This window comes from Siminovitchia fortis (assembly GCF_007681465.1).
Classification (GTDB): Bacteria; Bacillota; Bacilli; order Bacillales; family Bacillaceae_C; genus Siminovitchia; species Siminovitchia fortis.
On the sequence record NZ_VEKZ01000029.1, the window covers coordinates 1 to 40,931 of the forward strand.

Consider the following 40,931-nt stretch of genomic DNA (forward strand, 5'->3'; position numbering starts at 1 on the left):
AATTTCTTGTCCCAAGTGGGTCAAAAAGATGGCAGAGGTGGAGCTAACCTATGTCCTTCTTCATTCAACACCCAGGTGCTTGACTGTTTCATCGATAATGGCGTCATCCGTATTTGTAATGAGTGCAATCTTTGTATATTTCTTTAATTCTTTTAAAGCCTCTACAGTATCCGGGAATGGTTTCCAGCTCCCCATTGACTCTGAAAAGTTTATCACATCTTCCGTACTGAAAGGATACCCATAATCTCTGAACGCCATTGGTAAAGTATTTCTAAGAACCTCTTTATAAGGCCGGTATTCTTCCTGAATATACTCAAATTGAATGTTTTCCCAATGCCGCTGCAGGGCAACTACATCCGCATTGTTTATACCGTTCTTTAATAAAATATTTTTAAATACTTTCTGAATTTCTCCCTCCCAGTCAATTAAAGTTCCGAAGCAGTCAAAAGTTACAGCTTTTGGTGCAGCCATTCAGATTCCTCCCTGTCTTTTTAAAGTTTTTTCCGCTGTGCGGTAAATACAGCAAAGACCTCTACACTTATTAAGTATAGAGGTAAATGAAAGAGGCTTCTTTTCTATTTTCAAGGTGTTTTTAGCCATTTTTATGCTTTTGCCGATATTCCTTTGGAGTCATGTTAAAGTGATTGATAAATAATCTATTAAGCGAGCTTGCATGGTTATAACCCACTTCCACTGCGATTTCCAAAATTGAAAAGTCTGTCTCCTTAAGCAGTGTCTTTGCCTTTGAAAGTCGGAGCTGTTGGATATATTTGCTTGGCAGCATGCCAAACTTATCCTTGAACCACTCGGAATAATAAGATGGATGGAAGTTTTCAATCTCAGCAAGCTCCGTTAGTTCAATCTTATCGCAGTAATACTGATGTATATAATTTAGGGACTCGTATTCATGGCTTTTTGGAAATAGAAAATCTGACGCATATTGTATTAATCTATCTACTCTATAATCACTGCTGTCATTACCTTTCATTTCATCCAGCAGTAAAAAACGAATGGACTCCCACTTTTTATTGATCGGCAAATATTGGTCATTCAGTCTATATCCTTGAAATTTTACAGGAATTCTTGATTTAGGAATGTCTAATACAAAAATTTCATTCCTGTCATCTGCGTAAAAAGTATGTGTACTGGAAGGTGTTAAGAAAAATAGATGATCTGGTTTTAAGATAGTTTTCATTTTCTCTGTTTCAATATGCATTGACCCTTGGAGCGGCAATAGCAGTTGGAAATAATCGTGGCTGTGTGTATTTTTGACATTTGAATAAGTTCTTTTTTCATAAATGATGCTATTCATTGATTTTTCATCACTCCTCCCTGTTCCATATACTTTTTTAATAAGTTCAATCTATTGATAAAAAAACCCTTTTTTCTCTTTTTACATTTTAATGACACAATAATGGGATAAACTTATGTTTCCCTGGTCATATTCGATACCTTTTTTGTACTTCATTCTATTATTTACTCTCAGCTGCATACGCCACACAATGCAGCTTTTCATTTTCATTATGATAATCGATATAATCCCCCGGATTTTCCGTGTATCCGATCATTTCATTTTCAATCAACGAAAATCCGCCACTTGAAAGATTGTTTCTGAGAAAGCTTGATTGAAGATTTTCTGGGTGTCCGTTGGGATAAAGTTCCCGCAGCCTTTTATAAGATTGGCCGTGCGGTTCGTAAAAGGCAGTATAGCCGAAAATCTCGGTATCCCGCTTAAAATATGGAGCCAATTTTTCCAGCGGCAGCTCATTATTAAACAACGAAAAATCATTGAAAGATAGAACATCAATGACTACATCGATTGATTGATGCTTGAACGGCAGATCCAACTGGCTGTTCACAATATAAATGACGTTCAAATCAGGATTGAAGTGTTCAATCTTCCTTTTTAATTTCCTCAGCATCTCCAACGTATTTCCGCAAAACACGTAAAGTGCGCTCGGAGATAGGGAATATAGAAGCTTGGGCGGGAATACATATGTCTCTACATTTGTTTCCAATATCACTTTATTTGAATAATCATTCCGCCGCATTCGCTTATAAATCCATTGATTCCCTTTTTCCAGCAAACTGATGAAGCTCGGCGTAATTTCTTCGATCATTTGCTGATCATATATATAATGTTCGTTCTGTGGAGAAGCGCTCAGGTTGGGTGTGACAACGATACCATCTTTTATGACCGCTTCATATCCGCAGGAGCAGCGGAAAGAACCCTTTAGTACATACTGCTCTTTGATAAAAGCATCTGTCACGTGCAGAGCCTCCCGGCAATGCGGACAGTAAAACATCGATAAAAATAACAATGGCACGCCGGTTTCCGCCGTTGTGACGTTCGTTTGGTGAACGGATTCGATTTTCTCATCCAGCAGCCGAAGGGACCGGTTTATTTTTTCCTTTTCCCTGAGAAGTTCCTGCTTCTTTTCTATCAAAACTTTCAAATAATAATCAATTTCTTCGATATCAACGAAATGGGTCACACGCTTCAAAGATATGACTTTATGAATTTCCTGCAAAGTAAATTGGAGCTGTTTTAATTTGACGATCCAGTCCATATCATCCATGCAGGCATCATCAAAAAAATAATGGGACCCTTCTTTCGTCGGGATTAACAGGCCCATTTCTATATAATGTCGGATGGTATCAATCGTTACATTAAAATTTCTTGCAAATTCCCCGATTCTCATTTCAAATACCTCACTTTTCCCAAAAGGCCTGTAATTAAGTTATACAATAAACATGGGGTAGGCTCAATGTTTTGTTTAAAAGATGGCGAAAGGAGTCATTGACGCAGTGTAAACCCGATAAATTAGAATTATGTTACTAAGGTTTTTGTAAGCGCTTTACACCTACGAACTGGAGGGGATTTTGATGGCCGTTTATGCAGATTTGATTTTATATAATGGAAAGGTTTATACCGTCGACAAAGACAAAAGCTGGGCCGAAGCTGTTGCGGTTGCTGGCGGCGACATATTGTTTGTTGGTGCAAACGAAGAGGCAAAAGCTTATGAAGGCGAGCAGACAAAGGTTATTGACCTTGAAGGAAGGATGGTTCTGCCCGGATTTTTCGACAGCCATGCCCATGTGAGCATGGGGGGAGCTGAAGCGCTTTTCACTGTCGATTTGAATGACTGCGAAAGCCAGCAGGAAGCGGCTGACGCTGTAAAAAAATTTCTGGACGATAAACCCGATGCCGAAGTCATTACTGGAGTAGGCTGGGGAAACGCGATCGGAACAGGGATCGGACCGAGAAAAGAAATCCTTGATGAAATTGCCCCGCATGTTCCTGTTTGCCTGTATTCTGAGGATCACCATTCGCTCTGGGTCAATTCCAAAGCACTGGAACTCGCAGGGATTACGAATGAAACCGAAAATCCCAAAGGCGGAGTGATCGAGCGGGATCCCGCAACGGGAGAGGCGTCGGGAACACTCCGTGAAAGTGCAATGAATCTCGTCACGAATCACATTCCCGAATATACAGTTGAACAATATAAGAAAGGAATTTTAGCCTATCAAAAAATGGCTGCTGCCTGCGGAATCACTTCCGTTCATGAGCCGTTCATGAGAAACGGAAATGCCCTTGACGCATACAACGAGTTGGAAAAGGAAGGAAAATTGACAATCAGATTTAGAAACTCTTTATTTGTCGATCCGGAAAAAGGGATCGATCAAGTGGAAGAACTAGTAGCTGAAAGAGAGAAACATAGTCAAGGAACGTATTTCCAGACGAATTCGGCGAAATTTTTTATAGACGGCGTCGTCGAAGGGGCAACCGCCTATCTCGAAGAACCCTATGAACATATCGATTCACACGGTGAGCTCGTATGGGATCCGGAAAGCTATAAAGAAACAGCGGCGAGGCTGCACAAAGAAAGATTTACGATCCATATCCATTCCATCGGAGATGCATCCACAAGAATTGCCTTGGACGGCCTTGAATATGCGGAGGAACAGGACGAACCATTCGATTCCCGGCATGCGATTACCCATCTGCAATTAGTCAATCCGGAGGACATTGGCCGAATGAAAAAACTGAACGTGGTGGCGGTCCCTAATCCGTACTGGTTCATGAAGGAACCCAACTATTACTTTGACATCGAAGAACCCTATCTCGGAAAAGAGAGAGCAGAAAGACAATATCCGATGCAAAGTCTAATTGACGCAGGCATCATTGCGGCATCCGCCAGCGACTACCCGGTCACGATGAATTTTCATCCGCTAAACGGCATCCAGTTGGGCGTTACACGGCTTGAACCCGGAAAGACGGACGAGGATCTGATCAGCAACCCCGGCGAAAGAACCTCACTTGCCAATATGATTGAAAGTTTTACCATCAACGGAGCCTATTCCCTGAAACTTGACCATCTGACAGGCTCCATTGAAAAAGGCAAAAAAGCGGACCTTATCGTTCTGGATCAGAACCTATTTGAAATGCCTGAAGGCAAAATCAATCAGGCCAAGGTGCTGCTGACTTTATTTGAAGGAAAAGAAGTGTACCGGGAAGAAGAGGCTATTTCGGTATCTTCTTAAATACAGACATCTTAGATGAATAGAAAAGGAGTAATGCTACTTGCTAAAAATGCGAAAGCCATGGATGCTTATTTTATCAATAGTACTAATCGCTTCCCTATTCCTGTCAGCATGCGGGTCCGGCAGTTCATCAGGTTCAGGAGGCCAATCAGACGAGAAGGTGCTGAATGTCTTTAACTGGTCTGAATACCTGCCTGAGTCAGTCATAAGCCAATTTGAAGAAGAAACAGGAATCAAGGTAAATTACACCACATTTTCGTCCAACGAAGAGATGTACGCAAAGCTGAGCAGCGGAAATCTTGGATATGACATTGCGGTTCCCACGCTGTTTTTCATTGAAATGTTAGTGAAAGAGGATATGCTTGAAAAAATCAATAAAGAAAACATTCCTAACTTGAAAAACCTGAACCCTGATTTTACAGGCACATTTGCCGATCCGGATGATGAATACACCGTTCCATATTTATGGGGATCCGTTGTCATCGCGGTTAATAAGGAGCTCGTCAAAAAGGACGTCAAAGGCTATAAAGACCTGTTTGATCCAGAATTTAAAGACAGCCTCGTGATGCCGGAAGATAACCGTGCATCCATCGGCGCCATGCTGGCCATTAAAGGGTATCCAATTAACAATACGGATGAAAAACAAATAAAAGAAGCCGGAGAACTGCTGAAAAAACTAAAACCGAACATCAAGGCGTTTGATGGCGACAACCCAAAAGGCCTGCTCATTACAGGAGAAGCAAAAGCCAGCATCATGTACAATGCCGAGGCGGCTTTGGCTAAGCGCGAAAATCCCAATATCGAAATTATTTTCCCAGAGGAAGCCTCCTTTTTATGGCAGGATAACTTCGTAATCCCTAAAGGGGCGCCGCATAAGGAAAATGCGGAAAAATTCATGGACTTTGTTCTGAGGCCGGAAATAAGCAAAGAAATCTCCGAAGCGTATCCATATGGAAATCCAAATAAAGAAGCCGTCAAGCTCTTACCCAAGGAAATTCAAGAAGAGATGAGCATCCCGAAGGATTTCTTTGAACGCTCTGAATATGCGAGAGATGTGGGGGAAGCGACTGTCTTGTATGATCGGATTTGGACGGAAGTGAAACAGTAAAAAAATAAGGAAAGCTTCGGATTTTTATTCCGGGCTTTTCTCATTTTTCATCGCGTAAGGGTGGGATTTTTTCCATGATCTGAGCCATTGTAAAAGAGATACAGCGGATATTTGGAGAGGTGACCACTTCTTCTTGCTGAAAAATATCTATAAGTTCATAACGTTCCTCAAGTAAAACATATTCTTCCAATACACCTATTGCCGGATCAACGATCCAATATTCAGGAATACCAAATTTGGCATACGTCTTCAATTTATCAATTTTGTCTCTTTATTAAGGTGGTAGGAGATAAGATTTCCACAACCAAATCCGGCGCTCCCTCGACCCCGCGATTGCTTAGAATATCCAATCGGTTTCGATGGACAAGCACGAGATCCGGCTGCCGTACTTCCGTTGGGGCTAAAATGACATCAAGCGGAGCAGATAAAATAATGTAATCCGATTCGCACGACTCTCTGAACGTCTTGTATAACTCCCCGCTCATCAACTGATGGATTGTAGTTGGTCCCGGACTCAGCAACTCTAAATTCCCTGCAACTAATTCATATCTATTGCCATCCTCAATTGCTGCGTAATCATTGTAAGTGAGACTGCTTTTCTTTAGTTGATCATGTTCTGCTCTGCTGCTCTTATTATTTTTCACCTTACCCCCTCCATTTCGACATCTGTTTTACAGATAGCATAGCATCATACTTTGAATTTTCAAGGCCAACTGAAAAGATCCTGACGATTCCTTACCGAAGAAGCGATAAATCCGGGTACTCGGACAGGAATCCGAGCAACAGGGATCTACTTTTCCAAAAAATAATAAATCCACCGCCAAATTCATTGGCGGCGGATCTTCTTTGCAAACCATGCCCCGGCTTAAGCCTTCAAATAATTCTCTCTGGCTTGCTTGCTCGCATTGCATATACTCTCTTTATCCAGCGACAGTTCCATCAACCCCACTTGATCCTGGTATACATCCTCCGGTATTTGGTCCTTGATTTCATCTTCAAGAATGTGGTATACACTCAATCCAAGAGCCACACCGGCTAATGGACCTGCATAGGTTGGATCGCCGACTGTCACGGTTTCGGCGTAAATATCGACACTGTCTTCATCCGGAGACCCCAAGATTACTACAACGTTTTCACTCCCAAATTCTTCGGCTGCTTTTTTCAACTCTCCTTGGACCACCTGGTCCACCGCACCTGCGGCCGTTCAGACGAAGCACTGGGTATCTTTATAAATGACATCCACTCCGGCAGCTCTCATGCATTCCTCAATGGCCGGAGCCGGCACCCCGTCTCTTTCTCCTAAAATAAACACTTTTTTTCCTTTTAATTCCATTATTTCTCAGCCCTTTCTTTTTAAGATTGAACAAGTGCAACTTCTTTGATCAGGTTTTCAATATCATCTTTCTGTAAATCTCCGCCGGAGATTCTCTTTACCTCTTCCCCATTTTTAAAAACTAAAAACGCAGGAAGACCCATCACACGGTGATTGATGCAAAGCCTTCTATTTTGGGCACTGTTCAATTTTACGATTTTCACTTTGCCATCATAGGCCTCTGATAAAGCTTCCACGTCCGGCATCAGTTCCAGGCACGGCTGGCAGCTTGGCCCCCAAAAATCAACGATGACCGGCAATTCGGCTTGAAGTACCTCCGCCTCGAAGTTTTCTTTATTGACCTCGATCATATCACTTTCCTCCCATCATTTTTTTCTATTAAAAATGACATGCCATCTGATAGGTTTGTCATTTTTCCCAAAAACAGGCTCCCCTTTCCGACAAACATGGAATTATCTATTTCTCCCCTGATAATCATATCCCTTGCATGGCCAAGAAAAGGAATTGCAGAAGCGATATGTCCCTGGGTGGGAGAAAATCCTGGCATTCCATGCTTTTCTTCGAAGGATTCCATTTCTGTGCGGTCCAATTCCTTCCTCATGACGGCCATGGCTGCGATCGTCCGGTAGCTTCCCCGCGGGACATTTCCGTTTCCGTTCGGTTCTGTGACATCCGGGTTATGGAGCTCCACGGCATATTTATCAATGTCCGTGATGTTCAGGCCGATCTTTTCAAGCGGTTTGATGATTAAAGATTGATAGATGGCCTGATTTGAAGAGCCTGCGGAAATATCATGCTTTCCAAATGCATCCGTACGGATGACTGGACTTTTCCCGTCGTCTTCCCCGATAATGATGCCGATCGCCCCCATGATGTCTTCTGTCACCGGCATATTCTTGGAAAGGCTTCCGGCAAATTTCATGCCGAGTTTCGCAAGACTCCCTCCCCCAATCACCAATACGTTTTGATAGATTCCTGACTGGACCAAGGCTGAAGCGACACTGACCGCATGTGCCGGTGCACAGCAGAAAGATTTGATGTCCGAGCCTGTCGCATTGGCACATCCAGCATGTTCAGCAATGGATTTCGCCATATTCCCTCCACCGCGCTGATAACGGTCACCTACCGCCTCTTCATCGCAGCCGATGACATAATCAATCTCTTCAGGCTTGATGTCAAAGGCACGGAGCACATGGCGCATCGCGACAATGCCGGACGCTTTGTTGCTTAAGTTTTCAAGCAGTATATGTGCCGATAAGTTTTTATCCTCCTCGTGCCCGGTAAGAATGACGCCCGCCAGCTCATCTTTGTTTATATATAACGGCAAAGAGTTTCCAGCATCTACTTTCTTCGTGATCTCTTCCGCCGTTTCCCCGGTGCCCAAGGCTTCCAAATCTTTTTCAGTCACCAGCGGATGTTCAGCCATTTCCTTTTTCACCCGCTCCAGGAAGTTCTCTTCCAAAAAGACGAGATTGAATTGATCCGCGATTTTCAGCCATCCATAAAATTCGGTCTCCGGCAGGATCTCTCCCCATTCGCTAAAGCGGCTGGCGTTCTCCAGTTGGACATTCGTCCAAGGGCGTTCATACTCTTTAAGGTGCTCGGGCCTCATATTCCCGATAAACACCTGGTTCGGGGGATAAGCGACCGCTTCTTCAAAACTTCTTAAATTGGTCAATATATCATTCAGGAGATTTTTATTTTTTTCAATTTCCCTGACCGGCTTGGAGCCGTACCGGACCAAGCTCGGCGTATGTGTAATCACATAGGAAGTTCCCTTAATAACCGGCCGCGTCATATTTCATTCCTGCCTTCCCGCTCAATTGTTCTTCCAGACTCTCTACGTATTGCTGTGCAGATAAAGCGGCGATGCTTCCATCACCGGTTGCAGTGATGATTTGCCGCAGCATTTTTTCATTGACATCCCCGGCGGAAAACACGCCGGCAACAGATGTCTTCATATCCTCATCCACGTCGACATATCCATTTTCATTGGTAATGCCCAAACCCCTTACACAATCCGTAATCGGGTCCATCCCGATGTAAATAAATACACCGCCGCAAGGGACTTCCCTTGTCTCCCCGGTTTTGGTATGTTTGATGCGCACACCGGAAACAAGGCCGTCCCCCAGGATTTCTTCCACGGTATGATCCCAAATAAATTCAATTTTGTCGTTGTCAAATGCCCGCTTCTGGATGATCTTTTGTGCCCTTAACTGATCCCGCCTATGGATAATTGTGACTTTTGAAGCAAAGCGTGTAAGAAACAATGCTTCCTCTACAGCGGAATCCCCGCCGCCCACAACCACCAGCTCCTGATCAGCGAAGAATGCTCCGTCGCAAACCGCACAGTAAGATACACCAAAGCCGGCAAGCTCTTTTTCTCCGGGAATGCCGAGCTCCCGATGTTTGGCACCTGTCGCCACGATCACGGACTTGGCTTTGTATTCCCGGTCCCGTAAAATGACCCGTTTCAATAATCCATCTTCTTCAATCTTCAGGATCTCTCCCCGGGCAAATTCCGCCCCAAACTTCTGGGAATGTTCAAACATCTTTTGCGAAAGGTCCGGACCCAGAATCTGCTCAAATCCGGGATAGTTTTCAATATCTTGCGTGTTGGCCATTTGTCCGCCCGGCAGCCCCTTTTCTATCATCAGCGTTTTCATGTTGGCCCGGGATGTATATACTGCTGCAGTCATGCCCGCAGGTCCGGCACCCGCGATAATCACATCATATATTTCTTCGTTCATCATGTCCCCACTTCCCTTCCCTAAATTTTCACATCAAAGATGGTTGGTTCTTCAACTGCATGTTCCAAAGATTCCAAGGCAACTTCGGTTCGATGTCTGCGCAGTTTTCTTTGCTGCTCTATCGGAGTATTGGGATCTCCGAGTGGGTAAGGGATGGAAATTGTTGGAACTATACGGTTTGCCCCTACTGTAAATGCAATGGAGACTAGATTGGCCATCTGAACAATCGGAATCCCCGCCCGTTCAATTTCTTTTGTGATCGTTGCCCCGCAACGAGTACAAGTCCCTCAGGTGGATGTAAGGATCACCGCTGATACATTTGCATCAAGCAATTCCTGGGCAATTTCAGCCCCCATCCGGCTTGCTTCTGCTTGTGTAGTCCCTGTGCCTACCGTTGAATAGATATAATGATGAAGCTTCCCAATTCTCCCCTCTTTTTCAAATTCTCTGACCACATCCAGAGGTACAATTCTATTTGGATCCTCGTTTGCAGCTGTAGGATCAAATCCGGCATGAATCGTTTCCCATTCTCCAGCCGGTAACGAGTCGATTCCCGAAACATCGTATTTTCCCCATTTAGTTGCAGATGCTGATTGTATTCGATCCGGATTGCCACGAGGAACGATACCGCCCGAACTTACCAGTGCAATCGTTACTTTGCTCAGGTCCGTTACCGGACTGGCAATCGACACCCGGCTGATGACAGGCATCGGCATTTCTGTCGTATATTCTTTGTCGTATAATTTATTGATCAACATATTGACAGCCCGGTCAGCTCCGATTTCCCCGGATTCTTTGAACGCCTCCAGCCGGATCCCTCTTGGAAGATAGCCTTCTTCACTTGCAGGCTGCACTGCCTCCTTTTGTAGCAGTTTTTTTGCAAAGCCTGCCATTTTCGGCATGTCTTTTCTCATGGCAACTGCACTGTTGCCGCCCGGAAAAATATAAATATCTTTTCGGAACATTTCTGCCCCCGGATTTTCTGTATGCATACTTGTAATAACGGGAACACCGTAGCGTTCTTGCACCGCTTTGCATATTTCCCCGCATGCCGTCCCATACCTTCCGGCCATGAACGCGGGCCCGGCTATGAAAATGTCAAACTCTTTATCTTCCAAAAAGTTCAGAATCCGTTCTATAGCATCCCTTTTATGGGAGCCAAAAAAGTTATCTCCGCAAATAATCGTGTGAGAAACTTCGGCGACAGGCGACAATAAGTTATTTAAGAGCATTCCCGGCCCAACTGTCCCTTCACGTATGACAGGTTCGAAATCGGCTTTGTCTTCTCCCCCTATCTGGCCGAAAAATTGGTTGATGTAATGAACCGCTTTCTTCATCATTCTTTCACCTCACTTTAATACTCTACTACCGTCTTATGATAATCGCCGGTACTTGAATCGGCACAAAACATTCCGTTGTTTTCCATTCTTATCGAGCCATCCGGCAATACCGATTCGGACCATCCGCCAGAATTTCCATCTCTCGCCAATGCCTCCAGGTTCCCAATGACGACCTCCATCGGCCCCAATTCCAAATATTGTGAAACGTTTCCTGTTGATACGATGGCGTTTGCTTTTTCCGACAGGTCCACAAGCGGCTGAGATTTTCCGTCACGGCCGGTACATTCATTTGTGATGCCAACCACTTTAATACCTGCATCTTCCAATTCATTGATGACAAGGATAAAGTCTGAGTCCGGATTTCCATAGCCTTCCTCGGCAACAATTGCTCCCTGTGCTCCCAACGATGTGGCTAATTGGCGGACAAACAAAGCGGAGCGTTCTTTTTCCTCCAACTGCACATTCAGGTTAGATAAAATCACACCTAAGAAGTTGATCGTTTTCCCATGCTCTTCCAACAGCCTCATGATGGTCGGATTATTTACATGCTGGTATGTCGAAATTTTGGACGATGATGGCATAAAGCTTCCCGACACAACCGCTCCATCCAACAATTCAGTCGGACTGACAAATGTAGGGAGCATCCGATTGGCATCCCAACCATAGACAAGGGCATTATAACCGCTTTCAAGCATTTGGGACTGAAGCTGAAGAACATATACTACAGACGGCAGTTCCATTTCTTCCTTGCTTCGCTGACTTAATGGATGATGTTCAATCACCTTCAGCTCTTCAGGTTCCATATTTTTCACGCAATTCCCCAAATATTCGGCAAGCCTCATCGAAGCCCAGCGGATCGCTTTATTTCTTTTCTGCTGTTCATGGATCTCAAATTCTTCGTTCGTATCTGCAACTAGGCAAATATTCAGCAGCTGGGAAAACATCGTCTGTTTTGCTCCTGGACCGCTCATATCAATGAGACCATCCTGGAAACCGCCCCAATGTTTTCCGACACCGAGAACGCAGCTTCCTTTTAAAATATGGGTTCTTCCCTGACCGGCCGGCACAAGTTTATTCGTTACCCCCGGAAACATGACGCCGCCTGAAACTTTGCAGCGTGGTTCAACTGCTTCTTTTACAGGCGTTATACGGATGGGATCACCGCTTTTGGCGATATGAATGTCTGCGTCAATAATATTTTCGTCTTCAAAAACGATGCTCAATGCCTCATCCTTATTGATCGTTAATATTCCATTTTCATAAAACGTCTTACTTCCGAAAACAATGTCTTCAACATGGAAATATCCCAGTTCTAATTTCATTGTCCCCTCCGTAATCATGATTATTTTTTAACTTTGACTAAAATATATCACCGGCTTTTCGAAAAGTAAAGCATTTCTGTTAAATTAAACAATATAAATTATCGGATTATTGTTTGAATTCAAATTTGGTTATGTTAAAATCATGATTAGCATATGATTAGTTAAATGTATGAGCTTTTCTTTTAGCTAATCTAAATAAATATTTAAGGAGTGAGTCTGTGAAAAAAGTAACAAACGTTTTTATCATTTCTGCTGTCATTACGGTTATTTTTATCATTTGGGGCACATTTTTACCGGAAGGAATGGACAAGGCCACAAGTTCCATACAAGGATTTATTGTCGATTACTTTGGCTGGTTTTATTTGATTTCGGCATCTTTTTTTGTGATCGTTGCACTCTTTTTGATTTTTTCTCGGTACGGGAAAATTAAATTGGGAAAAGAAGATGATCAACCGGAACACAGTACAATTTCGTGGTTTGCGATGCTTTTTAGTGCGGGTATGGGGGTTGGACTTGTTTTTTGGGGCGTTGCTGAGCCAATCAGTCATTTTTATACGCCGGCGCAGGCTGAACCGGAAACGATGCTGGCAGCTGCAGAATCTCTCACTTATACATTCCTGCATTGGGGGCTCCATCCTTGGGCAATTTATAGCATCGTTGCTTTATCCCTTGCCTATTTCACATTTAGAAAGGGTAAACCTCAACTCGTCAGTGAAACGCTGCGGCCGGTTATCGGAAAAAGAGCAGATGGCGGGCTTGGAACGACAGTCAATATTCTTGCGGTCATCGCGACTATTTTTGGTGTAGCTACCTCATTGGGTTTGGGTGCTGCGCAAATAAGCGGCGGACTGTCATCAATGGCGAACATTACAAATAATTTTTCAACACAGTTAACCATCATCATTGTGGTTACACTTTGCTTTATGCTGTCAGCCATTACCGGTATCAATCGGGGAATTAAATATTTAAGTAATATCAATATTGTTTTAGCCGTACTGTTAATGTTATTCATCCTTTTTATGGGACCAACGAGCTTCATTTTGGAGGCGCTTACATCTTCGGTTGGTATGTATATCCAGAATTTTGCTGATATGAGTTTGAATTCGCTCCCTTTTCAACAATCCGGATGGTCTAAAGGGTGGACCATTTTTTACTGGGCATGGTGGATCGCGTGGTCGCCATTTGTCGGAACTTTTATTGCCCGCATTTCCAAAGGCCGTACAATAAGGGAGTTTATTGCAGGAGTCATGCTTGTTCCAACCATTTTTGGAATCGTGTGGTTCAGTGTATTTGGCGGTACAGCGCTGCATATGGAGATTTTTGAAAACATGAATATCCAAAACGTTTTGACTGAAAAAGGGCAAGAGGTGGCATTGTTCACCGTCATTGGACAATTCCCGTTTAGTACCTTTGTATCAATCATCGCGATTGCTTTAATCGCCATCTTTTTTATTACCTCAGCGGATTCGGCTACATTCGTCCTTAGTATGTTAACTTCTGATGGCAATTTAAATCCCGCGAATTCAACCAAAGTGATTTGGGGCATTATCCAATCAGCAACTGCTGCCGTTCTTCTTTGGTTTGGCGGACTGGCCGCATTGCAAACCGCTTCGATTATTGCCGCTTTTCCATTTGTGTTTGTTATGATATGTATGTTTGTTTCATTAATGAAATCATTAAAAGCAGATGTGAAGGCACAGCAATCTTCCGGACAAGATATTCAAAAGCCGCGAGTTATGTAACTTGCGGCTTTTCTGCATCTGGATAAATCGTCGTTCTTTTGATATGCTCCATCGTCTGGTCAGTAGCTTCCTGGACTGAGTAGGTCGATCTGTTATTAATAAACAGTGTCAACATTCCTTGCCAAATTAAATAATGCGTTTCAGCAATTTGTTCGACCTGGATGCCTTCAAATCGACTGTCATCTGCAGCCTTCTTTAAGGCAATTCTTGTCCTTTTCGTAATGTTCGGTTCAAGAAACATTTCCTTTAAGTCTTGCGGAATATTTAATATGTCTGCAGGATAGACGTCATAATAGTCCGCCAGATCATCAGGGTGGACACCAAGGTCCGAAGAAAACACGGCAAAGTAGATGTGGGGAGATTCAAACGAATGCTTACAGAAGCATTCCCATATTAAAAAATATCTGTCCAAAGGGGTTTTCGCTTTTGATAAATATTGAGGTATAGCATCTGTATATTTCTTTAAAAACTTTAATGATGCAAATAAAATCAAGTGCGACAAATCCTCGAAATAATTATAAATGGTTGCACTGTTATAACCCGCAGCATCTGCCACCTTCCGTATCGTTACATTTTCAATTCCTTCTTCTTCAATAATCTTCGCCGTTGCATCAATAAAATACGACATCATTCTTTTTGTCTGTATTTCCTTATTTTTCATACGGCGGTTTCTTGTTTTATTTTCCACTGCCATGCACTCCGATTTCGCGGCCAAATAAGCGTAATTAAGTAAAATATACCACGTATTAAAATCAGAGTCCACAGGGCGGAAATACGAAATGAAAGGTCCATATATTTTTAATCATTAGAACTGGAAGGCTTCGGCCAAAAACTTTACAAAATGCTTATGCAGAAACAATGTTCCGCATAAGCATCCGCAATTTCACACGATTTCCCTCTTTACATTAGATGTCAGGACAAATTGGGATTACCGGCTTGGCTGGGCAAATCTTCCTTCCAGGCACCCGCCGGATCGTCATCGACTGATAGCCAAGAAGCCGCTTCCATCACTCCTGACTCCTCAATCAGATGGATTAGCTCTACGTATCTTTCAAAGTTGTCAAGCAGATCGGCTATCAGTTGGTCGCGTGTAAACCCGAAAATGTCATAGCCCTCGCTTCCGGTCTGAGTAAATACCTGAATACGGAAATACTGCCCGGATTCGGGACTTTGGCTTGGAGCGAAAGACGGAATCGAATGGGGCACCGCCAAAACCTGATAGGTGAACTTACACGCGTCTGTAAAGTTGACAATAAACGTAGCCGATGGACAATTTGTACCTTCTACTGAACTCCAATTGATTTGGACATTGGCCCCATTGCCCTCAAGTTCATTCTGAACAGCCTGATAAGCAGGACGCACGGTATCGTCCATGAAGTTACGCGTTTGTATTTCGTCCGGATAGGACATGACGCGGGCGATCCTTCTGCGCCACCCCAGTTCACCGTTCTGATTAGTGGCCGCACGCCCGGAGAGAACACTCGGCAAGGTGTTACGGAAAGAGTCGCTGCTGAGTGTCTCACGTCTCAATACTCGGTAAAGGCCAATCATGAATAGGTACAACACGATCGAGAAAGGCAAGCCGATGATGACAGTAGCATACTGGAGAGTAGTTACGCCTCCTACCATTAGCATAGCGAGTGTAAGAGCACCTGTAGCAAAAGCCCAGAAGATGCGCATCCACGACGGCCCATCACTATTAGTACTGGTTACTTTGGAAGTGAAGTTGCTCATGACCAGAGCACCGGAGTCAGCGCTCGTAACATAGAACAGCAGGCCTAGAAAAGTTGCCACCACCACTACTACCGGAGCACCCGGGTACTGTTCAAGCAAGGTGTAGAATCCCTGTTCGGGCGCGTTCATGGCGGTATCACCAAAGACACTATTTCCACCCATCACAATGGCAAGGGAACTGTTACCGAAGATTGAGATCCAAATCAGGATGAATAAGAAAGGAATCGTAAGAGTGCCGGTAACGAACTGGCGGATCGTACGTCCACGCGAGATTCGGGCAAGGAACAGGCCTACGAATGGCGCCCAAGCAATCCACCAGGCCCAGAAGAATAGCGTCCAATCGGATAGCCAGCCGCCTGCCTCACCGTAGGCGAAACTATTGAGCGTCATGCCTGGAAAACGGCTTACGAAATCACCAATATTTTGCACCAGTGCATTGAGCAGAAATTTTGTCTCCCCAGTGAACAGAACATAGAGCATGAGAACAAACGCGAGAAGTACGTTTAGCTCGGAGAGTCGGCGTATACCTTTATCTACGCCTGAGACGGTGGAAGCAGTAGCCATTGCAACGGCAATCACGATAAGCGAGATTTGCGCTCCCAATCCAAGGGGTAAACCGAACATAAGGTGGAGACCGAAATTAAGCTGAACGACTCCGATGCCTAACGACGTAGCAATACCGAAGATTGTTCCAAGGACTGCAGCTATCTCAATTGTATCTCCAGTGAGACCGTTGATCCGCTTGCCGAAGATCGGGTACAGCGTCGCACGGATACTCAATGGAAGGTTATAACGGTAAGCGAAGAGTCCAAAAACCAACCCCATAAGTGTGTACATCCCCCATCCTGTCACACCGTAGTGAAACAGTGTCCAGATGACCGCTTGTCTGGCAGCTTCATCGGTTCCTCCGAGACCTTCCGGAGGAGCCAAATAATGACTGACAGGGCCAGACACTGAGAAGAACATGAGGTCAATTCCGATGCCGGCAGCAAACAGCATCGAGGTCCAAGTAAATATATTATATTTTGGTTTCGAATGATCTGGTCCCAGCTTTACTCTTCCGGTCCTCCCGCAAGCGACCACGATTACGAAAAATAAAACCAAAGTAGCTGTCAGGATGTAGTACCACCCGAAGATGTCTGCGACCCAACCTACCACTACACCGATAAGATTTTCCGCGGCATTAGGATAGATCATGCACCATGCTGCAAAAGAAATAATAATGATTGCGGAACCAAAAAAAACTACCGGCTTGACTGGCGTGACTGCCTTTCGTTTATGATTGTAATCGAACGTACCAGAATTCTTTTCTTCTTTTCTTGACCTTTGTCCATCAATATCAACTGGTTCCCCATCGGTAGCTTGATTATGTTTTTCCTTTGGCACACTCATTTTCCACACTTCCTCCTATAATCAATTGTTTTTTAATATTGGAAAATCTCTGATTATAGTACATTCTCGGGTGCCATAAATAACTTCCTGCTTGCAAACGTTTACAATGTTTTGCAGACGGGAAAAATCTTATTCTTTGAGATTTTTCTCAAAAAATTGTAAATCTCCTGATCTTAGGGCATTAACGAGGTTTTTTAACCACGTATAATATTCAATGGAATCTTCGAGCTGTTTCAGGTCTGCTTTTGCCTTTTTCCTAACATCCTCGGGAACATTGTCATTTAATAAGCCTTTTAGCTTGACAGTCGCCTTATGAATGGCTTCCAAGTTTACCGAGATCTCTCTTTCCCACTTCTTGCAAAAGAATACTGTGAAGAATTTAAAAAAGTCTTTCTCCGCTACGTATAAATCTTTTCTTTCCCCTTTTCGCCATACCTTTTGAACAACTTCCATATCCATTAATGCATTAATTCCCGTACTCATGCTCGGTTTGCTCATCCCCATACTTTGGCTCATATCATTGAGGGTCATTGGATCTTCACTGAAATATAACACTCCATAAAGCCTCCCTATTGAAGGTGTTATTCCGTACAAGTCCATTGTTTCCGCAAGAGCATCAATCACATATGATTCTGCCTCTTCCAAGACATCCCAATATTGTTCCTCAACTTGATGATTCTCCTGTTTGTCAAGCATCAGCATTTCCTCTCCTCGCGAGAAATTTCGGATATTTCAAACGTTAAATATAAATTTAATAAACTTTTCAAGTCATGTCAATGATATTCTTTTATAAATTTTTGTATTGACTGAATATATTTATTATATTATACTTTCGGTAAGTTTCATATGTTAAGTATAAACTTAACGAGTTACATTTTATTCCAGGAGGTGCAAACATGAAATTAATGTACATCAATGGTCAATGGGTTGAAAGTATCAGCGGAGAAACAAAGAAAATAATCAATCCATATAACCAGGAAGTGATTGCAGAAGTTGCAAGAGGTGACAAAGAAGATGCAAAAAAAGCGATACTTGCAGCACGAAATGCGTTTGATCACGGACATTGGCAGCATTTTAGTGCATCCGAAAGAGGAGACCTGTTGTACGGGACTGCCCAAAAGATTAAAGAATGCAGACAGGAGCTTGCCGAATTGGAGTCCCTCAATACCGGGAAAACAGTTACAGAAAGTCTTGCGGACATGGATGGAATCGCCGGGGTCTTTCAATATTATGCCGGTCTTGCGGATAAAGATGGAGGTCTGATGATCGAATCTCCCAACCCAAATTCCGTCAGCAGGGCCGTCCGTGAGCCTGTAGGAGTATGCGGGTTAATTGCCCCTTGGAACTACCCGCTGCTTCAAGCTTCCTGGAAACTCGCTCCCGCTTTGGCTGCCGGAAACACAGTTATTTTAAAACCGGCTGAAATTACTCCCCTCTCTTCGATAAAAATATGTGAAATTTTCGAGGAGGTCGGATTTCCAAAAGGAGTGATCAATCTTGTGCTTGGCCCGGGTTCAAGTGTGGGGGCTGAACTCGCAGAAAGTGATCTTGTCGATTTAATTTCTTTTACAGGGGGTGGTGATGCCGGAAGAGAAATCATGAAAGCAGCCTCCAATAATTTCAAAAAAATCTCCATGGAGCTCGGCGGAAAAAACCCGAATATTGTATTTAACGATGCAGACTTTGAAACAGCAGTCGATTATGCATTGAATGCCGTATTTTTTCACGCCGGACAAGTGTGCTCGGCAGGGGCACGCCTTCTCGTCCAAAAAGACATCCATGACCGCTTTGTCGAAGCTGTCATAGACCGGACGAAACAAATCAAAATGGGCAGCGGCTTTGATGAGGACACTGAAATGGGACCTGTCATATCAGAGGAGCACCTGAAAACCTTGGAAGCTTATATTAAGACAGGAATTGACGAAGGGGCAACGCTCGCAACAGGCGGAAAAAGGCCGACTGCACCAGAATTGCAAAAAGGATTTTTCATGGAACCGACCATTTTTACCGATTGTCACAGAAAAATGAAGATTGTCCAAGAAGAATCTTTCGGCCCGATTTTGACGGTAGAGATTTTCAATACAGAGGAAGAAGCCATCGAACTGGCAAATGACAGCGTTTACGGATTGGCTGGAGCCGTTTGGACGCGTGACATGAACCGTGCAGAACGAGTAGTGCAGCAACTGCGGATGGGAACAGTTTGGATCAATGACTTTCACCCTTATTTTCCTCAAGCTCCTTGGGGCGGCTATAAACAATCCGGAATTGGAAGAGAATTAAGCCACATTGGATTAGAGGAATATACGGAAATCAAGCATATTTACCAAAATACTAAACCAGAACCGCAAAATTGGTTCAAAGTAAAAGAGCTGAATGTAAGTGCGAACACCCAAGCTTGATAAAAAAATTGACGGGAGGAAATAAAAATGAGTTTACAAATGAAAGTAGAGCAAATGTATAAATATCATACTTTTGAGACACCAACCGTTATAAAGCACGGGATAGGGGCCATTAAAAATATAGGGGATGAAATAAAAAATCTCGGAGTTTCCAAAATATTGCTCGTCACCGACCCGGGGATTTATAAAGCCGGAGTGGCAGCACCCATTATCTCCTCTTTGGAAGAGTCAGGAATAGGCGTTGTATTATTCAATAAAGTAGAACCAAATCCGCCCGTCAGGCTTGTAAATGAAGGCTCAAAGATTTATAAAGAGGAAAACTGTGATGGGCTGGTAGCGGTTGGCGGCGGAAGCTCAATGGATACAGCCAAAGCAATCGGTGTGGAAGCAGTACACGATGGGTCCGTTTTGGACTATGAAGCTGCCGAAGGAAAAAAACCGCTTGAAAAAAGAATCCCGCCGCTCGTCACCATTCCGACAACGGCAGGGACTGGTTCGGAAGTAACCCAATGGGCTGTCATTACTGATGAAGAAAGACAGTTTAAATTTAACACGGGCGGCCCGCTGATCGCTGCGCATCTGACAATTATTGATCCCGAATTGCATTTATCGATGCCGCCTCATGTGACAGCCATGACAGGAGTTGATGCCCTGGCCCATGCAATCGAGTGTTACACAATGAAGTACGCACAGCCGATAACAGATGCGGTCGCTTTATTGGCAATGGAATACGTTGCAAAATATATTAGACGGGCATATTCGGATGGGACTGATCTTGAGGCAAGGTACGGAATGGCACAGGCTGCTATGCTGGCCGGTCTGTCTTACGGAAGTGAGTCAGCCGGAGCCGCTCATGCCATGAGTCAGACTCTTGGGGGAATCATTCCTGTTGCCCATGGACAATGCGTTGCAGCCATGATGGGACCTGTGATGGAGTATAACTGGAAAGGAAATCCCGAAAAATTTGCAAGAATAGCACAGGCACTCGGCATCAATACTCATGGTTTATCCACCGAAGAAGCGGCAAAAGCAGCAGTCCGCTGGGTTTACGAGCTTGTCGATGATTTGGATATTCCGACTCTTGAAGAACAGGGAGTTTCCCCAAATATGCTTGATCGATTGGCTCAGGAAGCCTTAAACGACCCGCAAACTGTCGGCAACCCGCGCGATCTGAATTTGGAATCCTATAAATGGCTTTACAAGCGCTGCTTTAATCTTGTTCCAAGTACAGTCTATACGGGTAAGCAGCAAGCGGCGCCTGAAAAGGCCGAAGTATATTCATAACGAAAGCAAAACAAGCCCCTTTGCAACTTTAATGGGGGCTTGTTTTTTTACTGATGAACCATTTCATGTGTGAGATAAGAAATAAACTTTGCTACGAGCGGGTTGCTTTCGTAATCTTTTAAAGTGGAAATATAAAAATTGCGCCTGATGATAAAGTCATCTATTTCCAGCACTTTCACCCTTCCATATCGGGCTGCCTGTTCCGCTGCCAGAGACGAAATGACGGAAATGCCGATTCCTGCTTCAACGGAGGCTATAATGGCTTCCGTACTGCCCATATGGCCTGCAATTTTTAATGACTTTGGATCAACGCCGTTTTTTTTCAGTTCTTGCTCCCAGGCAAGTCTTGTCCCCGAATTTGATTCCCGAATAACCCAATCACATTCCGTCAAGTCCGCAAGCTTTACTGTTTCGGGAAATCGATCATCATTGATAGGAACGACAATTTTCAGTTCTTCTTCCAAAATCGGCTTTGATATAAGCCGCGGGTGATCTTCGGGCTTGCCTGTCACGATCAAATCCACAGCTCCATTAAGCAGCCAGTGAAAGACTTCTTTCGAACCGGCAATCCGGATATGTATTTCAACTTCCTTATATATATCCATGAAATTTTTAATATATTTAGGCAAAAAGTATTCGGATGGGATCGTGCTGGCCCCTACAGTCAGTTTACCCGTAAGATTGCCGCCTAATAATTGGCTCTCAAGATTGTCCCATTTTTTTAAAATTGAAAGGAACTGATCATAGACAATCTGCCCTTGGGAAGTAAGATGCACACCGCCGGCATCTCTTTGCAGCAATTTTGTCTTAAAATGTTCATCCAATGACTGAATCCGCTGGGTGATTGCAGGTTGGGAAACGGCCAGACGCTTTGCCGCCTCATTGAAGCTTCCCAGTTCAACAACTGTTACGAACGCCCTCATATGATTGATGTTCACCGCGATCACCCCGGTTACACTTTTATTGTAAAATATAAATCTTGGTTCTGTTTCTCTTTGCCCAACAGCGTATAGCCATGCTTTGTAATTTCCTCCGGAACGGTTTGAAAAGATTGCGGACAATCGGCAATCACTTGCAATACCTCACCTTTTTTCATATTATCCAGCGCTTCCAGCGCATAGGTAACTGGGTACGGTCAAGGCTCCCCGCGGATATCCAAAACATAATCTATGATGATATCTTCCATTATGCTCACCTGCCTTTATTTCTTTGCAGCCGAAGGCTGAACAGGATAATGTCCTTCTTTCCTTTTCAGGTCAAGCCCTTTTCCAAATCGATAGTGTTTCTCCCACCAAGCCGAAAACAAGTACCATGAAAAGAGAAGTAGCAGCGTGAAGAACAGGGCTAGTTTCGGATCAAACACTTCCATTAAATTAATAGGTTTCCAGCCTTCAACAAGAAGACTGTACACACCAAGGTGATCCCATGCAAATGCCAGGAAAGTAGCGCCTGCAATTGAACCGGCCCCTACCGACCAAAAGTGGACTTGTCCTTCCATTGCCCGGTACATCCATCCGGTTTCACATCCGCCGGCCATAACAATGCCAATGCCAAACAAAAGCCCTCCAACCAGCGTGCCTGGGCCGGCCACCTTAACCACTGCTGTTGCTCCTGTTTGAATATAAAAATAAGTAATGACTACACTTATGATCATACCAATCGCAAGAGCCTTTGTCATTACGGCACGTCCGCTGATCCATAAGTCACGAAAAGCAGATGTAAAGCAGATTTGGGCCCTTTCAATAAGAATACCAAATCCGGCGCCAAAAAGGGCTGCAATCGCCAACATTGTCTTTCCGTTAATAAAATAATAAAGAACGATCACGCTAAAACATAAAAAGACAAAAACTCCTATGTATCGCTGTACAAAATGATTGGCCTGTTTCCCCTCAATTTGTTTTGCACTTTTAAATGCTTTTAGATTAGGTTTCCCGCGCCACCATCTTGTTCTGATAATTTTTACGCCAATATAGGTTCCAATACCTGTTGCAATCATGAAAATCCATGAATGAAAAGAAAATTGGGGAACACCCGTGAAAAAAGCAGCCAAATTACAACCGAGCGCAAGCCTTGCACCAAACCCTGCAATGGCTCCCCCGATAAACCCCTGTATCAGCCGGCGCTTTTGTTGTGGTACACGAATTTTAAATTTATTCCCTAAAAGTGTAGTCATTAATGCGCCGATCAGCATTCCAATAACAATCCATCCATCTGTCCGTTCCAGCGGGGTCCCTTTCATTCCGACAAGATCAAAATATGCCCAACTGGAAATATCGACATTTACGGACTTAAGCAGATGGCCCCCAAGCCTTGTAAACTCCCCCGTTACAGCCCATACCGTACCTGTAATTCCAAAATATAGGGCACTTAATAATCCGGCCATCCCTACCGCTGCATAAGGATTCCAGTTCTCATTAAAGACCTTGTGGAACAGTTGACGCATCCCAAACACCCCATTCAAAAACGTTATATTATGTATAAGATAATCTTATCACCTTAATATTTACTAGTCAAATGTTTCTGAAAAGTTGTTCAATAAAAAAAACGCAGTAAGTATTTACCGCGTTTTTTTAGGGATAGACCCCCTCAACCTGAATTTTTTTGAACCCACTTTCGGGTATTATCCATCCTTTTTGTGTACCCTAATCGGTCAAATAATTCGAGCAGCGGGACTAAATATTTTCGTGATACAGGCAAGCTTTCCCTTGCCATTTGCAGTGTAAACTCTTCTAAATGAGTATCTGCTTCTAATTGTAAACGCGCTTGTTCAACAGCTTCCTTTGCTATAAGCATGTCATCATCCAAAATATGCGCCCTTTTCGTATGAATTAAATAGTGATAAAACTCTTTTTGAAGATCAGGCGGGATTTCATATTTCTTTAGTACCGTATTAAATTTTTCAACCTCGATCCCCTGATCGTTCAATTCTTTTTCAACGGCTTCCAACTTCGTTTTCCATTTCACGGGTAAAGTTGGAGCCGCATCTGTTAATGAAACGTATTGATTTTCAATTTTAATCACTTTTTCTTCCAATAATGTTTTAACGGCAAATTCTAAAAGCGGTGCCGGAAAATGTTTTTTCATTTCTGAAATGATCTCCGCCTTATCCATTCCAACCCGCATCGGATAACGTTTATGAAATGACTCTATCAAATCAGTCACTTTGTTTTTAACCCGCTCAAATATGGAATGGAGAGAAAAAAGCCCCCCTTCCATTTTAAGCAAAACTTTTTCCGCTTCATCCAGCTCTTTTTCTGTAACGGAGGCTCCTTTTAACAGCTCGTCATAAGTTAACACATGCTTCTCTTCCATTAACGATCGGATCCGGTCAAGAGCCGTTCCTTCCTTCTTCATCATTAATTGATCGATCGTTTTCTTTCCAAATCGGTATTTTCTACCGTTGGGCTCGATGATCCATCCACCGCCAATCGTTTCCACCGGCGATGGATTTCTTAGGATAAAACGGTCGCCTCTCGTCACCACGACTTTTTCATTTAATTGAACTTGACAAAGGATTTCCCCATCTTCTGTATTATTCACTTCATTCCGATCGAAAAAAATAATTTTTCCCATCACTTCTGACGTACCGACATAAAGCTTTACCGGCTGGCGCTGCTTGATTCTGGAATTCATGTCTTTTAACGGATAAAACACAACGTCAATTCGATCGGAGACCGAATAAAACCCATCCGCTGCCAGAACATCCCCCCTGGAAACACTGTCGTATGAAATCCCCCCAAGATTTATGGCTGTGCGCTGGCCGGCAACGGCTATTTCCGCCTGTTTACGATGGACCTGTATTTGCCTGACCCGGACTTCTTTATTGACAGGGAGCAGCATTAAACGTTCCCCCTGCCTGACCTCTCCGTCGTAAATGGTTCCGCGAACGACCGTCCCCTGCCCCTTAAGCGTAAACACCTGATCAATCGGCAGCCGGAATGGCGCCTTGTTCTCTCTTTTCTCAATCTGCATTACTTTGTCTCTGATAGCGACTTTCAACTCGGGTATCCCTTTTTGGGACAGACTGTCAACTAAAAATATCGGGGCATTGTTTAAAAATGTCTTTTCGAGCGTTTCTTTTACATCCTCGATAACGATTTCGAGCAATTCCTCATCCGTTTGATCGATTTTCGTTATGACTGCCAGCCCATTATGAATACCAAGAAGCGATAAAATATCGAGGTGTTCTTGCGTTTGGGGCATAATCCCTTCATCGGCCGCAATCACTAAAATCACCATATCAATGCCGGCTACACCAGCAATCATTTGCCGGATAAATCTTTCATGGCCGGGGACATCGACAATGGAAACCTGTAATTGGTCTTCATTAATCAACGGGGCGAAACCTAATTCTATTGATATGTTTCTTTCCTTCTCCTCTTTCAGGCGGTCCGTATTTACCCCCGTCAACGCTTTCGTCAATGTTGTTTTCCCATGATCGATATGGCCCGCCATTCCTATCGTAAAAAACCGATTCATGTCGCTCACCTACAGTATATGTATGTTTTACTTGCTTAGTAAGGTAGAAGAAATATATAATAAGATATGTCTAAATAATCAACATAGTTTGTCAAAGTTTTTGGGGTCGGATGAGGTACTGGTGTTCTCCTTGGTCTTCAAAACCATTTGGGAGGCGCGTGACGTCTCCGGTGGGTTCGATTCCCACACGATCCCGCCAAAAACTCTATTGAATATGCAAGAACGCCTCGACAACCATCTCCAACTCTTCCCAAGTCACTGTTCTGAAATCAAGAACGACCGCTTCATTTTTTGCCCTTACAATAATAGGAATTTTATTGTTTCTCAGTTTAACAGCAATGTCATGACTGGAATACCTTTCATGTTTAACATTCACAACATATGTATCCAATCCCACTTCCGGCATGGTTCCTCCGCCAACTTTGGATTTGTCCGGCTCTATATGGCAATTGAATTTTGCCTCTTTTGATTTTAATTCCTTCATAAAATGATTTGCCTTTTCCAATATCGTTTCGCTTGATTCCAAAATATCACGGATCGTAGGGATTTCCTGCTGTTCCTGATTTCTTATATAAGATTTTAATGTTCCCTCCAACCCGGCCAAGGTGAATTTATCGACCCGAAGTACACGGGCAAGCTGGTGTTTTTTAATTTTTTCGATGTAGGGTTTTTTCCCTGCAATGATTCCCGCCTGCGGCCCCCCAAGTAATTTATCTCCGCTAAAAGAGATGATATCAATCCCCGTTTTGATCTTTTCTTGGACAGTCGGCTCAGATCCAATTTGATGCCTTTGAAAGTTAAATAGCGTCCCACTGCCGAGATCTTCATAAATAGGGATGTTGTGCTTCCTTGACACTTCTGCCAATTCATCCGTATCAACTTCTTCGGTAAAACCGAGAATCTTAAAGTTGCTCTTATGAACTTTCAACAATAATCCCGTATTTTCATTGATCGCCCTTTCGTAGTCGCGAATACGGGTTTTATTTGTCGTTCCCACATCGATTAAAACCGCCTGGCTTTCTTCCATAATTTCAGATATTCGAAAAGAGCCGCCGATTTCGACAAGTTCTCCCCTGGAAACGATGACTTCTTTCCCGGAAGCAATGGCTTTTAACACCAAAAAAACGGCTGCTGCATTGTTATTCACTACGACAGCGGCCTCCGCCCCTGTCAGCTGTTTAATATAGTCCTCGACAATATCATGCCTGGACCCCCGTTCGCCGGTATTCAAATTGTACTCGACCGTTGAATAGGAAGAGGCTGTTTCGGCAATTTGATCAATCGCCTGTCTGCTTAAGCGGGCTCTTCCAAGATTTGTGTGAAGCACCACGCCCGTTGCATTTACTACTTGCCGCAATTGATTTTCACTAAATGAATCTACCTTCGCTTCAAGCAATTGAAATATATATTCCATTAACTTTTCCCGGTTTACATCTTCCATATGTAACTCATTTTTGATCATCTTATTTCTGACAATGTCTACCTGCTCGCTTATCCATTCTGTCAGTACTTCTTCTGAAACTGAAACATCATTTAAGATTTGAGAAAAACACTTGTCCTTCTTTAATTGATGTACTGCCGGCAAGTACCTAAGATTATCCATAACATTCACCATCCGCAGAAAATCCTTTGTTCGCTTTTTTTAATAAAACAATTTATACTTTATGATGAACCATATTTTTTTATTATTTAAAAAAAGGGGGTATCAAAGTGACAGATCAGCTGAAATTAACTTCATTGTCCACTAAAGCAGGCTGAGGGTGCAAAATCGGTCCACAGGACCTGGCGCAAGTTTTGCGTTATTTACCACCACAAGAAAATGATCCTAACCTGCTGGTAGGGCTGGACCATCCCGATGATGGAGGGGTGTACAAGTTGACAGATGACATCGCACTCGTACAAACAGTTGACTTTTTTACCCCTATTGTAGATGATCCATACATGTTCGGCCAAATCGCAGCCGCCAATGCACTAAGTGATGTATATGCAATGGGCGGGGCACCGAAAACAGTATTGAACATTGTCGGGTATCCCATTAAAAAGTTGGGTCCAGAAATATTAGCGAAAATTTTACAAGGTTCCAGCGATAAAGTCCGGGAATCTGGGGCGCAAATTGTGGGCGGACACTCAATAGATGACAACGAACCCAAATTCGGCCTGTCAGTTACCGGAACTGTTCACCCTGATAAAATCTATCAAAATATCGGCGCCAGGCCCGGGGATTTGCTGTTATTAACAAAGCCAATTGGCGTCGGTATCCAAACAACAGCTATTAAGCGGGACCGTTTGACGAAAGAACAAATAAACCGGGTAACTGAAGTGATGAGTGCATTGAATAAATATGCGGCACAATGCCTATCAAGCTTTCATCCGAATGCCGTGACGGATATTACCGGATTTGGATTGCTGGGACACGCCTTTGAAATGGCTGACGGAAGCCGTGTCAGCTTTAATATTTACAATAAGGACGTACCTATTTTGCCGGGAACGAGAGAACTTGCTGAAGTTGGTATCATCCCCGGAGGTTCAAAAGCAAACCATCAATGGTTGATGAACCATGTTGATTACAGCCAAGATATTTCAGAAATAGAACAGCTTATTTTATGCGACGCCATTACATCAGGCGGGTTATTCATAAGCTTGCCTAAACAAGAAGCTCACCTCTTCATCAATGCGCTTGCATCCATCTACTCCATTCAGGCTTCGGTAATTGGAGAAGTAACCGAAAAGAAAGAAAAGGCAATTTACGTTTATTGACAACCTTGTCTTTCTTGTGGTTAGAAAATTATAAAATGCTCTTGTGAATAACTTACTTGCCACTTAATGCTGTCCGGCTCCAGCGCCTATCGACTAGCAGACTTCGCACCTCTTCCTACGATAAGTCAACATCGGCTCCTTCGTCGCCGTGTTTCCTTTATCTCGTCAGAGGCACTCCAGTCTGTACGTCGATAAACAGGCGCTTGCGCCTTTATTCTTAGAATTGTAACATAAATGGAAGTTATACGACAAATCCCCCTGGGCGTTTTAGCCAGGGGGGTGTTGTTATAACTGCTGTCTTAATATTTCCGCTGCCTGAACCATTACCTTTAATTTATTAGCAGCTGTTTCCGGTGTATTCATAGGCCGCTGGGCAAAAGTTCCAAATCCGCAGTCAGGGTTCAAAAAAATCTTTTCCGGTGAAAGGAGCTTCGCCGCTTCTTTTCCTCTCTCAACGATTGAATCGATACTCTCAAGACCCTCCGTACGGGGATTCACAACACCTAAACCCAATTCTTTACCGTCCAGGATTGAAATATCCTTCAGCTCTCCTGCCCTAGGTGTAGCGTATTCGAGAATAAATTGGTCCGCATTCATTCGAGAAAGATAAGGCATTAAAGGAGAATAAGGCCCTCTTAATAACACATCCTCCTGCGTACTCCAATTCCCGCGGCAAATATGTATGCCGATTCTGGTTCCTTTTCCTCTCATACCCTCCATTACCCGGTTGATCAATGTCGTTGCAAATTCCAGTTCTTCCTCCCGGTCGGCTTTCGCCGTCAATGCCCCGCACATAAAGGTCCGGTTTGCGTTTTTATTCGTAAAAACCAGCTCTGTCAGCACCGGCTCATCAAATTGTACAAATTCGACCCCCGCCTGAATCAAATCGATGAGCTCTTCCCGCAGGACCCGAACAATATCATCTGCAAGGGCCTCTTTTGTCGGATAACTCTCCTGAGATAACCCTTCCACCCACATGGACCGGGTAAGCAAATATGGCCCCGGCAAGGCTGCCTTAATGGGGCGATCCGTATGCCGGCGCAAAAACCGGCAATCATCCAATGCAATCGATGTTTTCCTGTCAATTTTTCCTACTGCAGCCGGGTTCGACAATGAGAAAGCGGGAACATCCAGTGTACCTAAAATTTCTTCAAAACTCGCTTTGTCTTCCACATAATCAAGCAGTTCCGCTACCGTCAGCATTTTTACATTTTCCAATTTATCAGCAACAAAAGAAATAAAATTATCCCGCCGCAGTTCTCCGTCTGATACAATATCAAGGCCAGCTTCTTCCTGCAGCCTCAAACAATCGATTACCGCCTTGTCGGCAATTTTATTAAATTCATTTTCATCTATTCTGCCAGCCTTTTTATCGCGAAGTCCATGCAGCACTTCGTTCGATCTTGGCCAGCTTCCGACAACTGTAGTTGGAAACAACGGAAGCTCCATCGCATGCTCCCTCCTTCTTTTTTCTTAAAAAACGGCTGCAAATCTAATATCAATATGTATGGTTTGGCACAGTGTTTGAAAAATTGGAGATCGTTCCAAAGTCAATTCCCACGTTTCTTCCAACAAGGCTTCTTCTTCAGGTGAACTCACATAAAACGTGCCATTGATTTCAATAAGTCTGGGGCTTCCTTCGTCTTCCAGCTGCATATGATAGAGAACATTATCGAGCTTTCCTTTTACACTGCATTCCAAGGCATCTATCGTAAGGCTCCGGCGAGACGCATGCTGTTTGTAGCCTACAGTGAGACAAGTGCCAAGGGAAGCCAACATATAATCGATCGCACTGGGTGCCTCTACATTTGCTGAAAAATCAGCAGGCTGTCCTGCTTTAAACGTATGATTTCGACTGTAGACATTGGCTGTCAATCCTTCTTTCCCCTGTACGCGGACATTCCATTGGTAATGGCGGGCTGCTTCCAAATCTTGCTGAAGACTGCTGTCTGTCCCGCCTTTTCTGATAAAATAACTTACATCGTCCTCATTCTTTCGGGAATCCAGAAATTCATGTTTTACCATCCGGCACCATGCCGGCAAGTCTTCAGCAACAGTCCGCTCCCGGCTCCGTACCTCTAATATTTCTCCATTCTGAATCGAATCCATATGTTTCTTAATAATGAGGAGAAGACCTGAACCACAGTCCAAGTCTCCTCCATCGCAAGTTGCCGCAGCCGTTCTTTTTTCGTTCATTCTTATTCCCCCTAATACGTGATACAGGCAGCACCTTGGGAAAGGAATTCAATGAGCTTTGCACCACCGACAATTTTCGCTCCATTGACAAGTTTTTCTTCATCTAACCCGCGCTTTTTAAAACATGGGCTGCAAACCCATAGTTGTCCACCTGCTTCCAGGAACTGGATCATTAACTCTTTCAGCGGAGCAAAGCCTTCTTCATGAATGTCATTTGCATATCCTTCTTCACTCAGATAGACGCCATCCACGGTTAGAAAAACGACCGTTTCCTGTCCTGAAGCCACTGAAGCGTTAGCTACCACAAACCCGACCGTTGCTTTATCCGGATCATTTTTTGCACAAGTAATGCTCACTGCAATTTTAGACATGTACGATTCCTCCTGAAACTTATTTATTTTTTCGAATATAATAGACACTGTTCTTTCCCTGATCCAAGCGCTTTAACAGCGTATGACCCTGCAGGCGGCACCAAGCCGGGATATCTTCCCTTGCACCCGGATCGTAAGATTTGACCTCGATCACTTGATCCTTGTCCATTTTTTTCATTTTTATAAATAGATTCATAATCAATTCTCCACAGCCAGTGGGGCCTGCATCATACACAACATCTGCTTTTAAGGAATTTTGAACCACTTTTTCACCTCGACATATGTATCATTCAAAAACTTTGTCTGCCAACCCTCCTAATGAATATTTCGAATATATACATAATAACATAAACTTATAAAAAAAATAAGGTTCATTTATAATATTTTGCTAGTCAAAGGAAAAATCCCCATCCATGAAGGCGGGGATTTTATCTTTCTTTTTACAGCTCCTTTTTCACTTCAACGATGGAATCGTCGATAATGGAAATCATCGTTTCTACTTCTTCTTTTGTAATGCAGAACGGTGGTGCGAATGCCAATGTATCCTGTCCTCCGTAAACGATGCTTCTGCCCAGAAGGCCGCGGTCAAGCGCCTTCGCTACCACTTTTGCAGAAACAGGCTCTGTATATCTTTCTTTCGTTTCTTCATTTTTGAAAAATTCGATGGCGCCAAGCAGGCCTACGCCTCTGCGGTTGCCCATGAATGCATGCGTCTCTTCCAGGTATTTGAGCCCTTTTTGCAGCTCTTCTCCCATGCTGCGGACATTTTCAACCATGTTTTCCTTTTCGATGATTTCCAGGTTTTTCAATGCAACTGCGCAGCACATAGGGTGCCCGCTGTATGTGTAGCCATGCCAGAAGTTTCCTTCGTAGTTTTCCATCAATTCGTTTTTGATTTTGTCGGAAATGACCATTCCCCCAATTGGCGCATAGCCGCTGGAAATCCCTTTCGCCATGCAGATGATATCCGGAACGACTCCAAACAGATCCATTCCGAATTTCTCGCCTGTCCTTCCAAATCCGCAAATGACTTCGTCCGCGATGAATAAAATCTCGTTCTCATCACAGATTTGACGGACTTCTTTGAAATAGCCCTCCGACGGCGGATTGACGCCCCCTGATCCCTGGATCGGCTCAGAGATGAATGCGGCGATATTTTCAGCACCTTCTTTTTCAATCAATGCTTTTAATGATTCAATGGTCGAATCAACATAAAGGAATCCTTGTGCCAATGAAGTTGTAAATTCCCTGAACGGTTCGATTCCTGTCGCACTTGTTGCTCCCATCGCAACTCCATGATAGGAAAGGCTGCGGGAAATGATTTTCGTTTTATTCGGCTGGCCCTTCACTTTCCAGTAATGCCGGACTGTTTTAAATGCGGTATCGTTTGATTCTGAACCGCCGGATGTAAAGAAAGTCGTATTCAGATCGCCGGGGGCCCACTCAGCAACCTTTTTGGCCAGTTCGATGACGGGCTCATGACTGTTCCCTGCAAACGTTGAGCTGAAAGCAAGCTTTGATATTTGTTCAGCTGCTGCCTGCCCCAGTTCCGATCTTCCATGGCCGATGTTGACATTCCAGAGGGAAGACAAGCTGTCAATCAACTTTCTGCCTCTGACATCTTTTAAATAAATTCCTTCACCTTCTGTAAAAATAAATCCCGGTCCGTTTTCCATATGCTGTTTGATGGATGTTGACGGATGTAAAAAGTGCTTTTTATCAAGTGCAGCCAGTTTCTCGAATTTTACCTGAGCATCATTTTTCATTTGCATAGCCATGTTGCATTCCTCCTGTATGAAATAAATTTACTGTGCCTTTCTCTTTAAAAAGTCAGGCACTGATTCCGATGTGATTTTCGGCTTGTGATCCTCTTTGATTGTTTTGATCAGCGAATAGGTAATAAGTAGCAATATAACAGTAAATGGAAGCGCCGTGACGAGTGAAGCCGTCTGCAGGCCCTGAAGCCCGCTGCTTATGATCAATACGGCAACAATTGCCGACATGAGGACACCCCAGATCACTTTCACCAATGTCGACGGATTTGGATTACCATTGGATGTCATCATCCCTAAAATAAAGGTGGCCGAGTCTGCCGACGTAACTAAAAATGTGACAATGAGCAAAATAAATATAACGGAAAGCACTGTACTCATCGGAAAGTTTCCGAATGTGGCAAACAATGCGCTTGTCACGTCTGCCTGAACTGCATCCGCAATGTTTCCTCCTTGGAAAAGATCAATATGAAGCGCCGTACCGCCAAAAACCCCAATCCACATCGTGGCGATCAGCGGCGGAACGATCAAAACCCCAAAAATAAATTCACGGATTGTTCTTCCCTTTGAAATCCGTGCAATGAATGCCCCTACAAAAGGAGACCAGGAAATGACCCACGCCCAGTAGGCTACCGTCCATTCTTTTGTCCAAGTGCTTCCTTGATATGGCGATAATGACAAGCTCATTCCGAAAAAGTTCTGGATATAGTCGCCGATTCCCACTGTAAAGCTCTCAAGTATGAAGGTGGTTGGTCCCAGTACCAGGACAATGACAACCAATCCTAACGCCATGCTTAAATTCAATATGCTTAAAATTTTAATTCCCCTATCCAGCCCGGTAACGGCCGAAGTAAGGTACATGACAAGCAAAATACCCGTAATAATTAGCAAAACCGGCGTATTTTGCGGGATAGAGAACAAATAGTCGAGTCCTCCATTGATTTGTAAGATTCCCAAACCCAGGGAAGTGGCTACACCCATCACTGTTGCAATGACAGCAAGTATATTGATCGTCTTCCGAATACCGCGCTTCCCGCTTTTTCCGAGCAGCGGATTCAATGTCGTACTGATTTCCCCTTTTTCGCCTTTTCTGAACTGGAAATATGCCAACACCAAACCGACAATTGTAAATACGGACCATTGATGTATACCCCAGTTAAAAAATGAATACTGCATGGCGACTCTTGCCGCTTCGGGTGTTTTTCCTTCCGAAGCCAAAGGACTGTTGACAAAATGGCTCATCGGCTCAGCGACTCCCCAGAACACAAGTCCCGCACCGAATCCGGTGCTGAACAGCATGCCGATCCATGTGTAGAAGGAGTACTTCGGTTTTTCATCATCTTTTCCAAGCTTCAAGCTGCCGTATTTACTAATAGCCAATCCAATGAGAAATACGACAATAAACAATACGGCTAACAAGTAAAACCATCCAAATACGTTTGTGGTAAAACCATAAGCGGCATTTGCAGCATTTGACAGCCCTGCCGGGTCCACTGCACCCCAAAGTACGGCTAAAAAGACGATGATGGCGGAAATCCAAAAGGTGCTATTCATAAAACTCGGGTTCGTTTTGTTCTTCATAAGCTGCCCCCACTCAGTTGTTTTTTATCTATTCTAAAGAAAGTATAAAATTGACTAATCTTTCCGTGAGTATGGGTAGTTCTATGTCTAGCTCCAGCGCCTATCGACTAGCAGACTTCACTCTTCCTCCTACGATAAGTCAACATCGGCTTCGACGGACAGGAAGTCCTAGTGCCACCGAAGCCACAGGACGTGGCGTTTTGAGGCGGCCTCCGTCGCCGTGTTTCCTTTATCTCGTTGGAATCGCTCCAGTCTGTACGTCGATGAACAGACGCTTGCGCTTTTCTTTATAGCTGGGTTCCGACGTTCTGAAGTTTGAAGCTGACCACCTTCGGCTCGGTCATATCCTGGATTGCGAATTTGACGCCTTCCCGGCCCAACCCGGAGCCTTTGACGCCGCCAAACGGCATTCCGTCTATCCGATAGTCTCCGCTGTCATTGATCATGATGCCGCCCACATTCAACTGATGAATGGCTGAAAATGCCTTTTCAATATCCTTGGTAAATATTCCTGCGTGAAGTCCAAAATTGACATCGTTTGATTTTTCAATCGCTGCCTGTAAATCAGAGACAGGATATAACAAAACAACAGGACCGAAAATTTCCTCGCGTGCAATGGTGCAATTCTCTGGTACGTTTTCCAGTACTGTCGGAGAATAAAATGCTCCGTCCCTCTTTCCTCCGATTAAAAGCTCCGCTCCCATTTCAACTGCTTCGTTCACCCATTTTTCAACTCTGATGGCTTCCTTCTCATTGATGAGCGGACCCATGTCCGTCGTTTCCAGTCTTTTATCGCCAACCTTGTACATGGCCGTCTTTTGAAGGAAGGAAGATTTAAAATCGGCATAAGCCTCCTCTTCAATGAAAATCCTTTGGACACCGATACAGTTTTGCCCCGCTGCGGAATATGCTCCAGATACGCATGCTTCAACCGCTTGCTTAATGTCGGCATCTTTTAAGACAATGGCCGGCGAATTTGATCCAAGCTCCATGCTTAACTTCTTCAATCCTGCTTTGCGGGCAATGCTTTCTCCCGTCTCAAGCCCTCCTGTAAAAGATATCATCCGGACGTCCGGATGAGTTACAAGGACGTCACCGACATCCCTGCCGTTTCCCGTTACGACAGATAGTATTTTTTCAGGAAGCCCTGCATGATCAAATGCTTTTGCCAGCAGAAGAGCGCTCAGCGGTGTAACGGTCGCCGGTTTGACGATGATGGCATTTCCTGATGCAATGGCAGGGCCGACTTTATGGGCAACCAGATTCAACGGATCGTTGAATGGCGTGATGGCGCCAATAATGCCAATTGGGAAGCGATAAAAGTAGCCGACCCGGTTTTCGCCTGTTTCAGATTGGTCGAATGGAATCGTTTCACCATTGATCCGCCTAGCCTCTTCAGCGCTCAATCTCAACGTCTGGATACAGCGTTTCACTTCGTTTCTAGCCTCTTTTATCGTCTTGCTGCCTTCTTGCGAAATGGTCACTGCATATGCTTCGATTCTATCCTCAATGTAGTCCGCCGCTTTGTTAATAATGGTCATTCTAAGGTGAACCGGCAAATTTGCAGCTTTTTTTGCCCCTTTTTTCGCTTCTTCTATCGCAAACAGCATATCTTCAGCTGTTGCCGCAGGAACCGTAGTGATCACCGTGTTATCCTGTGGGTTGAGGACCTCCGTCGTTCGGTCGCTCCCCACCCATTTTCCGGCGAGGTACATTTCTCTCCCCATTACTTTTGTAGACAATTTCATCACGCCTTTCCAGATGATTATATGGCCGCAAGCATATATCGACGCTTAAATATCGTTATTTCCAGCCAATAAGCGGGTGGCAGTTTCGGCTAAAATGGAGACCCCCATTTCAAGGCAGCGTTCATCAATATCAAAGATATTTGTGTGAAGATCCCTGTTTTTTCCGTCTTCAAGTGCGCAGCCAAGGAAAAACATCACTCCCGGAATTTTTTGTGTCATATAGCCGAAATCTTCTCCCCCCATACCAAAAGGTTCTCTTTCCACCTGTATATCCGGGTACAGATTTCTCGCCGTCTCAACCAATAACGCATTGACAGCCGGGTCATTCTTTAATGCGGGCTCTCCTCTTTCAACGGTGAAAACATAGCTTCCTCCGAACGATTCGGTTATTTTAAAAACATTTTCAACTTCCTTGATCAGCTGCTCCCTTGCTTCCGGGGAATACGTCCGGAGTGTACCCGTAATGGAGACCTCCTCCGGGATGATATTGCTGGCAGTTCCCGTGTTTATTTTCCCGATACTTGCTGCAGCTGTATCAAGCGGTGAAATCCTTCTTGAAACCAATCCATAAAATGCCTGTAAAACAGAGCCAAGCATCCAAATCGGATCTTTCGTCATATGCGGATAGCCGCCATGTCCGCCCGAGCCGATGATTTTTGCATGAAAGACATCTACATTTGCCATGCTGTAGCCGTCATTGACTTGGATCACCCCGACAGGATGCCATGGGCAGACATGGAGAGCAATAACTGCCTCCACATCATCCAAGATGCCTTCCCGGATCATCCTCGGAGCACCCGACAGGCCTTCATCATCCGTATCTTCTTCGGCAGGCTGGAATAAAAATTTCACGGTACCTGATATTTTCCCCTCTTTAAATTTATCGGAAAAAATTTTGGCGATGCCGAGCAAAATCGCCGTATGGGCATCATGGCCGCATGCATGCATCACTCCGTCTCTTTTCGAGCGGTAGTCATGGCCGGTCTGTTCAACAATAGGCAACGCATCCATATCTGCCCGGATGGCGATTGTCGGTCCGCTTCCGGAAGAAAGTGTACCGACGACACCGGTTTTGGCAACGTTTGTCTGGATAGCGATATTTCCAAATTCTTTTAACCGGCTGCTTACGAACCTGCCAGTCTCATATTCTTGGAAACTCAATTCAGGGTATTGATGAAGATGGCGGCGCCACTCGCTTAATTGATGTGCAATCGCCTGGGCTTCTTCAATGATTGTCTGTTTATCCGTGATCATGTTTTAACCCCCATCCCGCTGCTGCTCATGTAAAATGAAGAGATTTTTTGTTATCTATTTGTAAACCGATTCCCTCTTTTTCTGTTAAAAGCTTAAATGCCAACAGGGCGATCGCTGTGTCCTGGACACCTGTTCCCGTCAAATCGCACACAGTGATTTCCTGATCACTCAATCTTCCTGCTGTTTTACCTGAAGTCACCTCACCCAATTCTATGACAGGTGCATCTTCTGAAATAAAACCTTGTTCTATAGCGTGATGCAGTTCGCCAAGCCTTGCACATTGCGTTTTCGTATCACATACGAATCTGTCGGCTTTCTTTAAAACATCTGCTTCCAATTCCTGCTTTTCCTCTGCATCAGAACCCATTGCCGTGATGTGAAGGCCCGGATGGAGCCAATCCGCTTTAATGAGAGGTTCAGCGGCAGGTGTTGTCGTCACGACGATGTCACTGTTGCGGACGACCGTTTCTGCATCTGCGACAATCTGAATGTCGGCATCCAAAACGTCTTCCATATCCGCCTGCAGCTTTTTGGCATTATCAAGTGAACGCCCGTAAACCAATACTTTTTCGAAGTCACGGACCAAATCGAGCGCTTTCAATTGATAGCGGGCCTGTGCCCCGGTTCCAATGACACCAACGGTTTTGACATTCTCCTTTGCCATGTGCTTCGCCGCAATGGCTCCTGCCGCTGCTGTCCTGACCTCAGTCAAATATCCGTTATCCAACAGCAAAGCTTTGGGTTCACCTGTGACAGTACTGATCAGCATCATCAAACCGTTTGCACTGGGCAGGCCAAGCTTGTAATTATTAAAGAAGCCGGATGAAACTTTCAAGGCAAACATGTCTTTGCCGGGAATATAAGCTGTCTTCACATCCACTTCCCCGTTATTTTCCTTTACATCCACCCTCATGATCGGGGGCATGATAACTTCCTTTATAGCCAGCTGAGTAAAAGCATCCTCAATGACAGGAATGATTTGCTTGTCGAGCTCAATCATTTGCTTAATCTCTGATTCTGTAAAAATATGCATTTCCCCACCTCCTAGCTAATAATCGTTAAATCCAAATCTTCCTTTACAATCAATTCTCTTTGATAGTCCGCCAATACCTCGCAGCCTGTTTCTGTCACCCGGAACGATTCACTGATTTCGATTCCGTAATCATCAAACCAAAGACCAGGAATCATATGAAAAGTCATGTTTGGCTCCAGCACTGTCAAATCGCCGCGTCTGATGCTTGCCGTATGCTCGCCCCAGTCCGGAGGGTAGTTTAACCCCATTGAATAGCCTAAGCGGGATTCCTTTTCGATGCCGTATTTTTTAATGACGTTTTCCCAGGCAATCTCCACTTCTTCGCAAGTGACTCCCGGTTTGACCGCCTCAAGTGCCGTGTTCAGCCCCTCAACGACAATCTGTGAAATATTATAGGCCTCTTCACTCGGCTGCCCGATGGACACCGTCCGTGCCAATGGAGAATGGTAGCGCTGATGACAGCCTGCCAGTTCAATAATAACCATTTCGCCGTATTTGTATTGCCTGTCTGTCCAAGTCAAATGCGGGGTTGAAGTATTTTCTCCTGATGGAAGCATAGGGACGATCGACGGATAGTCGCCGCCGAACTCCGGCGTTCCGGAAACCAAATTTTTATAGATTTCCGCAACCACGTCGCACTCGCGGACTCCTGAAGCTATATTTTGCACGGCTGCATCCATGCCTCTTTCAACAATCTTTGCAGCCCGCCTGATATATTCAATCTCCTGATCCGACTTGATCAGCCGAACATAGTTAACAAGTAAACTTGCATCTTTGAACTCAGCATTTGGGAGGCTCTGTTTAAGCCTTTCATAGGCTAAAGCCGAAAAATAGTAAGACTCCATTTCAAGGCCGATCCTGCGGTTTGATTGTCCAATTTCATGTAAAATGCCTGCCACGAATTCCATCGGATGTTTATCCGAATGCACATAGGATTCCGGATAAGGGATGATGCGTTCATCAAACAGCCAGGTCGTAGCCCTTGCACCGTTGGCATCCATATGTCTGCCAATCCAGATCGGCTGTTCCTCATCAATGATGACTATGAGCAGTTGATCAACGTAAAACGACCAGCCGTTATATCCTGATAGATAGTTCATATTCGCCGGGTTCGTGATGAGCAGTACCTCGATTCCTTTTTCCGACATTTTTTTCTTCGTCTGTTCCAGCCTGTGCTGATATTCTTCATAGCTGAATGGCAACATATAAAAGCCTCCTTTGCAAGTGCTTACAATTCTAAATACATTATATTAAATAAATTTTGGTAAAACATCGTCAAATTTGTATGAAATTAATTTGATCCTTTTATACAAAATGGAAAAGGAAAAGTGCTGCATCGAAAGGATTTTGCCTGAGGCGAGAACCCAATCACGCATCCTATCCAATCCTGCACCCACCTCCAAATACTAAAAAACAAGCGTTCCATGTTTCCATGTGAACACTTGCTTCTCATTTTTATTTTGACGCCCTTTCGTCTCTATGCCAGCCTTATGTTCGGCTGGATCAGCAGTTCCCTCGGAAAATCAGCCAGCACTTCGCATCCGTTTTCCGTAACCCGGAATGATTCGCTGATTTCGATGCCGACATGGTCCAGCCAAATTCCAGGAATCAGATGAAACGTCATATTCGGTTTCAAGATTGTATAATCGCTCGGCCTGAGGCTCGCCGTATGCTCGCCCCAATCCGGCGGATAGTTGAGCCCGATGGAATATCCGACCCGGGATTCCTTTTTAATTCCGCTTTTCTCTATGGATTTGCGCCAAACCTGTTCCACTTCCTCACATGTCATTCCCGGTTTTATCGCATCCAATGCAGCATTCAATCCCTCTATGACAACAGCGGCAATATATTGCAGCTGGTCGGTCGGTTTGCCGACCACTACAGTCCGTGCCATAGGAGAGTGATACCGCTTATAGCAGCCGGCCAATTCTATGATAACCGGATCGCCATCTTTGAAAACATCATCTGTCCATGTCAAATGGCAGGCCGATGTTTTTTCTCCAGTCGGAAGAAGCGGGACAATCGAAGGATAGTCTCCTCCAAAGTCTTCCGTACCACTGATCTGGGCATGGGAGATGGCTGCAACAACATCGCATTGGCGCACACCTTCATTAATCGTATCAACGGCAGCACCCATCGCTTTTTCTGCAATTTTTGCGGCCCGCTTGATATATTCAATTTCCTGGTCGGACTTGATGATTCGAACCCAATTTACCAAATTCGTCCCGTCTTTAAAAGCTGCGTCCGGAAGGCCGCCCGTCAATTGAACATAATTTCTCCCGGTAAAATAATAGGCATCCATCTCTACGCCGATTGTCCGTTTGTCCTGCTTTTTTTCCTTTAAAAAATCGCAGACAAAATCCATCGGATGCTTGATTGTTGATTGAACATAATCATCTTGATAAGGAATAATATGGGCATCGTCAAGCCATGATGTATGCTTTGCTGCGCTCGCATCCTGGCCCCGGCCGATCCAATACGGCTGATCTTTATCAATAATCACAACCACCAATTGATGAACATAAAAGGACCACGCATTATATCCAGTCAAATAACTCATATTGGCCGGGTCGGTCACAAGCAGTACATCTATCCCTTCCGCCACCATGCGCTGCTTTGTCTTTTCAAGCCTTTCCTTATATTCCAAAATATTAAACGATAACAAATCCATCCCTTCTTTCGCGACCTATTTTATTTAATACCCGTTCCGAAAACGTTTTAAAAATGTCTGCAGTCTTTCGGTCTTCGGATTTTCCAATACCTGCTCCGGCGGTCCCTGTTCGACGATCTT

35 protein-coding genes, 1 tRNA gene and 1 pseudogene are annotated in these 40,931 nt (G+C 44.2%); 7 read left to right on the forward strand and 30 right to left on the reverse strand.

Going from position 1 to position 40,931, the window contains the following annotated elements; all coding sequences use genetic code 11:
* Positions 1-60: 60 nt before the first annotated feature.
* The 3 genes from FS666_RS10715 to FS666_RS10725 form a co-directional block, all read right to left on the reverse strand.
* The gene (locus FS666_RS10715; RefSeq protein WP_144462215.1) at positions 61-471 is read right to left on the reverse strand and encodes an HAD family hydrolase; all 411 of its coding nucleotides are present in this window, start codon (positions 469-471) and stop codon (positions 61-63) included.
* A gap of 121 nt (positions 472-592) precedes the next feature.
* Positions 593-1,312 (reverse strand): AraC family transcriptional regulator, encoded by a 720-nt coding sequence (locus FS666_RS10720; protein WP_144462213.1) that lies wholly within the window; start codon positions 1,310-1,312, stop codon positions 593-595.
* Between the two features lie 160 nt (positions 1,313-1,472).
* Positions 1,473-2,702 carry a MerR family transcriptional regulator gene (locus tag FS666_RS10725; protein WP_144462211.1) on the reverse strand — a complete coding sequence of 410 codons (1,230 nt, stop codon included), beginning with the start codon at positions 2,700-2,702 and terminating at the stop codon, positions 1,473-1,475.
* Between the two features lie 184 nt (positions 2,703-2,886).
* On the opposite strand from FS666_RS10725, the gene FS666_RS10730 reads away from it, so the two are divergent.
* Both FS666_RS10730 and FS666_RS10735 read left to right on the forward strand, forming a co-directional pair.
* Entirely contained in the window at positions 2,887-4,545 is a 1,659-nt protein-coding gene (locus tag FS666_RS10730) for an amidohydrolase (protein ID WP_144462209.1), read from the forward strand.
* Between the two features lie 49 nt (positions 4,546-4,594).
* A complete protein-coding gene (locus FS666_RS10735) occupies positions 4,595-5,653 on the forward strand; it encodes an ABC transporter substrate-binding protein (RefSeq protein ID WP_144462223.1) in 1,059 nt (352 codons plus the stop codon).
* Positions 5,654-5,693: 40 nt separating this feature from the next.
* Here FS666_RS10735 and FS666_RS20555 read toward each other — a convergent pair whose 3' ends face one another.
* The 8 genes from FS666_RS20555 to FS666_RS10770 all read right to left on the reverse strand — a co-directional run bounded on the left by FS666_RS20555 (position 5,694) and on the right by FS666_RS10770 (position 12,398).
* The gene (locus FS666_RS20555) at positions 5,694-5,906 is read right to left on the reverse strand and encodes a Uma2 family endonuclease (protein WP_306463606.1); all 213 of its coding nucleotides are present in this window, start codon (positions 5,904-5,906) and stop codon (positions 5,694-5,696) included.
* A 4-nt stretch (positions 5,907-5,910) separates the two neighbouring features.
* Positions 5,911-6,297 (reverse strand): Uma2 family endonuclease, encoded by a 387-nt coding sequence (locus FS666_RS20560; protein ID WP_306463605.1) that lies wholly within the window; start codon positions 6,295-6,297, stop codon positions 5,911-5,913.
* Between the two features lie 221 nt (positions 6,298-6,518).
* Positions 6,519-6,986 carry a glycine/sarcosine/betaine reductase complex selenoprotein A gene (gene grdA / locus FS666_RS20290; protein WP_144462207.1) on the reverse strand — a complete coding sequence of 156 codons (468 nt, stop codon included), beginning with the start codon at positions 6,984-6,986 and terminating at the stop codon, positions 6,519-6,521.
* A gap of 20 nt (positions 6,987-7,006) precedes the next feature.
* Positions 7,007-7,336 (reverse strand): thioredoxin family protein, encoded by a 330-nt coding sequence (locus tag FS666_RS10750; protein WP_144462205.1) that lies wholly within the window; start codon positions 7,334-7,336, stop codon positions 7,007-7,009.
* Complete coding sequence (gene grdC, locus FS666_RS10755; protein ID WP_144462203.1) at positions 7,333-8,784, reverse strand: glycine/sarcosine/betaine reductase complex component C subunit beta; 1,452 nt, start codon at positions 8,782-8,784, stop codon at positions 7,333-7,335. Before grdC ends, FS666_RS10750 begins: the two co-directional genes overlap by 4 nt.
* Positions 8,765-9,739 carry a thioredoxin-disulfide reductase gene (trxB, locus tag FS666_RS10760; RefSeq protein ID WP_144462201.1) on the reverse strand — a complete coding sequence of 325 codons (975 nt, stop codon included), beginning with the start codon at positions 9,737-9,739 and terminating at the stop codon, positions 8,765-8,767. The genes grdC and trxB overlap by 20 nt, the downstream gene beginning before the upstream one ends.
* A gap of 17 nt (positions 9,740-9,756) precedes the next feature.
* Complete coding sequence (locus FS666_RS10765) at positions 9,757-11,076, reverse strand: glycine/betaine/sarcosine/D-proline family reductase selenoprotein B (protein WP_483409537.1); 1,320 nt, start codon at positions 11,074-11,076, stop codon at positions 9,757-9,759.
* A gap of 14 nt (positions 11,077-11,090) precedes the next feature.
* Entirely contained in the window at positions 11,091-12,398 is a 1,308-nt protein-coding gene (locus FS666_RS10770; protein WP_144462199.1) for a glycine/sarcosine/betaine reductase component B subunit, read from the reverse strand.
* Between the two features lie 218 nt (positions 12,399-12,616).
* Between FS666_RS10770 and FS666_RS10775 the strand changes: the two genes are divergently transcribed.
* On the forward strand, positions 12,617-14,140 hold the full coding sequence (locus FS666_RS10775; protein WP_144462197.1) for a glycine betaine uptake BCCT transporter: 1,524 nt from the start codon (positions 12,617-12,619) through the stop codon (positions 14,138-14,140).
* On the opposite strand, the gene FS666_RS10780 is transcribed toward FS666_RS10775, so the two are convergent.
* From FS666_RS10780 to cudC, 3 genes are all read right to left on the reverse strand, one after another.
* On the reverse strand, positions 14,133-14,828 hold the full coding sequence (locus tag FS666_RS10780; protein WP_244943898.1) for a TetR/AcrR family transcriptional regulator: 696 nt from the start codon (positions 14,826-14,828) through the stop codon (positions 14,133-14,135). The genes FS666_RS10775 and FS666_RS10780 overlap by 8 nt on opposite strands.
* Before the next feature lie 224 nt (positions 14,829-15,052).
* Positions 15,053-17,266 carry a choline BCCT transporter BetT gene (gene betT / locus FS666_RS10785; RefSeq protein WP_144462195.1) on the reverse strand — a complete coding sequence of 738 codons (2,214 nt, stop codon included), beginning with the start codon at positions 17,264-17,266 and terminating at the stop codon, positions 15,053-15,055.
* A 129-nt stretch (positions 17,267-17,395) separates the two neighbouring features.
* The gene (cudC, locus tag FS666_RS10790) at positions 17,396-17,962 is read right to left on the reverse strand and encodes a choline uptake/conversion transcriptional regulator CudC (RefSeq protein ID WP_144462193.1); all 567 of its coding nucleotides are present in this window, start codon (positions 17,960-17,962) and stop codon (positions 17,396-17,398) included.
* Between the two features lie 200 nt (positions 17,963-18,162).
* On the opposite strand from cudC, the gene betB reads away from it, so the two are divergent.
* On the forward strand, positions 18,163-19,665 hold the full coding sequence (gene betB / locus FS666_RS10795) for a betaine-aldehyde dehydrogenase (protein ID WP_144462191.1): 1,503 nt from the start codon (positions 18,163-18,165) through the stop codon (positions 19,663-19,665).
* A gap of 27 nt (positions 19,666-19,692) precedes the next feature.
* A complete protein-coding gene (locus FS666_RS10800) occupies positions 19,693-20,949 on the forward strand; it encodes a choline dehydrogenase (protein WP_144462189.1) in 1,257 nt (418 codons plus the stop codon).
* Between the two features lie 47 nt (positions 20,950-20,996).
* Here the strand turns inward: FS666_RS10800 and FS666_RS10805 are convergent, their stop codons facing one another.
* The 4 genes and pseudogenes from FS666_RS10805 to selB all read right to left on the reverse strand — a co-directional run bounded on the left by FS666_RS10805 (position 20,997) and on the right by selB (position 25,428).
* Positions 20,997-21,887, reverse strand: a complete 891-nt coding sequence (locus FS666_RS10805; protein ID WP_144462187.1) for a selenium metabolism-associated LysR family transcriptional regulator — start codon at positions 21,885-21,887, stop codon at positions 20,997-20,999.
* Positions 21,888-21,901: 14 nt separating this feature from the next.
* Positions 21,902-22,072 (reverse strand): annotated as a pseudogene (locus tag FS666_RS20295) (sulfurtransferase TusA family protein); the annotation flags it as partial.
* 78 nt (positions 22,073-22,150) lie between these two features.
* Positions 22,151-23,392, reverse strand: a complete 1,242-nt coding sequence (gene yedE / locus FS666_RS10815) for a selenium metabolism membrane protein YedE/FdhT (RefSeq protein WP_144462185.1) — start codon at positions 23,390-23,392, stop codon at positions 22,151-22,153.
* Between the two features lie 143 nt (positions 23,393-23,535).
* Positions 23,536-25,428: a selenocysteine-specific translation elongation factor gene (gene selB / locus FS666_RS10820; protein ID WP_120075321.1), complete on the reverse strand. Its 1,893-nt coding sequence runs from the start codon at positions 25,426-25,428 to the stop codon at positions 23,536-23,538.
* Positions 25,429-25,530: 102 nt separating this feature from the next.
* On the opposite strand from selB, the gene FS666_RS19815 reads away from it, so the two are divergent.
* A tRNA-Sec gene (locus tag FS666_RS19815) sits at positions 25,531-25,627 on the forward strand.
* A 6-nt stretch (positions 25,628-25,633) separates the two neighbouring features.
* Here the strand turns inward: FS666_RS19815 and selA are convergent.
* Positions 25,634-27,031 (reverse strand): L-seryl-tRNA(Sec) selenium transferase, encoded by a 1,398-nt coding sequence (gene selA / locus FS666_RS10825; protein WP_120075331.1) that lies wholly within the window; start codon positions 27,029-27,031, stop codon positions 25,634-25,636.
* Between the two features lie 107 nt (positions 27,032-27,138).
* Here selA and selD point away from each other — a divergent pair, with 107 nt between their 5' ends.
* On the forward strand, positions 27,139-28,185 hold the full coding sequence (gene selD / locus FS666_RS10830) for a selenide, water dikinase SelD (RefSeq protein WP_390615308.1): 1,047 nt from the start codon (positions 27,139-27,141) through the stop codon (positions 28,183-28,185).
* A 285-nt stretch (positions 28,186-28,470) separates the two neighbouring features.
* Here selD and FS666_RS10835 read toward each other — a convergent pair whose 3' ends face one another.
* The 11 genes from FS666_RS10835 to FS666_RS10885 form a co-directional block, all read right to left on the reverse strand.
* Positions 28,471-29,634, reverse strand: coding sequence for a cobalamin-independent methionine synthase II family protein (locus FS666_RS10835; protein WP_120075318.1), 1,164 nt, complete (start codon positions 29,632-29,634; stop codon positions 28,471-28,473).
* Between the two features lie 24 nt (positions 29,635-29,658).
* Positions 29,659-30,381: a sulfurtransferase TusA family protein gene (locus FS666_RS10840; protein WP_120075316.1), complete on the reverse strand. Its 723-nt coding sequence runs from the start codon at positions 30,379-30,381 to the stop codon at positions 29,659-29,661.
* 11 nt (positions 30,382-30,392) lie between these two features.
* Complete coding sequence (locus FS666_RS10845) at positions 30,393-30,752, reverse strand: DsrE family protein (RefSeq protein WP_120075314.1); 360 nt, start codon at positions 30,750-30,752, stop codon at positions 30,393-30,395.
* A gap of 19 nt (positions 30,753-30,771) precedes the next feature.
* Positions 30,772-31,017, reverse strand: a complete 246-nt coding sequence (locus FS666_RS10850) for a sulfurtransferase TusA family protein (RefSeq protein ID WP_120075313.1) — start codon at positions 31,015-31,017, stop codon at positions 30,772-30,774.
* A gap of 175 nt (positions 31,018-31,192) precedes the next feature.
* A complete protein-coding gene (locus FS666_RS10855) occupies positions 31,193-32,530 on the reverse strand; it encodes an aminotransferase family protein (RefSeq protein ID WP_120075311.1) in 1,338 nt (445 codons plus the stop codon).
* Between the two features lie 27 nt (positions 32,531-32,557).
* Positions 32,558-34,105 carry a BCCT family transporter gene (locus tag FS666_RS10860; protein WP_120075309.1) on the reverse strand — a complete coding sequence of 516 codons (1,548 nt, stop codon included), beginning with the start codon at positions 34,103-34,105 and terminating at the stop codon, positions 32,558-32,560.
* 287 nt (positions 34,106-34,392) lie between these two features.
* Entirely contained in the window at positions 34,393-35,853 is a 1,461-nt protein-coding gene (locus FS666_RS10865) for an aldehyde dehydrogenase family protein (RefSeq protein ID WP_244943899.1), read from the reverse strand.
* Positions 35,854-35,898: 45 nt separating this feature from the next.
* Positions 35,899-37,107: a M20 metallopeptidase family protein gene (locus FS666_RS10870; RefSeq protein ID WP_144462183.1), complete on the reverse strand. Its 1,209-nt coding sequence runs from the start codon at positions 37,105-37,107 to the stop codon at positions 35,899-35,901.
* Positions 37,108-37,132: 25 nt separating this feature from the next.
* Entirely contained in the window at positions 37,133-38,140 is a 1,008-nt protein-coding gene (locus FS666_RS10875) for a cyclodeaminase (RefSeq protein ID WP_144462181.1), read from the reverse strand.
* An 11-nt stretch (positions 38,141-38,151) separates the two neighbouring features.
* Entirely contained in the window at positions 38,152-39,345 is a 1,194-nt protein-coding gene (locus FS666_RS10880; RefSeq protein ID WP_120075302.1) for a M24 family metallopeptidase, read from the reverse strand.
* Positions 39,346-39,617: 272 nt separating this feature from the next.
* Complete coding sequence (locus tag FS666_RS10885) at positions 39,618-40,811, reverse strand: M24 family metallopeptidase (protein WP_120075301.1); 1,194 nt, start codon at positions 40,809-40,811, stop codon at positions 39,618-39,620.
* Between the last annotated feature and the right edge of the window lie 120 nt (positions 40,812-40,931).

Coding starts and splice junctions, on each gene's coding strand:
- FS666_RS10715 (WP_144462215.1), bottom strand. CDS start 471: ATGGCTGCACCAAAAGCTGTAACTTTTGACTGCTTCGGAACTTTAATT.
- FS666_RS10720 (WP_144462213.1), bottom strand. CDS start 1,312: ATGAATAGCATCATTTATGAAAAAAGAACTTATTCAAATGTCAAAAAT.
- FS666_RS10725 (WP_144462211.1), bottom strand. CDS start 2,702: ATGAGAATCGGGGAATTTGCAAGAAATTTTAATGTAACGATTGATACC.
- FS666_RS10730 (WP_144462209.1), top strand. CDS start 2,887: ATGGCCGTTTATGCAGATTTGATTTTATATAATGGAAAGGTTTATACC.
- FS666_RS10735 (WP_144462223.1), top strand. CDS start 4,595: ATGCGAAAGCCATGGATGCTTATTTTATCAATAGTACTAATCGCTTCC.
- FS666_RS10750 (WP_144462205.1), bottom strand. CDS start 7,336: ATGATCGAGGTCAATAAAGAAAACTTCGAGGCGGAGGTACTTCAAGCC.
- grdC (WP_144462203.1), bottom strand. CDS start 8,784: ATGACGCGGCCGGTTATTAAGGGAACTTCCTATGTGATTACACATACG.
- trxB (WP_144462201.1), bottom strand. CDS start 9,739: ATGATGAACGAAGAAATATATGATGTGATTATCGCGGGTGCCGGACCT.
- FS666_RS10770 (WP_144462199.1), bottom strand. CDS start 12,398: ATGAAATTAGAACTGGGATATTTCCATGTTGAAGACATTGTTTTCGGA.
- betT (WP_144462195.1), bottom strand. CDS start 17,266: ATGAGTGTGCCAAAGGAAAAACATAATCAAGCTACCGATGGGGAACCA.
- cudC (WP_144462193.1), bottom strand. CDS start 17,962: ATGCTTGACAAACAGGAGAATCATCAAGTTGAGGAACAATATTGGGAT.
- betB (WP_144462191.1), top strand. CDS start 18,163: ATGAAATTAATGTACATCAATGGTCAATGGGTTGAAAGTATCAGCGGA.
- FS666_RS10800 (WP_144462189.1), top strand. CDS start 19,693: ATGAGTTTACAAATGAAAGTAGAGCAAATGTATAAATATCATACTTTT.
- yedE (WP_144462185.1), bottom strand. CDS start 23,392: ATGCGTCAACTGTTCCACAAGGTCTTTAATGAGAACTGGAATCCTTAT.
- selB (WP_120075321.1), bottom strand. CDS start 25,428: ATGAATCGGTTTTTTACGATAGGAATGGCGGGCCATATCGATCATGGG.
- selA (WP_120075331.1), bottom strand. CDS start 27,031: ATGGATAATCTTAGGTACTTGCCGGCAGTACATCAATTAAAGAAGGAC.
- FS666_RS10835 (WP_120075318.1), bottom strand. CDS start 29,634: ATGGAGCTTCCGTTGTTTCCAACTACAGTTGTCGGAAGCTGGCCAAGA.
- FS666_RS10840 (WP_120075316.1), bottom strand. CDS start 30,381: ATGAACGAAAAAAGAACGGCTGCGGCAACTTGCGATGGAGGAGACTTG.
- FS666_RS10845 (WP_120075314.1), bottom strand. CDS start 30,752: ATGTCTAAAATTGCAGTGAGCATTACTTGTGCAAAAAATGATCCGGAT.
- FS666_RS10855 (WP_120075311.1), bottom strand. CDS start 32,530: ATGGCTATGCAAATGAAAAATGATGCTCAGGTAAAATTCGAGAAACTG.
- FS666_RS10860 (WP_120075309.1), bottom strand. CDS start 34,105: ATGAAGAACAAAACGAACCCGAGTTTTATGAATAGCACCTTTTGGATT.
- FS666_RS10865 (WP_244943899.1), bottom strand. CDS start 35,853: ATGAAATTGTCTACAAAAGTAATGGGGAGAGAAATGTACCTCGCCGGA.
- FS666_RS10870 (WP_144462183.1), bottom strand. CDS start 37,107: ATGATCACGGATAAACAGACAATCATTGAAGAAGCCCAGGCGATTGCA.
- FS666_RS10875 (WP_144462181.1), bottom strand. CDS start 38,140: ATGCATATTTTTACAGAATCAGAGATTAAGCAAATGATTGAGCTCGAC.
- FS666_RS10880 (WP_120075302.1), bottom strand. CDS start 39,345: ATGTTGCCATTCAGCTATGAAGAATATCAGCACAGGCTGGAACAGACG.
- FS666_RS10885 (WP_120075301.1), bottom strand. CDS start 40,811: ATGGATTTGTTATCGTTTAATATTTTGGAATATAAGGAAAGGCTTGAA.